Origin of the sequence: Paenibacillus sp. lzh-N1, assembly GCF_002872435.1 — a bacterium.
GTDB classification, from domain to species: domain Bacteria; phylum Bacillota; class Bacilli; order Paenibacillales; family Paenibacillaceae; genus Paenibacillus; species Paenibacillus polymyxa_C.
Window position 1 is genome coordinate 2,750,001 of sequence record NZ_CP025696.1, and the last position, 57,671, is coordinate 2,807,671.

The following is a 57,671-nucleotide window of genomic DNA, read 5'->3' on the forward strand; positions in this document are numbered from 1 at the left end:
TTACTCACTCGTTGCTCAGTTTTGAGAGTTCAAACTCTCAAATTGCACCTTGAAAACTGGATACCGAAACGAAATTGCGTTTTAGAATATTCCTTTAAGCTGATCTTGTGTAAACAAGTGAAATAAAGGTAGCAGATAAGGGAAGATATTTTGCTTATAGCAAAAATCATTTTCTTATTGAACATCGACATTTTCTTTCTGCGAAAGAAAAGTCTAGGTTAAGCTACAAAGAGCACACGGAGGATGCCTAGGCGCCAGGAGCCGACGAAGGACGTGGCGAACAACGATAAAGCCTCGGGGAGCTGTAAGCAAGCTTTGATCCGGGGATGTCCGAATGGGGAAACCCGGCTGTCTTCATCGACAGTCACTACTCACTGAATTCATAGGTGAGTGAGAGGCAGACCAGGGGAACTGAAACATCTAAGTACCCTGAGGAAGAGAAAACAATAGTGATTCCGTCAGTAGCGGCGAGCGAACGCGGATTAGCCCAAACCAAGGAGCTTGCTCCTTGGGGTTGTGGGACGTCTCACATGGAGTTACAAAGGAACCGGTTAGATGAAGAGGTCTGGAAAGGCCCGCCAGAGAAGGTAAAAGCCCTGTAATTCAAAACTTGTTCCCTCCGAGACGGATCCCGAGTAGTGCGGGGCACGTGAAACCCCGTATGAATCCGGCAGGACCATCTGCCAAGGCTAAATACTCCCTGGCGACCGATAGTGAAGCAGTACCGTGAGGGAAAGGTGAAAAGCACCCCGGAAGGGGAGTGAAATAGATCCTGAAACCGTGTGCTTACAAGAAGTCAGAGCCCGATCTATGGGTGATGGCGTGCCTTTTGTAGAATGAACCGGCGAGTTACGTTCCCGTGCAAGGTTAAGGTGAAGAGCTGAAGCCGCAGCGAAAGCGAGTCTGAATAGGGCGACTGAGTACGTGGACGTAGACCCGAAACCGGGTGATCTACCCCTGTCCAGGGTGAAGGTGCGGTAACACGCACTGGAGGCCCGAACCCACGCATGTTGAAAAATGCGGGGATGAGGTGGGGGTAGCGGAGAAATTCCAATCGAACCCGGAGATAGCTGGTTCTCCCCGAAATAGCTTTAGGGCTAGCCTCGGAAAAAAGAATCGTGGAGGTAGAGCACTGATTGGGTGCGGGGCCCGCAAGGGTTACCAAGCTCAGTCAAACTCCGAATGCCATAGATTTAGTTCCGGGAGTCAGACAGTGAGTGCTAAGATCCATTGTCGAAAGGGAAACAGCCCAGACCATCAGCTAAGGTCCCCAAGTGTGTGTTAAGTGGGAAAGGATGTGGAGTTGCACAGACAACCAGGATGTTGGCTTAGAAGCAGCCACCATTGAAAGAGTGCGTAATAGCTCACTGGTCGAGTGACTCTGCGCCGAAAATGTAACGGGGCTAAACACACCACCGAAGCTATGGCTTGATGCTTGCATCAGGGGTAGGGGAGCGTTGAATGCGGGTTGAAGGTGTACCGGAAGGAGCGCTGGACTGCATTCAAGTGAGAATGCCGGTATGAGTAACGAAAAGATCTGTGAGAATCAGATCCGCCGAAAGCCTAAGGGTTCCTGAGGAAGGTTCGTCCGCTCAGGGTAAGTCGGGACCTAAGGCGAGGCCGATAGGCGTAGTCGAAGGACAACAGGTAGAAATTCCTGTACCACCGTAATCCGCTATGAGCGATGGGGTGACGCAGTAGGGTAGTGACGCGGACTGATGGATGTCCGTCTAAGCAGTGAGGCTGATGTGTAGGCAAATCCGCACATCGTTAAGGCTGGGCTGTGATGGGGAGCGAAAATTATAGTAGCGAAGGTCATGATCTCAGACTGCCAAGAAAAGCCTCTAGCCAGGAGAAGGTGCCCGTACCGCAAACCGACACAGGTAGGCGAGAAGAGAATTCTAAGGCGCGCGGAAGAACTCTCGTTAAGGAACTCGGCAAAATGACCCCGTAACTTCGGGAGAAGGGGTGCCTCGGTAGGGTGAATAGCCCGAGGGGGCCGCAGTGAAAAGGCCCAAGCGACTGTTTAGCAAAAACACAGGTCTGTGCGAAGCCGCAAGGCGAAGTATACGGGCTGACGCCTGCCCGGTGCTGGAAGGTTAAGGGGAGTGGTAAGCCTTCGGGCGAAGCTATGAACCGAAGCCCCAGTAAACGGCGGCCGTAACTATAACGGTCCTAAGGTAGCGAAATTCCTTGTCAGGTAAATTCTGACCCGCACGAATGGCGTAACGACTTGGGCGCTGTCTCAACGAGAGATCCGGTGAAATTTTAATACCTGTGAAGATGCAGGTTACCCGCGACAAGACGGAAAGACCCCATGGAGCTTTACTGCAGCTTGATATTGAATTTGGGTACGATCTGTACAGGATAGGTGGGAGCCGTAGAACTTTGAGCGCCAGCTTGAAGGGAGGCATCCTTGGGATACCACCCTGATCGTATCTAGGTTCTAACTTGGTACCGTGATCCGGTACGAGGACAGTGTCAGGTGGGCAGTTTGACTGGGGCGGTCGCCTCCTAAAGAGTAACGGAGGCGCCCCAAGGTTCCCTCAGAATGGTTGGAAATCATTCGAAGAGTGCAAAGGCAGAAGGGAGCTTGACTGCGAGACCTACAAGTCGAGCAGGGACGAAAGTCGGGCTTAGTGATCCGGTGGTACCGCATGGAAGGGCCATCGCTCAACGGATAAAAGCTACCCTGGGGATAACAGGCTTATCTCCCCCAAGAGTCCACATCGACGGGGAGGTTTGGCACCTCGATGTCGGCTCATCGCATCCTGGGGCTGAAGTAGGTCCCAAGGGTTGGGCTGTTCGCCCATTAAAGCGGTACGCGAGCTGGGTTCAGAACGTCGTGAGACAGTTCGGTCCCTATCTGTCGTGGGCGTAGGAAATTTGAGAGGAGCTGTCCTTAGTACGAGAGGACCGGGATGGACGTACCGCTGGTGTACCAGTTGTTCCGCCAGGAGCACCGCTGGGTAGCTATGTACGGAAGGGATAAGCGCTGAAAGCATCTAAGCGTGAAGCCCCCCTCAAGATGAGATTTCCCAATACGTAAGACCCCTTGAAGACGACGAGGTAGATAGGTTGGGGGTGGAAGTGCAGTAATGCATGGAGCTGACCAATACTAATCGGTCGAGGGCTTATCCTAAGATAAGACGCAATAAGTTTCGGATCCAGTTTTCAAGGTGTAACCTTGAAACAAGTGTTAATATTCCCTGATAGCTCAGTTGGTAGAGCACTCGACTGTTAATCGAGTTGTCACAGGTTCGAGTCCTGTTCGGGGAGCCATATGGAGAGGTGTCCGAGTTGGCCGAAGGAGCACGATTGGAAATCGTGTAGGCGCCAAAAGCGTCTCGAGGGTTCGAATCCCTCTCTCTCCGCCAGAATTATTCTATAGCATGGCCCGTTGGTCAAGGGGTTAAGACACCTCCCTTTCACGGAGGTAACAGGGGTTCGAATCCCCTACGGGTCATAAAAAAATAATAAAAAAGTTGCATTAAAAAGTTTGTTATGGTATAATATGAGAAGTGTTCCGTTGAGGAGGCTTAGCTCAGCTGGGAGAGCATCTGCCTTACAAGCAGAGGGTCGGGGGTTCGATCCCCTCAGCCTCCACCATTTTAAAATAAATACTTATTACTGTCGCGGGGTGGAGCAGTTCGGTAGCTCGTCGGGCTCATAACCCGAAGGTCGCAGGTTCAAATCCTGCCCCCGCAACCAATTTAAATCTATTATGGAACTGTGGTGTAGAGGCCTAACATGCCTGCCTGTCACGCAGGAGATCGCGGGTTCGAATCCCGTCAGTTCCGCCATTATTAATGTATTAATTGATAAAGGGTCTTATTGTAAGGCTCGGTAGCTCAGTCGGTAGAGCAGAGGACTGAAAATCCTCGTGTCGGCGGTTCGATTCCGTCCCGAGCCACTTTTAATTGAATAGTTTTTGTGCCGGTGTAGCTCAATTGGTAGAGCAACTGACTTGTAATCAGTAGGTTGGGGGTTCAAGTCCTCTCGCCGGCACCATTTTGGAGGATTAGCGAAGTGGCCAAACGCATCAGACTGTAAATCTGCTCCCTTACGGGTTCGGTGGTTCGAATCCATCATCCTCCACCAGTTTTATAGGGGCATAGTTTAAAGGTAGAACAACGGTCTCCAAAACCGTTGGTGTGGGTTCAATTCCTGCTGCCCCTGCCAATTACTTCTTTTCCTGTGGCGGTCGTGGCGAAGTGGTTAACGCACCGGACTGTGACTCCGGCATTCGTGGGTTCAAGCCCCATCGGCCGCCCTTTCTTATTGGGGATTAGCCAAGCGGTAAGGCAACGGACTTTGACTCCGTCATGCATAGGTTCAAATCCTATATCCCCAGCCATCTTATGCGGACGTGGCTCAGCGGTAGAGCATCGCCTTGCCAAGGCGAGGGTCGCGGGTTCGATTCCCGTCGTCCGCTTTTTATACTCTGGCGCCATAGCCAAGTGGTAAGGCAAAGCTCTGCAAAAGCTTTATTCCCCAGTTCAAATCTGGGTGGCGCCTCCATAACTTAATATGCCGGCGTGGCGGAATGGCAGACGCGCTCGACTCAAAATCGAGTGGGAAACCGTGGAGGTTCGAGTCCTCTCGCCGGTATAACTAAAAGAGTTCATTAGAGACATTTTCTAGTGTGCTTTTTTTATTTGAGTTTTAGTACCCCACTCATTGCTTGAGCTGAAGACACCTTTGAGTTGTATTCCAAATGCGAATAAATATTTGCCGTTGTTGCATAATCGCTGTGGCCTAACCATTCCTGAACTTCTTTCATGCTTACCCCCATGCTTACCCCCATGCTTACCCCCATGCTTACCCCTAATACATCTACATAAAGCGACTGGCTTTATTCTTGGTTCGGTCCTTTTCAAGTTCAATATATCTACCATTCAAACTGCCCGATGTGGCGGTATGTTTAATATTAATAGTCCAATTCAATAAATCAATAGCCGACCATTTTAATCCTACGACCTCGCTTCGGCTTAGCCCATAAAAGGCAGCCAGGATAACGGAAAGCTCAATTCTTTCGCCTCAGATTACTGCGAGGAGTTGATTCAGCTCCTCGGCATTGTAGAAGCTCACGACGTAATTGTTCTTTTTTGGGCTTTCAACTAAGTTAGGGAGATTCGCCACAATCAGCTTTATTTTCATGGCATACTGAAGGGCTCTGCAAATGTTCGCGTGATAATGAATAACGGTATTGGCGCTGACACCTTGCACATTCATTTCATGGGTATACAAGTTCTGAAAATCCTCTGTAGTTAAATCATCAAGCAATACATCCCTTTCTCTCGGAAAAAAGATCTACGCGGCCTTTTACAGTGTCGGAATAGGAGATATAGGAGATAAACCCGATGCTGTTTTTCATCATCTCTAGCCATCGAAGCATAAAGTCTGCGAACAGCCTTTTGCTATTAACGGATGGAGTAGCCGCTTTTACTCTTACGCATATCTTCGTTTTCAAACGCGAGTGCTTGTCCTTCCATATGATAATTCTTCCTGGCTTCCTGAAGCAAGATTTCGGTTCTTTTCTTGGTTCCTTTTATCTTAAGCCCCGTAGGGATCCATTTTGGTTATCGTTTACCATTCTCATCTTTACAGTTAGGCGGATGTCCCGTTGTGCTTTCTCCTCTTCCAACAACTCCAGAGGGTGAACCCGATTTCCTTTTTCAAATACCGGTTGAGCTTCGGAATGGATTTGCTACAAAAGTGGTAGCTGAATCCGCCGATGGATTGCTTTAGCGCTCAGAAGGTGTTTGATTTTGAAGCGGGCGGTATAAAGTTCGATGATCTAGGTCGCCTCCAGTGTCAGATCGGTGCTGGCTAGAATGGAGCATCGCCTGATCGGATTCACCAGCAAAAACCACAGTTTTTGGTATACTCTTTGGCCCCATAACATATCCAGACACAGGTAACTGACGGATTATTCATGCCATACATGCTCACGATAGCGTACTCAAACGCGGCGATACGGCATTAAAACAGCTCGGCCAAGCACCACCTTTGTCCTTTTTTTACGATAGCGACCCCGGTCTGTGGCAGGTGTACCATGACGTTCATAGGCAACGGTATTGGACTTGGCTTCGGTTACCAGATCCATCCGGGTGCTGCCGAATGGGTTCCATTGTTCACCCCCCGCAAAGCAGGATTGATCAGAGGTATTCAAGACCATTTCCGTGACGTGCCCTAGTCAAAACACAGCATAAGGCCGATGACCATGACAACAAACCCATGAAAAACGCCTCCAAAATTGTCACATTTAACACAATTGATATTGATTATCAATATCAATTGTGTTAATATGATTTTGTTTACTAGTGAACAAAATATAATCTAATGGTGACACTGAACTTGATCTGCAACTACTACAAGAGAGGGGAGATTGGGAAATTGGAGTTTCAAAATCATTTTAAAGGTCATCTTTACGAGCAATATATTAAAATGCTACATCTGAATGAGCTGTATACTGAACAAGAAATTAACTCGTTTCGGCAACAGGCTAGAAAGTACCAGATTGACATGCTCTCCAATAATATTACTAGTGTACACGTTATTGATTGTATTGGTGATTATGAACCGATAAATCATACTGGGATTGTGGAGAAGATGGGGTTGTCCAAAGCTAGCATTACTAAAATTAGTGCAAAGCTGCTGGAAATGGGCTTCATTATGAGAAGCCAACTGAACAGCAATCGTAAGGAGATTTACTTTAGTTTAACGGATAAGGGAAGACACGTTTATCATTTGCATAAAGAACTGCACAAAGAAAAAGAACAAAGGTTTTACCAATTCATTGAATCCTATTCAGAGGTTGAGCTGCAGACTATTGGAAAATTTATGAGTGATTTGGTGGCGCGTGCCGAAGAATACTCCGAAGGGAAGTTTACGATAAATGACGACATTAAAGATTGAGAAATTAAGATCCAAGATTGAAGGGAAAGAAATTTTAAAAGGGCTCACACTGGAGATTCATGGCGGAGAGATTCATGCGATTATGGGGCCTAATGGGACGGGAAAAAGTACATTGGCTTCAGCTTTAATGGGCCATCCCAAATATGAGGTTACTGGCGGTAAGGTGACATTGGACAATGAAAACCTTCTGGAGATGGAGGTGGATGAGCGTGCCCAGGCAGGCTTGTTCCTCGCTATGCAATACCCAAGTGAAATTGCTGGCGTGACCAACTCGGATTTTCTCAGAACTGCCATCAATGCACGGCGTGAAGAAGGCGATGAGATATCCTTAATACGTTTTATCCGTGAAATGGAGAGCAAAATGAAGGAGCTGGAGATGAACCCGGAATTTATGCATCGTTATTTGAATGAGGGATTCTCTGGCGGTGAAAAAAAGCGGAATGAGATCTTGCAAATGATGCTGCTTGAACCCAAGTTTGTGATCCTGGATGAAGTGGACTCAGGGCTTGATATTGATGCACTGCGTATTGTGGCCAATGGCGTAAATGAGATGCGCAGCCCGGATAGAGGCTTTTTAATCATCACCCATTATCAACGACTGTTGAATTATATTACCCCGGATTTTGTGCATGTCATGATGCAAGGCCGGATAGTTAAATCTGGCGGTCCGGAGCTTGCCCACCGTTTGGAGGCTGAAGGGTACGATTGGGTGAAGGAGGAACTTGGGATTACGGATGAGACGGTAAGTGAAGCTTAAAAGCCGGAGAGGAGGAACAGCACGTGGATATACAAGCTAGAGTTTCAATGAATGTGGACGATTTATGCGCATGGTCAAGCGCTAAGGATGAACCTCGTTGGCTGATTGAACACCGCGTTCACGCACTCGAACTGGCAGGGACGCTGGAGTTGCCTAAAGTGGAGAAAATCAATCTTGAAAAATGGGATATCTACGAAAGTGGAGATTACAAAGCTGAGAATGCGTGGTCTAGTTTGGAGGAAGCGCCGGAGGTTGTTCGAGGTTTGGTTGCTTCTCCGGTGAAAGGTGGACTAATCATTCAGTTCAACTCGGATGTAGTGTATACGAAATTGTCCGAGAGCTTAGTCGCCCAGGGAGTCATTTTAACGGATCTGCATACTGCGGCAAATGAGCACGAGGAGCTGGTTCAACGTTATCTCTTTCAGGCAGTAAAGCCAGAAGAACATCGTTTATCTGCTGCACACAGTGCCTTATGGAGTGGTGGCGTTTTTCTATATGTCCCAGACGGTGTAGAGGTTGAAGCACCTATTCAAGCGATCTTTATTAACGATACAAGCGGTGTGTGTTTTGCTCCTCACGTCTTAATTGTGGCAGGGAGCAACAGCAAGATTACTTATGTGGATAATTGTGTATCGAGTCGTGATGATGTCAAGGTATTGCATAACGGTGTGACGGAGGTCTTCGCGGGGGCGGGCTCAAAGGTGCAAGTAGCTTCGGTTCATCAGCTTGCTGCAACTACAACAGATTTCACCCAGCGACGGGCGGTCGTCCTTGCTGATGGGGGTGTGGAATGGATTATCGGTGAGATGAACAATGGTTATACCGCCAGCGATACCAAGACTTTGCTACAAGGCAACGGGGCGGTCTCCGACAATAAGGTGATTGCTATTGGCACGGGCAATCAAAAATCGAGCTATACAACTCAAGCTCAGCATTTTGGCAGAAGCTCGGTAAGCCAGATGATTACGCGTGCAGTCATGCTTGAAGAAGCTACGGCCATTATCAACGGCATTACAAAGATTGAAAAAGGTGCAACCCATTGTGATGGTCAGCAAACAGAACGCGTGCTTATGCTAAGTCCTAAAGCTCGCGGCGATGCCAATCCGATCCTGCTGATAGATGAGGATGATGTAACCGCGGGTCATGCTGCATCCGTGGGGCAAGTAAATGCAGAGCAAATCTATTATCTGATGTCGCGCGGGGTATCACGGAGTGAAGCCGAACATCTTGTTATTTTTGGATTTCTCGCTCCTGTCATTTCGGAGATCCCGCTGGAAGGTGTTCGCAGTCGCCTAAAAGATTTAGTGGAAAGCAAACTCGGTAGATCATAGCAAATCAAAATGAATCTTGAAAGGTTAAAAAGGAGTGATACTAATGGCAAAAAAAGCACCAGATATGGGCGAATATAAATATGGGTTTCGCGACATGCACCAGTCTATTTTTCAATCTGGAAAAGGTCTGACGGAAGAGATTGTCCGGGAAATTTCCCGGATCAAGGAAGAGCCGGAGTGGATGCTCAATTTTCGGTTGAAAGCTTTGAATCAATTCTACAAAATGCCGATGCCTGAATGGGGAGCGGATTTGACCGAGCTTAGTCTTGATGACATCCAGTATTACGTTCGCCCTTCTGAAAAACAAGGAAAGACCTGGGAGGAGGTTCCTTCCGAGATCAAAGCAACCTTTGACAAGCTGGGAATCCCTGAAGCGGAGCAAAAGTTCCTGGCGGGCGTATCCGCTCAATATGAGTCGGAAGTAGTTTATCACAGCATGCAGAAGGAACTGGAGGATCAGGGCGTTATTTTCCTTGATACGGATAGTGCATTAAAGCAATACCCTGAAGTGTTTAAGCAACATTTTGGGACGATCATCCCTCCTGCCGACAATAAATTTGCGGCGCTTAATAGTGCGGTTTGGTCAGGCGGTAGCTTTGTATACATTCCGAAGGGTGTTCAGTGCGAGGTTCCTATACAAGGTTATTTCCGTATTAATTCTGAAAATATGGGGCAATTCGAGCGGACATTAATTATTGCCGAAGAGGGCAGCTTTGTCCATTATGTTGAAGGATGTACAGCACCTATTTATAGTACCAGTTCTCTGCATAGTGGAGTTATTGAAATTATTTGCCGGAAAGATTCCCGTGTCCGTTACACGACCATTCAGAATTGGGCTCCTAATATCTACAACTTGGTAACCCAAAGGGCTGTGGCAGAAGAAAATGCCACAATGGAATGGGTGGACGGCAACATCGGCTCCAAGGTAACAATGAAGTATCCGGCAGTATTATTGAAAGGACGGGGAGCCAAGGGGTCCATCCTGTCTATTGCCGTAGCCGGTAAAGATCAGCATCAAGATGCTGGCGCGAAGGTAATTCACCTTGCTCCCGAGACAACATCTACGATTATATCCAAATCCATCAGCAAGCAGGGCGGAAAAGTAAACTACCGAGGGTTGTCCAGCTTCAGCCGCGATTCCGCAGGGTCCAAGTCCAATATTAAGTGCGATACGTTGATATTGGATAACATGTCAACATCAGATACGATTCCGTACAATGAAATTAAAAACGATCAGATTACTTTGGAGCACGAGGCAACAGTATCCAAAGTGTCCGAGGAACAATTGTTTTACTTAATGAGCCGCGGGCTTACAGAACAAGATGCTACACAAATGATTGTAATGGGCTTTATTGAACCGTTTACCAAAGAATTGCCAATGGAATATGCCGTTGAAATGAATCGCTTGATTCAATTTGAGATGGAAGGAAGCATCGGTTGATTCATTAATTTAATAGATCAAACCTTTATCATTCTTAAAGAGGTGCTAGTAATGAAGAAAAATAATTCGGACGATTCAGAACTAGCTCAAATTACCCGAGAGATACGAAAACTTCAGTTCTGCCTCCATATGCTGTCAGGATTGAGCGCAAGTTGTGGTGTGATGATACCTTTAGACTCTATTCATACGCTTATAAGGGAACTTTCGGATCAAGAGGTCACTCTTAGGCAAAAAGCAAAGGATCACTCAGACGATCTAGGATGAAAAAGGTCTGAATTGACGGTTGGTAAAACAATGGGGGGAGTTGACATAATGGATGAAGATGGAGTTTTATTCAATGAAGTATCGGAAGTTCTTCTCAAACTACGTCCTTTCTTACTGCGTGACGGTGGAGATGCTGAATTGGTCGAAGTTGAGAACGGTATAGCAAAATTAAGATTTTTGGGAGCTTGCAATGGTTGCCCAAGTGCTACGATTACGTTAAAGGTTGCTATTGAGCGCGCAATTCTTGAGGAAATTGATGATATTAAAGAAGTTGTACAGGTATTCTAAATTCCTTGATACTGAGCAACTGAGTTAGTCCTGTCGCAGACCATAGCGACGGAAGTTGATCCCGCTGCTCAATACCAAAGTACATCGACAGATTACCTTGCGGGTCGAAATCGACGAGCAGTGCTTTTTTACCTTCATTAAACAAGGTATTATCAAGATTGTATTCGGTGTTGAGTGAGGAACCGTGGAGGTTCGAGTCCTCTCGCCGGTATATATAGAAGGATGATAAAATGCTTTAATGCATTTTATCATCCTTTTTATTATTCGTATTCTTAACTTTGGCAACAAGATTAACTTGGATCCAGATGAGTGGAAGATAAGAACTTTGCAGAGATCCTTTTTAATTAGGTTTATATTTGACTGGGACTTTGAAGTTGTAGTAGGATGATGGTACTGAAAAAACATTTATAGTTTATTAAGTGTAAGAGAAATGAGGAATGCATATGCAGGAAAGAATTTTGGAAGCTTTTGTAGAGGAAGTTCATGAGAATGGTTTGAAATTTACTATGGACGATCTTGCGAAAAGACTTGCCATCAGTAAGCGTACATTGTACGAGAATTTCTCATCTAAGACGCTTATTTTAGAGACACTGATTGAGCGTACAAATGATGATATGATTCAAAAGACAGAAGAAATTATCCAAAACAATGAATTAACTTTGTTAGAAAAGATTAAACAGTCGATTAGGGTTATGCCGCTGTATTATAAGTTTTATGATTTAAGAATATTAGACCAGATGAAAAAGTATTATCCTGAGCAATGGAAAAGAGTACATGCTGATTTAAATGATTGGTCGCCGATTAGAACATTAATTCAGGAAGGTATCCGAGAAGGAGTTATTGTGAACAAAAATGAAGCTCTGATCATGAAGCTTATTATTGATTCAGTAAATTTAACGCTTGATCAGCGTTTCTTTCTGGATAACAGTGTGACGGTAGAGGAAGCAACTTATTCCATTGTAGATATATTGTTATTTGGGTTAGTCGAAAAACAAAAATAGCCTAATAATATGTGCATATTAAAAGAGGCTATTTTTTTATGTGAAAACTAATAAAACAATTAGAGTTTTTTTGTTTTTTGAAGTTGGGATACTGAATTTAACTATTGATAAATAAAAGGGGTTCTGAAAAGGAAGGGTGGAAATATGTCTATACTGACAAGAAATCGGGGAGCAATGCTGTTATTGATGCTCAACATTTTTTTAGCATTCATGGGGATTGGGTTAGTTGTACCTGTTTTACCTAAATTTATAAGCGAGCTAGGGATGAACGGTTCTTCAATGGGGCTGATGGTTGCAGCTTTTGCGTTGACACAGCTTTTATTATCACCGCTGTCAGGAAAGTTGTCTGACCGTTATGGACGTAAAAAGTTGATTGTTTCTGGAATGTTCATTTTTATGCTGTCAGAGCTTGTTTTTGGACTGGCGAGTTCCGTCCCTACCTTGTTTGTTGCACGAATCATGGGCGGGGTAGGGGCAGCGTTGCTTACTCCTTCTATTATGGCCTACGTCGCTGATGTGACCTCGTTTGAAGAAAGAGGCAAGGGTATGGGGATGATTAATGCAGCGATTAACACAGGCTTCATAATTGGACCAGGGATTGGCGGTTTGCTTGCTGCCTATGGAATACGTATTCCCTTCTTTGCGGCGGCAGGTGCTGCAGGAATAGCGGCTATTTTGTCTCTGCTCGTGTTGCCTGAGTCTTTGAGCAAGGAAAAGCAACAGTACAATAGAGAGCTTCCGCGGGAAAAAGAAAATCTTTTACAGCAATTTGCGAAGTCCTATCAATCTCCGTATTTCATGGGCTTGCTCATTGTATTTGTCGTTGCTTTTGGATTGGCAAATTTTGAAACGGTATTTGGACTGTTTGTTGACCATAAATATGGTTTTACACCAATGGATATTGCCATCATTATAACGACAGGCTCTATTTTAGGAGCAGTTGTGCAAGCAACTATATTTGGTTGGATCATTAATCGTTTTGGTGAGAAAAAAGTAATTCACCTTTGCTTGGCTATCGGAGGACTATTTATTTTCCTAACTTTATTTGCCGAGCAGTACGTGATGATTATGCTGACGACCTTTATCATTTTTCTGGCTATGGATATCCTTCGCCCGGCAGTAAGCACTTCTCTATCGCGGCAGGCTGGGGATGAGCAAGGGTTTGTAGCGGGTATGAACTCGTCCTATACCAGCTTGGGGAATGTCATTGGACCGTTAGTTGCGGGATTGTTGTTTGATGTTCATATTAATATGCCTTATATGGTTGCAGCGGTAGCCTTATTTGCTTGTCTCGTCCTTTCACTACGCTCTAAGCATGCAGGAAAGCGGCACTCAACATCCCTTGCAGCAGAGCAGCATAGAGGAGGATAGCCGCAGGTCTATATTCATCCCCGACTTAGGTCTAGGTTCAAAAACCGTCTGGGGTCCGTTTTGTCAAACGCTAGGTCAGCGTACAATAAGGACATAAGCAAGACACAGTGAAAGGCGGTGAGAGATGATGAGAGTTAACAAAGGGAATGGGTTAGCCATTGTACTGATCGTGTTGGGTTCGATTATGCTGCTCGGTAAGTTTACTCCGTTTTTCGGTCACTTTGTAGGACATCTGATTGGTTACTTAATTCCGATAGCCATGGTTATGCTGGGGTACTACGGTGTGAAAAGAGGAAATGCACTCTTCGGCTGGATCGTGCTTGTGCTCGGGGTACTGATTTTACTGGGCAAGCTATCCTGGCTAATTGGGCCACTGCTGGCAATCGGGTTAATCATATTTGGTGTATCCATGCTGAGTGACCGTAGAAGTCGCTACTGAATGTGACAGTTTGAGGATGAAGAATAATGTACGAAAGCAAAGAGCAAGAAATGATGAAAATACGAAATTGTGAAAGGAGTAGACGCCAATGAGTGTTTTTCGAAGAATGCGTGATATTACGGTAGCAACTTTCAATGAGCATTTGGAACAAAGCCAAGATCCGGTACAACTCATTGACCAGTTCCTATATAATACCCGTCAGGAAATCGCTGAAGCGGAAAAGCTTCAGCAGCAGTATGCAGTGCATACAAGACAAATGAAGCAGCAGTTGGATCATGCATTGTCCATGCAGGCCAAACGGGAGGAACAGGCGCTTCTGGCTTTGAAAGCAGATGAAGAACACGTTGCAAAGCTAGCCCTTCAGGAAAAAATGCTGTATGCAGAAAAAGAAGAGCAGTATAGAGAACTGTGGGAGCAGAGCCGTGAATCATTACGTGAATTGGAGCAACAGCTGGATACATTAAAAACAGAATACCAGACGGTACACAGTAAGCGTCAGTATTATGCTGCACGTGTACAAACGTTGAGACTCCAGCAGCAAATGAACGAACGGGCAGGTACATACGGCGGACGAAATGTTCCCCGAATGTTCAACCGCTTGGAAGACCGGGTAGCTGATATGGAAGCAGAAACGATGAGTTTGCGTGAATTGCGCCGGGGTGAGGAGTATACAAGGGATGCTCACAGCGGTGGATCGCTGCTCGAACAAGAGTGGGCGAGACTGAAAAGCAAGCTGAACAACAGCGGGAAGGAGTAAGTAAATTATGACCCGAATTTACCGATCAAACCGGGATAGAGTATTAACTGGAGTATGTGGCGGTCTTTCTGACGCAACAGGAATGGACTCAACTTGGATACGTATTTTGGTTGTGATCAGTTTCTTTATTACAGCAGGCACCACATTTATGATTTATGTGATTGCAGCGTTGGTTATTTCCAAGGAACCAAGATCTCCTTACGACGGAGGATTTGGTCCAGATAGTGGTCCCTATACCCATCAAGATCCACGCTATTATGGCGGTAGTAGTACTAGAACGCAGTATGGACAAGGAACTGGTTACAATCAAGGCGGAGCATACGGCAACTCGAACCCGTTTGGTCAGGATGCCCGCTATTCATCCAAATTTAATACAGGGAACAAAAGTGATCTGGATTCCATGATGGAAGATATCGAGAAAAAAGCAATGAAAAAGGAACTGGAAGAGTTACGTAAAAAAGTAGAGCAATTCGAGAAGGGAGAACGTAAATAATGGGAATTTTTAAAAGAATGAAGGATATGACAAGAGCATCGGTGAATGAAATGTTGGATAAAGTTGAAGATCCGATTATCATGTTAAATCAGTACTTGCGCGATATGGAGGCAGAAATTCACGAGGCTGAGGTAACAGTCGCCAAGCAAATGGCAAATGAGCGTCGTATGAAACAGCGTTTGGAGGAGGCTGTGCGTGTATCCAATGAGCGCGAAAAGCAGGCTGAATCTGCATTGCGAAATGGCCAGGAAGAAGTAGCACGCAAGCTACTGGGCGAGAAGGTTTATTTTGTGCAAAAGCAGGATGAATACCGTGACTTGCACACTCAAGCCGAGCTCCAAGCCAAAGAACTGGTACAGCAGCTTCATGGAATGAAGGATGAATTCTACAAAATGCGCAATAAGCGTAATGAGCTGGTATCTCGTGCTCAAATGGCAAAAGCCAAAAAGCAAATGTCGCAAATCAATAGTTTGCACACGATTGAAAGCGGGTCTGCTTCGCTGGGCTTCCACCGCATGGAGGAAAAAATCATGCAAATGGAGGCAGAAGCTGACGTACTGCGTGCCCCTTATCGTCAAGCACCGGGAGAGGCATATGTTAATCCCGCAGAAGCTGAAAAACAATTTAAAGTGGATGAGCAGCTTCAACAATTGAAGTCCAAAATTCAGGCAGGTGCTAAACCTGTAGATATGAAGAAGGACTAACTACTCGGAACCCAAACATTATGATATGCTGTATAGATGGACACTGACCAATAACAGTGCTCAATCTGTACGGTTCGGAAGCCATATGGCGATATATTTCGCCACTATGGCTTTTCCTTCCGGTATAAACAAAAAAGGGGGTGCAGCATGGAGAAAAGAAAATCAGCCTTGGCACTGGCAGGGATTGGCATCGGGATTATCATTTTATTCGGTCAGTGGATTGGGTTCCTCTCCGTGTTTGCACTGATCCTAATGTTGGCCGGAATATATAAGATCCGCAATTCCAAAATCAAAAAGGGCTATACGATGCTTGCCATCGGTGCCGGTCTGCTGGTGCTGGATCATTTGTTCTTGTTTGTAGTGATCACATTGGCTTCGCTGGCTGTGTTCTATTCACGTTCCAGGAAGCTGCATAAAGGTCAAAGCTCCATATTCAAACACAATTTCATATCCAATCATAAATGGGATGAAGTGCCATGGAGCTTGCGCAGCACAAGCATATGGCATGTGGTTGGTGATGTGGATGCCGATTTGACGCTCGCTCTTCCAGAGGAACGTGAGCCCGTCATATTTTTACAGGGGATCTTCGGTGACATTGACATCACGCTGCCGGATAATTACGGTGTAGAGGTGGAGATGTTCGTATTGTTCGGTCAGATTCAGTTCGACCGGGATCATGAGGCGGGGATGCTCAATCGACTGGTGTGGAAGTCTCCTCATTTTGAGCAGAGTGAATATAAAGTGAAGTTTGTCGTTTCGTACTTGGCGGGCGATGTCCGTATTCGATTTTATTGAACCAGGAGGAACCGGGATGAATCACAAAAAAACGTCCAACATGGTAACCCGCAGTATGGGTGAAGGTATCCTCCTGTGTGTTGTTGTGGGCGTAGTTGTCTTTTATATGCTGTATACATATGGATATGTGAAGTCGTTCCCAACCTGGGGAATGATACTGAAAGTAGCAGGAGCCGTTATACTGGTGTTGATTGGTACAGGGGCAATGTACGGATTTTATGAAAGTTATCGCTTTAAAAGCAGACTGGAAATGTTGAGAGAGACATTGCTGATGTGGGAAAAGGGAACCCCTGCACGTGAGTTGCCACCTCTAGGGCATGATGAGCTTGGCAGACTAGGAGAGCAGTTGGAACGAATCGGGCGTAAATGGCAGGAACAAGTAACGTCTTTACAACGCTTATCTACGGATAATGCTCAGTTAGCAGAACAGGCACGGATGACTGCGATTGTGGAGGAACGGCAGCGGCTGGCCAGAGAGTTACATGACGCAGTATCGCAGCAATTGTTTGCTATTTCAATGACAGCGACGGCTGTGGGTAGGACGCTGGACAAGGATTTTGATAAAGCGCAGCGTCAAGTTGCATTAATTGAAGAAATGTCCTCCGTGGCACAATCCGAAATGCGGGCGTTACTACTTCATCTACGGCCTGTCTATCTGGAAGGAAAACGGCTTGAGCAGGGTTTGCGTGATTTGGTACAGGAATTACAAGCAAAGGTACCGATGGAGATTGATTTTGAGATGGAAAGCGGAGTACAGTTGGTTAAGGGCATTGAAAATCACTTGTTTCGCATTGTTCAGGAAGCGATGTCTAATACATTGCGTCACGCCAAAGCAACTCGTATGGAAATTCGTATTGTGCAACGCCCGGATTCCATTAGGTTGACGATTCGGGATAATGGTATTGGTTTTGAAATGGATGAGAAAAAGCAGACATCATATGGATTATCCACCATGCAGGAGCGGGTCAGTGAAATTGGGGGAGCTATTCAGTATATAACGGCTCCGGGAAAAGGGACACGGATCGAGGTGTCTGTGCCAGTTATTTATGATGAAAGCGGAAGGAACGATGATCATGGAAACGGAATTACCGATTAGCGTACTGCTGGTAGACGACCATGAAATGGTGCGGATCGGGCTTGCGGCGGTGCTGGGGACAGAAGAAGGGATTGAAGTGGTCGGCGAGGCCGGAAGCGGAGAAGAAGGCATACGCTTAGCATCAGAGTACAAGCCAAATGTGATTTTAATGGATTTGGTCATGGATGGCATGGATGGTATCGAAACGACACGCCAAGTGACACGCCTGCTTCCAGAGACAAAGGTGATTGTACTGACGAGTTATTTGGATGATGAGAAAATGTATCCAGTCATTGAGGCAGGGGCATTCAGCTATTTGCTTAAAACGTCTCGTGCTTCCGAGATCGCGGATGCGATCCGTGCAGCTGCACGTGGACAGTCCGTACTAGAGTCGCAGGTGGCCTCTAAGATGATGAATCGGTTTCGCCAGCCACAGGCTGAAGCGCCCGCACATACGGAGCTAACAGATCGTGAGATGGAGGTTCTTCGCTTGTTGGCACAAGGGAAGTCTAACCAGGATATCGCAGATGAACTGATTATCGGGATTAAGACGGTAAAATTCCATGTCACGAACCTTCTCGCCAAATTAGGAGTGGAAGACCGCACACAGGCGGCAATCTATGCTTATAAGAACGGCTTAGCAGAGTAAATTGTAAAACGACGAATACAAAGAACCGGAGACGATGAATGGTCCTCCGGTTTTTTTGTGTTCTGTAACACGGTGTTTAGATAAGGAGGAATAGAAAGGCGATTAAAGCCAGATCTAGTACAAGTCCTGCCCCGTATCCATATCTACCACGATAGCCTGCTCTGCCGTTTCCATAACCCCTATTTCCATTTGAATCAAATGCGCCTACGTTATAAGGAAAGTATGGATTTAGAAGTTCGTCCGGCGGTCTATTAAAGGAATTTAGCTTGGCAGAAGAACGAGCTTTGTTTTTAGAGTTCTTTTTTTGCTTTTTAGAGGAGTTTTTTTTAGCTTTTTGTTTTCCTTTGTTACTGTAGCTTCCAGCATAGAGACTACCAGGAAAGGAGGATGGATATCCGTTCAACATCAGCTTACCTTTGCTACACCCACTTAAGATGCCAATGTGTCGTGTACCATCACGCATAACGGCACAGACCATCCGTCCGCCATGAGGTGCCACATTGGCTTCATTTACTGGATAAATGGGAAACATGATTTCACCTCTTTTGGTGTAAGATGCGTTGTGATTATAGTCTATTCTTATCGTGCCTACGGTGTATGGTCGAACACCCAGTAGGCGAATGAATATTTCTGAAAGGTTGTGCTGACTTCCTCTGCGTATAAAACCTCTGGCAACGGGCATGCTATTGATAGATTCATAGATTTCAATCGAGCCGAAAAAAGAAGCATTCCATTGTGTGTATGCGGAGAATGAATGGTTATGGAGGGGGAAGAACGGCCATGTTAAAAGTAGAAATGATTAAAAAGGGAGTTATTGCATTTTTGGTATTAGGAACGGTGTTGGTACTGGCTGGCTGGCGTTACGGAACTCTTCAGACCAACGGAACTGATTCCCGTGAGGCAGAAGCGGCTTTACGCTCGTTGTTAATTCTCTCGGATCAAACCCCGGGTACACTGGATAAGCTGGTTGTAAAATGGCAAGGCGATTGGATTCCTAATCATGGAGATCCGGCAGATATAGTGGCACAGATAGCTGAGCAACTGAATATACCCACAGCAAGCAAACTCGTAGAAAATGGGCACACACTATATCGTTCTGTTCGTGATCGTGAGGATTTAAAAATTCGTTTAAATGTGATGGAACGTCAAGCTGGACAATGGTATGTAGTCGTTCAACTGGAAAGCAGCGACACAGGACGTGAGCAGTTGATTCAGCTTCATAAGCTTTGTGCCGAGCAATTACATTCGATAGGGGTTCAAGCGCAGTGGAACACCTCCGTTCAGCGTTCGCTGCAAGCAAAGGAAAGCGTGGATCAACTGATGAAACGGACAGAAGCAAGCTTAGCAGGGGATATCTCCATGCAGGCTAAAGAAAGATACACAGATGCAACCACTGTAGCTGTATCTTATGAAGCTCCAGAACTGCCATTAATCGTGCAAAGCGGTGAGCATCAAGTTCAGATGCAGATGGCGGTACATGAAAATAGAGCGCAGCAAAATAAACGTATAACACTCGGTTTTCCGATTATCACAATTGAATACTGACTTATAAGGTAAATTTATGATTCATCGGATAGCTTATCCATGTAGAATATGTTAAAATGTCATCAAATCTTTAGTTCCATGTTTTTCGAAAATCAAGTATGATCTTGTATAAATATACACAATACTACATGCGGATTTCGAGGATTGTGGATTGCGGAATCTTGACATGGGAAGAATGAGGTACTTCATGGCTGACATACCTGTTAAAGAATCTCTTGTGACACAAGGTGCAGTTCTGTTTATTTTTGGTGCTACGGGCGATTTGGCTCGCCGCAAGTTATTTCCTGCTATCTACAGCTTGTACCGCGAAGGCAAGCTTGCTGAAGATTTTGCTGTTATTGGTGTAGCAAGACGTCCCCGCACAGAAGCAGAATTCCGTAATGACCTGTACGCTTCCATACAGGAGTTTAGTCGCTACAAAGCAGAAAATGATCAAGAATGGCAGGCATTTGCCGAGCATTTTGAATATAAATCGCTGGATATCAACAATGTTGATGGGTTTCATGAGCTGAGACAGCAGACGGAGGCTATAGAAGGTAAGTTTAACATACCGGGAAATCGGTTGTTTTATTTGGCCTTGGCGCCTGAATTATTCGGAAGTGTGTCGAAGAGCTTGAAAGAGGGCGGCATGTTGGACGGCAAGGGCTGGAATCGTCTAGTTATAGAGAAGCCTTTCGGTTACAACCTCGAGTCTGCACAAGAGTTGAACATCGAAATACGTGAAGTATTTGCCGAAGAAGAAATTTATCGGATTGATCACTATCTCGGTAAGGAAATGGTTCAAAATATCGAGGTGATTCGCTTCGCTAACGCCTTTTTTGAACCACTATGGAATAACAAGCATATTGCCAATGTGCAAATTACGCTGAGTGAAACGGTAGGGGTGGAGGAACGCGGAGGTTACTATGATCATTCTGGCGCTTTGCGCGATATGGGACAGAACCATATGCTGCAAATGCTTACGATGATCGCGATGGAACCGCCTAGTCGTCTGTTACCAGAGGATATCCGTGATGAAAAGGTGAAAGTGTTGCGTTCACTACGACCTTTTGAATCGTCTGAGGATGTGAAGACCAACGTGGTACGTGGTCAATATACTGAAGGCAGTTACCGCGGTCAGCAGTTGCCAGGGTATCGTCAAGAAGACAAGGTTGATCCACAATCGAATACAGAGACTTATTTTGCTTCACGTGTGTTTGTAGATAATTTCCGTTGGGCTGGTGTACCGTTCTACATTCGTACAGGCAAACGTCTCCCTGTAAAAACTACGGAGATCGTTGTGGAATTTAAGAGCATGCCAACCAATGTATATCTCGGTCAAAAGCATAAGCTGGAACCAAACTTGCTCGTCATTCGGGTCAATCCAATGGAGGGCATTTACATTAAAATTAATGCCAAGAAACCCGGTTCGGAATCAGATATTGAGCCGCTGGCTATGGATTTTTGCCAAAGCTGTATGGTGGGGATCAACTCACCGGAGGCGTATGAACGGTTGCTGATGGATGCGATCGAGGGTGATTCGACGTACTTCACGCGGTGGGATGAGGTTGCTACAGCGTGGGGATTCGTTGATAGAATCGCCAAAGCATGGCAGCAGACCCCGGATACACTGGAAACCTATGCTGCAGGCTCATGGGGACCTGATGGTGCTCACAAGCTGTTAGAGCAGGATGGCTATAAGTGGTGGCCGGTTAGCGGTCAGGATGAAGATAATGTCATCTGGCGAGTAGGCGGCACTCAGTAATCCCGATTTGTCATGCATCCCCCTATGTCCTGTTTAGGATGTAAGGGGATGCTTTGCGTTCGGAGTATGCTATAATAGCTTAGTCTCAGGTTTTCAGTTTGCAACTGATTATATGTTAAAGGCAGGCTAAAACATGTAAATAGATCGTATTTATCATGAATATGGTGACGGAGTATGCCGAATACTGGAGCTAACGGCAATGAGCCGATGAACTTATGAACATAGGCGTGCATCATGGCCTTTTTATGAATAGCTTGAGCAGAAATGCAATGGATTTGATCATGAAGGGATATGTGAAATGAGTAAAACAACAGATATACTTCAACAGGAAGTCGACAAACGGCGTACGTTTGCGATTATTTCTCACCCGGATGCGGGTAAAACGACACTGACGGAAAAGTTGCTGCTGTTCGGGGGCGCTATTCGTCTTGCAGGTACAGTCAAAGCTCGTAAAGCCAGCAAGCATGCGACGAGTGACTGGATGGAGATTGAAAAACAGCGGGGGATTTCGGTAACATCCTCAGTGATGCAATTTGATTATAATGGGCATCGCGTTAATATCCTGGATACCCCGGGTCACCAGGACTTCAGTGAAGACACGTATCGCACATTAACAGCCGCAGATAGTGCGGTCATGCTGATTGACGTAGCAAAAGGTGTGGAAGCGCAAACGATCAAGCTGTTTCAGGTTTGTGCGAAGCGCGGAATACCGATTTTCACCTTCATTAACAAGCTGGACCGTGAAGGACGCAGTCCTTTTGATTTGATGGAGGAGCTTGAGCAGGTGCTTGGTATCCGTTCAGTGCCTATGAACTGGCCGATTGGTACAGGACGTGATCTGTGCGGTGTTTATGACCGTGTCAAAAATCAGGTTGAGTTGTTTCAGGGAGATGACCATTCCACGATCAAAGTACAAAAAGTGGAGGGTTACAATGATCCGATTATTCGCGAGATGGCGGGCGAATATTTGCACGACCAATTATGCCAAGATTTAGAGTTGCTTGATGTCGCAGGTGACCCTTTTGATATGGAAAAAGTACAGCGTGGAGAATTAACGCCTATATTCTTTGGAAGTGCTATTAATAATTTTGGTGTGCAAACATTTTTGGAAAACTTCCTTCAGCTTGCTCCTAAGCCGGAACCGCGCCACAGTACAGTTGGGGAAATTCAGCCAACGAACGAGAAGTTTACTGGCTATGTATTTAAAATTCAGGCCAATATGAACCCGGCTCACCGTGACCGTATCGCATTTTTGCGTATCGTGTCCGGTAAGTTTCAACGTGGGATGAGTGTTAAGCATGTTCGGATGGGCAAGGAAATTAAGCTGTCCCAACCACAGCAGTTCTTGGCACAGGACCGTGATATTGTCGAAGAGGCATTTCCTGGAGATATTATTGGTTTGTTTGATCCGGGTATTTTCCGTATTGGCGATTCACTCAGTCAAGGCAGTGAGGTTGTATTTGATGAACTGCCGACCTTCTCACCTGAGATTTTTGCCAAGGTTACTGTAAAAAATGCTTTGAAGCACAAGCAGTATCTGAAAGGTATCGACCAGTTGACCGAAGAAGGTATGATTCAGGTGTTCCGTACGGTAAGCTTTGATGATACGCTACTAGGTGTAGTCGGCCAACTGCAATTTGAAGTATTTGAATACCGCATGAAGGGTGAATATGGGGTAGATGTACAGCTTCAACGTATGCCGTTCCAATTTGCACGTTGGATTGTGGATGAGCAGATTGATCCGAGCAAGTTCCGTATCAACTCTACGCTGGTAAAAGATAAGAAAGGCAATTATGTAGCCTTGTTCGAAAATGAGTATGCCATGCGTACGGCTATAGAAAAAAATCCGACCGCTAAGTTTTTGGAAATGGCTCCATAAAATTTTATATATGCAGAGCAGTCTGATTTCAGTCATTTGATATATACCACGAATAGTCCACTCGACATGAATGCGAGTGGACTATTCTTATTTTCGAATACGGGTAAAAATAATGAGCACAATTAAAGCATAACAAGAAGTTGAATAGCTAGGGTTAGGTTAAGGGCACGGGTTTGATTTTATCGATTTGTTCATGTGCCAAATGGACGAAATCCTGCTGCTGGTTTGGACTCATATGCTTCCATGCGATTTCAAGAATGACACCTAATCCAGGCAAAGCGGCTTCCGGTCCATCCACTGACCCAATAATCATATCCGTAAGATCAGCCTCTGATTTGCCGTGAACTTTGTGAACAATCGCTTGTCGTAAATCCATTGTAATGGGCATGTGTACCTCCCGTATGTTGTAATAGTGATCGAATGTATTATGGCTTGGGCTGTGGTCTAGTATACATGGAGAAGCATTTGGAATAGGGATGCCAAAATTTATGTTTGTAGCATGATATGCTATACTATGACGGATAGTATGGTGAGCGGGAGGTAAAGAAGGAATGGCAAAAAAACAGTATGCGGTCATTGGCATGGGGCGCTTTGGTTCCAGTGTTGCCAGCGCGCTGAGTGAGATGGGGTTTGATGTACTGGCTATCGATTCGGACGAGCAGCGTACACAGGAAATGTCGAATATTGTGACGCATGCGGTGTCTGCCGATTCGACCGATGAGGAAGCACTGCGAGCACTGGGTATCCGCAATTTTGACGTAATTGTAGTCGCAATTGGTGAAGATATACAAGCCAGCATTCTAACGACATTGATTCTCAAGGACATGGGTGTGCCTGCTCTTGTGGTCAAAGCACAAAATGAATTGCACGGAAAAGTGCTGCAAAAAATAGGTGCGGATAAAGTGGTTTATCCTGAACGGGATATGGGACTGCGGGTAGCGCACCATTTAACGTCTCCTAATATTTTGGATTATATTGAGCTGTCCAAGGACTACAGTATTTTGGAGATGCGAGCCGCTGATTCCATGATCGGCAAAAATTTGAAGGAGCTAGACATACGGGCACGCTTCGGCTGCAATGTAATGGCGATCCGCAGAAACCAGGAGATGAACATTTCACCGTATGCCGAGGATCGTCTGGAAGCGGGTGATGTGTTGGTCATTGTGGGTCACAAGGACGATCTAACCAAGCTGGAGCTGGCTTTTGCAGCTTAGAGAGGTTTGATGTTCAAGTACAAGTGATGCATCATTTATTTTTAAAGAAACAGACCTAGAAACGGAAGGTTAAACCAATGGAAATCATTTCACCGAATAATGCACGTGTAAAAGAATGGTCGCAACTCCTCGAAAAAAAGCATCGCACACGGCAGCATAAATATATTGTCGAGGGTATTCATCTAGTGCAGGAAGCGCTGCGTTCGAACGCGGCTGTTGAAAGCGTCGCCTATGATTTGGACAAGGGGATTCCTGCCGAGCTGAATGGTCTGGATTCAGCCGATCAGCCGGTGGAATGGATTCCCGTGTCGGCGGCGGTCATTGCCAAATGCACCGATACCAAGACGCCGCAGTCTGTCTTTGCCATCGTGCGTAAGGAGGAGCGTAGCGCATTCGCAGCATTGCTGGAGCAACCAGATGCGCTGGTGATGGTGCTGGACGGTGTACAGGACCCCGGCAATGTAGGCACTATCATTCGCAGTGCGGACGCTGCTGGAGCCGCAGGCGTTATATTGGGTCATGGTTGCGCCGACCTATATAATCCCAAAACGATCCGCTCCACGATGGGATCATTGTTTCATCTGCCAGTGATCGAAGGCAGTCTGGAAGAGCTTTTGTCGCAGGCCAAAAGCAAAGGTGCCCGCTTGCTCAGCACCTCGCTCGATGCAAGCTTATCATGCTATACCATAGATTTGCGTGTATCCACTTGGCTCGTGATTGGCAACGAGGGCCAGGGTATTTCTGCTGCTACCGCAAGTATGGTGGATGAATCAGTATTCATTCCAATGCAGGGACAAGCGGAATCACTGAATGCAGCCATGGCCTCTACGGTGTTATTATTCGAGGCGATGAGACAGCGAAGCTAATACCTGAGTGTTTATTATTCACTGATTCGAGTTTTCATGTTTTTATAGTGAAAATGGCCAGGGTATTTTATATATGATGTTTTAAGATAAACATCTTCCTAAGAATAACTTAATAGCTTAGCTAACTTGACAGTCCCGATAAATAAAATTATTTTTGGGGCTGTTTTTTAATTTTTAGACAGAAGGAGGACTAATGAGGAACAACATAATCAAACTGAATTCTCACAGATCATTGGGGTATCACAAGGAGCATTAATAGAAGCATAGGTTTTTTCAGCGTACAAGTTGATGAGCTTGAGTCCAGATTAATCTCAGACGTAAAAACACCTACAAGGTTATCTCCATATCTTACGACATGGCTTGATTCTCTTGAAGATGTTTTGATGTGTCTCACGTTTTGGGTTCAGCTACGTCGTTAAGCAACAGGGGCCTTCACAATTGTAATCATAGTTGGAAACTTAAGCTGCATAGCAGCCAGTGTTGCGTTTTGTTGGCTTCGTCTCTTGCAAATTGGGGGTATTGGTAGCCATATTCAATTTGACCTAACAAATTATTGTCTCTTATTTTTGTAGAAATATAACCTGCTGCATGAAGGCCATTTTTACATCTCCAGACCTTGTTATAATCGTCCGACAGCAGGCCCAATTCTTTGAACTCACCGTTCAATCTGACGGAAAGAACAAGATGTCTTCCACGCTTTCATGCCACTGCTCGCCTTCCCGCAATCCATAGACTCCCAACCGAGAACATAAAAACCGAACCTTTTTTCCACTGAGCGACAATATAGGGTGTAAGTTGCTTACTTAGGAGGGCCCTCTGAATGCAAAGTGAATCTATGTACCATGTGCTCACAAAAATGATTGAAGGAGATCAGCAGGCGTTTCACACGTTGTATGATGCCACCTATAAGGATGTCTACCGGACTGTCTCTTTTCTGGTGGATCATCCGCAGGATCGCGAAGATATTATGAATGAGATCTACATGCAAATGTGGACCTCGCTTCCCAACTACGATCCGAATCGTCCTTTCCACTTCTGGCTGCACGGCTTGGTCATCCGACAAGTGCAAAGATTCCGGGTGAAAAGCTGGAGGAGATTCCGAATTTTCGAACGCATCCGTGTCTTTTCTCGGGAAGAGCGTCATTGGGATCAGACCACGGTGAGGACGGATGGGACAGACCCTGAAATATCGAAGGCCATGCACAAGCTGACCGATAAACAGCGAACGGTGATCATACTCCGCTTTTACCACGACTATAGGCTGGAGGAGATTGCGACATTACTCGATATTCCCCTGGGTACAGTTAAGTCCAGATATCATGCCGGCCTGCAGTCGCTTCGAAAACACTTGGGAAATCTCTCCTTGGAAAGGATGGAAAAGAACAATGCCTATTGAAAGCCAAATCAGCGAGTACCTGCACCAAGAAGCAGAGACCATGGAATGCCCCCCGGCTGTTACCAAACGAGTCGAACAATCCTATTCTCAATACGTACAACGGCAAAGGAGCAAAAAAACGATGAAAAAACGATTGATCGGCAGCATCGTCGCTGCAGTAATTATGATTCCAACCGCGGCATTCGCGGCCCCTCCCCTGATTGAAATGATTACGAGAACACCGATGACAGCCAAACAAGTCAAGATAGATGCGGTTGGCCAAGCAGCGCTTGAAAAGTTGTATCGCTCTTATCCGGAAACCAAGTCGTTTGAAATTATCGACGCCAGCCAGATTGGAGGAGACCCCGCGAATACAAGTCAGGGGAAAGCCATTCAAACAAGCATCGTGCTACAGGAAAAGGGAGCTCACGGCAAAAAGGTCAGACTTGATTTGAACGGTATCACGGGTGAAATCGAACAAGTGAACCAAGAGAATTGGGAGCCTCAGGAGAAGCCGGTCAACTCCTTAACCGATCAAGAAATCAAATCGAAAGTAGATGACCTCATTAACAAACTGTACGGCAGCTCCAGTAAGTACGAATGTAACATGGAGCCGATGCAGACACCGGACCAAAAAACATTTATATTGAACTACACCGAAAAGGGATCAACAACGCCGTTTTATCAGGCATTCGTTCAAGGGAATACGATCAGCGTTTCTCTGATCGGAGGCGGCCCTGCTCCATCCGTGGAAGGCTTTTTCATGACTAACGGCAAGCCTGACTATACTGCAGATGCCTTTTTAAACGATGAAGAGCTCCTTTCTTTACTTCACATGAGTCCAGCAGACTTGAAAGAAGAATTGGCAAAGGGGGCATCTGTCGTCGAGATCGCAGCATCTAAAAAGATTTCCAAACAACAAGTCATGGACGTTATCGCAAGTACGCAGGCTAAAAAACAAATCCAAGCCGATCCGCATGGTGGAGCTACTGTTGACGATCGTACGCTGGAACTATTGAAACGGATTCTTGAACCCAAAGTATTGAAAGTGATTGAACACAAAACGGAAACGCCTTGGTAGGGAGAGCAATACAGAGTGTATGGTGTTTGATATAGTTAAGTAAAACGCGATAAACGAAACAAAGAAAGCTTCAGACTGATTCATCCGGTCTGAAGCTTTCTTTTCATTTGTCAGCTCACTATGATTTGTCTCACGTTATGGGGTCAGTCCCAACAGTATGCATATCTGAACTTCGATTGAAAGAGGCGAAACATGTATTCAAGTCAACAGAGTGGTCCATGTCTGATATTAGTGAAGAATTGCGATTAGAGAATTCATCGTCGTTTACAGGGTGGTTTGTGAACTGGGAGGGAATATCTCCGCAAAAATATAGAATTATTAATAAGAGATAATAAGGACACTAAACTTGGTAAAGAAATTTTTTAAAAAGAGTTTATACTATAAGTCTTGCTATTCTTTGACTACAACTATAGATTCCTTAAGCATGGCATTGTATCAAATGAACACCTTAAGCTTAACTTTTTGGTTTGAGATTGATTTTGTGAAAGTTAAGAAATGAGTGACATTAATAGGAAGGAAGTTGTATCTTTTATGACAAAAATTGAGGGCTTTTAACATTCCTCAGCTCCGATTACAAGAAGATATTCTCCGGAACAACTTTGCGGACGTCAGGTGGTATGGGGAGAATCTTGCTCCATTACGTATCGCAGAGTTTAAATCTGAACTAATTGAAGGAAGAACTTTTGTTGACACTAAACAAACAACTCGCGAACTGGACTGCATAAATATGTGAAGTTTCACAATTTCCATTGAAAGTACGATCCGTGATTTTGAGAGCATTTCTTTCTGAGTTGAAGCTAGGTATATCACTAGCGGAACAACAAGGGGATACGACAAACAGAGGTGCAGTTTCTTTATCTAAATAAGTTTGAAGTGTAGATCACTTCAAGAGAGAAGTGCATCAAGTCAAAATTAAGAGGCATAAGCGCGGGACATTCCTATGGGGATTAGTAGAAATACGGAAAATGAGTCGGGTCATAGAACCCGACTCATTTTTTTATAAAGACACACGCTTCTGATGATCTGAATTCTTTATACCTTACAACAAAGTAATGTTTTTGTAAGCTTTGGCTGTTGTTCCTTAGATAGAAGCTAATTAGTATGGAAAATAGCGAGCCGAGGAGAGAAGTGAGCAAAGTATGAAATATTCAAAGCATAAAATTAAAGAGGTATTTAAGTCGAAATTATGTTGTAATGAAACGTTAAAAAACTATAAAGAGATCATGATTACAGTAATAGTTATCGCCATTATAATTATCATGTTAATCACTCTGGTGTTTGGCACCATGCATATCATTCGGGATTCAATTTACACCATGAGACTCTCCTAAGCTACAAATAAAAGGAATTCGGTTGTTGTTATTGCTTGGACGATCAAATAAAGGCATTATATAGAGAAAATCATGTGATTTAAAATTCAAGCACTAAGAAGGTAGAAAACAGATGCATAAAATATTAATCGTAGAGGATGACCCTCAAATTAGCTCCTTACTCCAATCCTATCTTGAGAAATATGGTTATCAAGGAGTTGTCGTTTCAAATTTTGATCAAGTCTTAGGTGTTTTCCAGAAGGTAAAGCCTGATTTGGTCATACTGGATGTGAATTTACCTCGTTTTGATGGATTTTATTGGTGCAGGCAAATTCGTACTCAATCTACTTGTCCCATCCTGTTTGTGTCCGCGCGTGATGATAAAATGGATCAGGTCATTGCTTTGCAAAACGGAGCAGATGATTACATTACCAAACCGTTTCATCCCGAAGTACTGTTAGCCAAGGTAGAAAGCAATCTGCGACGTGCCTATGGTATATATGCAGTTGCCCAAAAATCACGCACCATAACAGTGTCAGGCTTAACTTTATATCCTGATACTATGGAGCTGGTGTTTCATGACAAGCAGGTAGAAATGAGCCATAAAGAAGCTGCACTGCTGGAGCTACTGATGACATATCCCAAGCAGGTTGTAGGGAGAGTTCATCTCTTAGAAGCGTTATGGGATGATTACCAATATGTAGGAGAAAATACGCTGAACGTTTATGTTACCCGTGTCCGTAAAAAGCTGAGCGAACTGGGGTTGGAGGATATTATAGAAACGGTTAGAGGAGCTGGATACCGGCTGCACTTGACTGAGGAGGAAGAACAGTGAAGCTGTTTTGGCGTGATCATTTTTCCATGATCATTTTTAATATTATCCAACTTTTTCTTGTGTTGAGTATTTACTGGATGGATGGTTATCGTAACTTGTCGACCGCCTTGTATTCGGTCTTTTTTGGGTTTATCCTTTTGCTGGTCTATTTGCTATTTCGGTACGTCATGTATTCTGGTTTATATCGAATATTATCCACTGCTAACATTAGAGATTTAGATGAGCTTATTCAGATGAAGGTACTTAATCCGTTAGCCTCTTCTTTACAGCATTTGCTTTTGCAGTTCTACCAGTTGTACCAGTCTCGGATTCATCAATTGGAGCACCAGCAGCGTGATCACATCACGTTCATTAACCAGTGGGTTCACCAGATGAAAACGCCCCTATCTGTGATTCATTTAATTCTCAAAGGAAAAATAGATCCCGAGTCGGATCAGATTCACGATGAGATTGATCGAATGGGAAAAGGACTGGACATGATTTTGTATATGTCACGATTGGAATCCTTTGAACCAGACTTTCATGTAGAGCCTGTCGTATTACGAAAGCTGGTTAGTGAAGTGATTTACGATAACAAAAGGTTATTGATCCGCAACGAAATTTATCCTTCCAATGAAGTGGACGAGCAGTTGAGTGTGATTACCGATGCCAAATGGTTAAGATTTATCATTAATCAATTGGTGACTAATGCGATAAAGTATTCTTCAGGTTATGCCCACAGCCTGAAATTGATATATGACGTAAGAGATCATGTGATTGTGTTGAAAGTACAGGATGAAGGGATTGGCATCCCTAAAAAAGATATAGAGCGGGTATTTGAGGCTTATTACACAGGTGAAAATGGACGGAAGTATAGTGAATCTACCGGGATGGGGCTCTATTTGGTGGCAGAAATCTGCAAAAGGCTGAATCATGACATTCAACTCACATCGACGGTAGGTAAAGGAACGACTGTTGAGATTCTGTTTCCAATACACCCATAAGAAACCTTACAACACATTTAAGGTTTTTGTAATGTTAATCGATCGACGCTCTGTTCCGGATGGATTATGATCATGACATAGGAAAAAGAAAGGAATGAACGATGGAGATTGTACGAATGGATCAAGTCACCAAAATATACTATGGTAAGGTTCCACACCGAGCTCTCAACGATATCCATTTAACGATTCAACCAGGTGAGTTTGTTGGCATTATGGGTCCGTCTGGTAGTGGGAAGACAACATTATTAAATATGATTTCGACCATTGATATGCCGACTTCTGGCGAGGTTAGCATTAAAGGGGAAAATCCACATCTGCTCAAGAAGGATAAGCTGGCTTTATTTCGCCGCAAAGAACTGGGGCTTGTATTTCAAGATTATAATTTGTTGGAAACCCTCACTTTGGGAGAGAACATACTGTTTCCTCTGATGCTGAATAAAAAAGGGTTAAAGGAGATGGAGCACAAACTGGAAGAAGTAGCGAAAAAACTGGATATTACAGATGTTTTGGACAAACGGCCTTATGAGGTGTCAGGGGGACAAAAACAACGTGCAGCCATAGGCAGAGCTATGATTCACTCTCCTTCGCTCCTGCTTGCAGATGAACCAACCGGAAATCTCGATTCCAAGTCTTCGCGTGTTGTAATGGAAATGCTGAGCCTTGTCCACCGTGTAGACTATTCTACAATTGTGCTGGTAACACACGGCGCCTTGGAAGCCAGCTATTGCGACCGGGTAATTTTTATTAAAGATGGTGAGTTATATAATGAAATCCGTCGTAGTCATAGTCAGCAAATATTTTTTCAGGAAATCATAGATATGCTCTCCTTTTTGGGGGGAAGTAGACATGCACATGAGCTTTCGTCTGTTAGCATGGAATAATCTCAAACGCAATGCGCGTGCTTACGTTCCTTATTATTTAAGCAGCTCCTTGATGATTACGATTTTTTTCGTATATGCGGTATTTATTTTTCACCCGGATGTCTCGAATGTAATCACAGCAGCTAATGTAAAAAAGGGATTACAGGTTGCGGATCTGTTGATTTTTGTATTTTCCTTTTTTTTCGTATTATACACAAATAATATCTTTGTTGCTGCACGTAAGAAAGAATTTGGTATACTCACCATTTTAGGAGCAAGTCATAGGCAAATTTGTTTTTTGGTAGCTTTTGAAAATCTAATTATAGGCTTTTTATCATTGGTTACCGGGATGATCGGAGGATTTGTTTCAGCGAAGTTTTTCCTGCTTATGGGTTCCAATGTCACAGGAATGTATTTAAGATTTTATTTTCCCTGGAAAGCACTGGCTTTTACAGGAATCGGCTTTATGTTTTTGTTTATATTGATCTCACTTGTGTCTGTTTTCTTTATCCGACGTTTTAAACTACAGCAGCTTTTTAGCAAGGCTCCTCAGCTTAACAAAGAACCTAAAGCTTTTTGGAGTCTGTCCATTCTTGCCATAGTATTAATCGGAGCGGCTGTATATTTAATGAAGCTTGATTTTTCACCCTACATTTATCTGGCACCGTATCGTTTAGGGACCCTTTCCTTTTATATATTGCACTATTCGGTTGGAGACACCTTTAAATATACAATTATAATGGGATCTCTGGGTATTTACTTATTTTATACTCAATCATGTGTACTATTCATTCAATTGCTTAGAGCTAACAGGAAATGGTCTTGGAGCGGATCGCGTTTGTTATGGTTATCTGAGATCACATATAAAATGAGGAATAATGCCGGGCTTTTTTCATTGATTACCCTCATTTCTATCATTTCCTGTGTAGGAGCCGCATCAACTTTTGACTCCATGCAACAGCAAAAAAGATTTCTTAGGGAGCAATCTTATTCATTTGCATTTACTTCTGATGTTGTAAGTTCTAACGAGCTTGAAAAAGAGATTGACCAAAATCTGTATACGGCTGGAGTGGATTATGGAAAAGGTGAAGTATTAGTCTTCCCTTTTCGGGAACAGATTGCGCCAGTAATGAAACAATCCAACTATGAAGCACTTGCTTCCAAGTTTAAGAAGCTAAAACAGGTACCTACGCTTCGGGAGAATCAAGGTTTTTTCATTATCGATCCAAACGAGATGCCTCTCGAAGAAAAGAAAACCTTTTTTGAAAAAAAGCTAACTTACAAGCAAGGGAAATCTCATATGATGAATCTTGAGATTATGGATACTAAGACGATAGATCATAACCTGAAGTTTGATGGAAATATCGTCTCTGAACTAGGAAGGCTACTTGTTGTTTCTGATCGAACTTACGACTATTTAATTGAACATCGGTATTTCAATGATCCGTTGGCATTTAAATCTACTTATTATTTTGTGCCAAAATGGAAGAATGGTCAGCTTTCCTTAGAAACTTCTGAAACTCAACAAGAGGTATGGTTGTATTCTGTGTTGGCCAATAAGGTGAATAAAGGGGTGCTTAACTCTAGGGCCGTAGACTATTTGACATCGGAGATGGATCTGGTTATTAGTGAATTTATTGGCGGATTTATCGCCATTATTATGTTGGCAAGTACAGTAAGCCTGCTGTATTTCAGACTATATGTAGATCTTCAGCGAGATGAAGAAATATACCGAGCTTTATCGAAAATTGGACTAAACTCAAGGGAAATGAGACAATCGGCTTCCAGACAAATTGCATTCCTGTTTCTTCTGCCACTAGTCGTATCGTCTATGGGAATGGTGCTTTGTTTAGTGATGTCAGAACCGTCTGTAATATATGGAGTACCCGTTCATCTTACGCTGATTCAGATTATGCTGTGCTTCTGGGCCATCCAATTTCTTTCCTTTCTTATTGTACGTTCTCTGTATCTTCGTCAATTAGATTTAAAGATACTATAAGGAACGGTACGTTGTGTGTAAAAAGTTGCAGAAGGGCAGGACGGTGTTCCTCCTTTCTGGAATGTGCACCGAATAGAAGGTAAGGTCTCAAGTGGGATACAGAAGAAAACACATAATTCATATAACAACTTATTGAAGAACCGACGTTAGTCGTTACCATATTTTTAAAGTGGGGATATCTATGAAAAAACGTATGTTCATTTTATTGCTGCTCGCCTTGTCGGCCAGTTCTTTATCAGAGTCCTTTGTTCAAGCAGAGGAGGCGCAGCAGCAGGTTACCAAAGCAAGTGTGAAATTAACATTGAGTCAAGCCCAGCAGTGGGCACGATCCAATAGTTTTAGCTTGAAGGAAGCCCAGCAAACGATAGATCGCAACCGGATTATGCTGAAAAATGCAGGCAAGAATCTGGATTTCATTCCGGCAGGTCAAGGCAACGGTGAAGAAGATGCGGCTAGTAGTTCAGCATGGAAGGGGTATGCTTCATCGACAGTTTCTTATTTGGAATCCAAAAAGCAAATCGAACTTGCCCAAGATCAGACAGATTACACTACAATGAAGAATTACTATGACGTACTTCTGGCTGATAACAAAGTAAAGAGTAGTGAGGATGCACTTTCGCTCGCGCTATTGGAGGAAAAAGCTGCTGAAGCGAAGGCTAACCGTGGAAAAATTTCTCCAGGTGATCGAAGTACGATTATTCAGACTCGTATAGAGGCTCAAAAAAATGTAGACATCGCAAAAGCAGCGCTGCAAAAAGCGCTAGATTCGCTTAATACACAAATGGGGCAGTCCCAAGGAAATTTATATGAACTGGTGGACAGACCCGTTTACCGGAAAATGGATAACACGAATCTGGATACACTGGTGTCGCGTGCCATCTCAGCGAGTCCTTCGGTATGGAGACAGGAGGAGGCAGTCAAGCTAGCAAAAATGGAAATTAAATATTACACGTGGAACTCGGGGACGGATGACTATGAAATTAAACAGATAGATGTAGATTCAGCACAAGGCGGACTGGAAAATACCAAGGATCAACTGGCAGAAACACTGAAGAGTATGTACTTTAACTTACAGCAAAATGAAGAACAATACGAGCAAATGCGAAGTAATCTACAGAACCTTAATAAAGTGTTGGACATTTCTCGCAAAAGAAAAGCACGTGGATTTGCAACAGGTACGGAGGTCGCCACGAATCAGTTGAAAGTAAAGCAAATCGAACGGAATATGGATGAACTCATTGTTCAAATGACGCTGCTGCAACATGCTTTAAACAAGCCGTGGAGTGTATAGGATTTAGCAAAAATACAATTTAAGGGGATATAACATTGTCGGAAACAGAAAAGAAAGATAAAGATTCATTACAAGTATTAAGAAAAAAAAGAAGAGTGAAAAGGAGCATAGGTATTCTGATCTTGCTCATTATAGCGGGAATTGGCGGTACGCTCTACATGAAAAGGGGTCAGGAAAAGCCTGTGGAGGCTCCGGCGAATCAGGTCGTACAGGTACAGAAAGCTAACATAACCGAGTCGCTTGCCGTGACCGGAACCGTTCAGGCTTCCAAGGAAGTAAATATTAATTTTACAAATGTCGAGGGTGCCAAGCTCATCGCTGTCAATGTCAAAGCAGGGGATAGCGTTAAAGCAGGTCAGGTGCTAGCACGATTAGATGATTCGGACGCCAGGCTGCAAATTAAGGATGCCGAATCCAATGTCGCGATTGCAAGAGCCAAGCTGGAAGAAGCCAAGCGCGGACCCAAGCCCAATGATATCGAGCTCCAGAAAGCCAATGTCTTAAAGGCGCAGATGGCGATTAAAACAGCCAAGAACGATATGGAATTAGAGGAAGCCACGGCACAAAAGGAGGCAGCCAAGGTGACTTTGGATAAAGCCCAAAAGGATTATGATGACCAGGCTTATCTGGTTCAGAATGATGCGGCTGCAGAAAGTGACCTGGCGACAGCCAAGCAAAATCTGGACAAGGCAAAACTGGATATGAGCAATGCGGAGCTGCAATACAAGAAGGCACAGATCAAGCAAACTGAGGCGATCGAAGAGGCGGAAATGGGCTATAAAACAGCATTAATACAATTAAAGGCTGCACAGTCCCCGCCTGAAGCTTCCAACATCCAATCTGCACAAGCTTCTTTATTACAGGCTGAAACGGCACTAGAGCAGAAGAAAAGTGTTTTGAGTAAATTGCAGGTTACGGCGCCGTGGGACGGAATCATTTTGAAGGTTAACGGCGATGTAGGCACTAGTCCTACTGCACCTTTTATTGTCATGAATAACTCCAACACAGGGGTTATGAAGGTTCTTGCCAAGGTGAACGAAAGTGATATTGCTAAATTAAAGACCGGACTTCAGGCGACAATGCACTCGAATTCATTCCCGGACAAACAATTTAAAGGCGAAGTACGCTTTGTTTCTCCAGAGCCGGTGACGGAAGCCAATGTGACTACATACAAAATTGAATTGTCTTTGGATAGCCAAAACATAAGGCTGCAACCGGGGATGAATATGGATGTATCTCTACTGTTAGCTGAACACAAAAATGCGCTGTCTGTGCCATTGTTTGCCTTGAGGTCTGAAGGCGGTGTGGATGGAGTATATGTGGCGAAGAACACAGCGAATCCGGCCGATTATGAGTTTAGACCCGTGAAACTGGGTGTCTATACAGCGGATCAGGCCGAAATCAAGTCCGGTGTCAAGGAAGGTGAAACCATTGTTATTCCTCCTCAGAACAGCAGTGCTGACCCGAATGGTAGTGGAGGGGGGCAGACACAATGAGTGAAACTCAATCCAATAACACCGTTATTGAAATTAAAGAGCTGAAAAAAAGGTATGAAGTAGGCGGTCAGGAGATTCAGGCTCTACGCAGTGTGAACTTATCTATTAACGAAGGGGAGTTTGTTGCTATCATGGGGCCCTCTGGTTCAGGCAAGTCTACCATGATGAATGTCATTGGTTGCCTGGATCATCCGGATACGGGTAAATACTATTTGGATGGATATTCCATATTGGATGCTCGTGAAAACGAACTTTCAGAGATTAGAAATCAGAAGCTAGGTTTTGTGTTTCAGAAATTCTATCTGCTTCCTCGTACTACAGCTTTAGCAAATGTGGAGCTGCCTATGATGTATGCAGGTGTTCCTGGCAAGGAGCGTCGGGAAAGAGCTATAGAGGCGCTTCGGATGGTGGGTCTTGCAGAACGGATGTACAATAAGCCGAACGAGCTGTCTGGCGGTCAGCAGCAGCGGGTTTCCATCGCCCGGGCATTGGTCAATAATCCAGTCATTCTGCTGGCGGATGAGCCTACGGGCGCACTGGACACGAAGACAAGCATCGAGATTATGGAGCTGTTCCAAGGCTTGAATGAGCAAGGAAAAACCATTGTTCTGGTTACTCATGAACTGGAAATAGCGGAATATGCCAAACGATTGATTAGCTTTCGGGATGGTAACATTGAGCGAGATGAGCCTATTGCGAATAGACGAATTTCATCAAGGATGGTAAGCCTATGAATGTGATGGAAACGATCCGTGTATCGATGAATAGCTTAACTACCAATAAGATGCGCTCATTTTTAACGATACTCGGTATTATTATCGGGGTGGCAGCGGTGATTGCCATTATGGCTATCGGAAACGGCTCAAAGGCCAGTATTAAGGAGGAAATCAATAAGTTAGGGAATAACGTGCTTCTGGTTGCTCCCGTCATGCCAATGACCGAGGAAGAAATAAATCAGGACACCTTGCCCTCTTTTACTTGGACAGATGTCGAGGCATTGGAACAAAAGAGTTCGATTGCAGCAATGATGCCCCGCATTTCAAACAGTTCAAAAGCTGCGTGGGGTCGATATAACTATAATGCAACCATTGTAGGGACATCTGCTTCATTTTATAAGGCCAAAAAGTTTTCCTTTGCCGAGGGCAGAACATTTACCAACGATGAGATGGATAAACGTAGGAATGTTGCCATTTTGGAAAGCCAAGCGGCTGTGCGTCTTTTTGGTGGGGATACCCAAAATGTGTTGGGACGAACGATTCAAATCAAACAAATCCCTTTCAAAGTAATCGGAGTATTAAATACCCAGCCTGTTACGAATTTAAGCTACAGTACCAATGATCAAATCTACATCCCTGCTACAACCATGATGAACCGTTTGGGTGAGAAAAACATAACTGGTCTGGAGGTATCCGCCAAGTCACCAGGCTTGATGGGTCAGGCTCAATCAGACATATTGGAAAGCTTGCGTGTGACACATCAGCTAAAACCTTCGGAACCGGATCAATTTCAAGTAATGAGTCTGTCCGAAGCAGCAGGTGCAGCATCCGGTGTAGATAATATCATGACCAGCTTGCTGGGAGGTGTAGCTGCGATCTCGCTCGTGGTAGGGGGAATCGGAATTATGAATATTATGATGGTATCGGTTATAGAGCGCACGAAAGAAATTGGGATTCGAAAAGCCATCGGTGCCAAGCCGAGAGATATTATGGTTCAATTCCTGTCCGAAGCCGTCATTTTTGGTCTGCTGGGGGGAATGCTCGGGGTGGTTACAGGCATAGGCGCCTCCAAAATTATCGAAGCAACGACACACATGACCATTGAATTTACAATCTCGCCGATCCTATACTCGTTTCTTAGCTCTGCAGGCACAGGCATTCTATTTGGGGTATACCCAGCTTATAAAGCAGCAAGATTAAAGCCAATAGATGCATTGAGATACGAATAATTGAATGGGCATATGGTCGCAACATAAAACGTGAACTGCTTCTAGATTTTGGAGGAACAAATACTATGGAAAAAAGCTATGTGCAAAATAGAACCAGAGCTCATCGAATGAAGAGGAAGAGAAGAAGAATTCGAGCATTTTTATGAGCGACATTGAAAAAACAAATCAAATTTTAAAACAAGTACTGGGGCAGAATTTTTCGACAAGAGTGATTCGATTTCCAGGCGGTCATATGACATGGCAGAAAAACGACCCCGATGGTATGGGAGTACTGGACAAAGCTCTACATGATAAGGATTATCATCAGATTGACTGGAATGTTTTACCTAAAGATGCAGAAGGTGCACCTAAGAATGCTGAGCAATTAATTAGCGAATTCATGAGGAATATGGGGAATAGAGAAAAAGCAGTGGTACTCATGCATGACACTTACGGGAAGGAAGAAACAGCCAAAGCCTTGCCTGAAATCATAAGATATTTAAAAAAGCAGGGATATGAATTTAAAACTATCAAGTAACGTACCGATTCAATCAAAACAGAAGGGATAAGCAATAATATGGATATTAAAGATCTGGAGGATCTATATGTATCTTGCAAATCAGATCTCTTTGGTTATCTATTGAGGATGTTGCATAACAAACAGGATGCCGAAGATTTGTTGCAGGAATGCTTTATTCGGTTCATAAGAGCTTCTCCTGATTTGCCCGAAGATCGTATTCGATTCTATCTTTTGAGAATTGCCAAAAATTTAGCTATAGATTTAATGAGAAAACGAAAAAAAATGGATGAATATACTTTGCGTAAGGAAATGCTCTACTACCACTCGGATACCTTCGATTTTGAAATTCAGGAAGAGGTCAATCGAATTCTTTTGCTGGCTAGTAATACAGAGCAAAGAACGGTACTTGAATTGCGATTAGTTCAAGGATACTCCATAAAGGAAACGGCTAGAATCTTAAACAAGAGTGAAAATGCAGTGAAGTCTTCGCTTCACAGAGCTTCCCAACGTATTAAATTGAGATATATTTCTTGAACACTATGGAGTGCTTTGCTTTTTAAAACAAGAAGTAAGACAAACAGTCCCGATGAGAAAGTTCTTGATTGCGGGGCTGTTTGTATGTTGTACATAGTAGGTGAAATGGTGAAAAAGGCGGTAAGTAATCACGGTTATTTTCTTATGCCGATCAGCAAGACATCAGCTTCAAAATCATGCATACCAATGATCGTGATTTGCTCTTGCATAGAGATTGAAGCTGTGCCAAAACGACGATTCTCCAGGTCAATGACCGTGAAGTCATATTCACTTAAATCCACGTTTAGCTTCAGCACAGTGTTGATTGGAACGTAGATGGCGACCTTGGTGTAATCGGCGCTTACAGCCGCACGGATTTCTTCCGTATTTTTAAGCACTATGTTCCAAGGCTGCATATCCGTAATTCCATATATCCCGAAGAGCCATTTGGCCAATCCATAATCCCATGCCCCTTCAAACTTAAGTGCAGACTGCCAATCATATGGACTGTCGAATCCCTCCCCAGTTACACCGAACTTTTTGCCTTTCCGATGCCAGCTCCAAATACCGTGGGCTCCATAGGTTATGCCAGCAGACGCCCCGGACAGAAGACTTTGCCAAGCTGCCTTACGAACATCGGCGCGGCTGAAGCGGCCATAGACTTTTCGACTGTAGCCCATCTGTTCATAACAGGGCTCTGAGTTGAGCACCGGTCGGGTGACAGGCTTATTACAGAAGTCCAGTGCGAGTGTATACGCTGTTGGTTGAAATTGTGAATTATGTCCTGACTGGTACATGTAAAAATCCAAATGGGGGTCATTAATAAATTCCTCTGGCAGTGAAGCTAATCTTCCTTGAATATGCAGAGTGGTCAGGCACTGCGGGCTGTGCTGTTTGATGGTATGGAGAGCAAGTCGGTAATATTGGTTGGCACGCTCGGAGGGGAAATCGGTGTCACCACTTATAATATATATGGGGTAGAATTTGGAGAACCGATCGGCAACATAACGCACATAAGGTTCCACTGCCCCAAGCGGCATTTTTTTCTCCTCACGAAGCTTGGCAGCCCAGGTATCCGGGATATAATTACACCATAATAGGACCAGTGCAGGAACAAAACCTCTGTTTACAGCCATTTCGATCATCGTCTTGGCTCTGGTAAAATATTCTTCGTTCAACGTATAGAAATTGTAGCTGCCATCCTCGGCATATGCGAAAGGCTCATAGTTCAAATCGCTGCCACTTGCATCCCATTGGCGCAGCATATTGATTTGCAGGACATTGAAGCCCTGACTTTTCCGGTAATCCAGATAATAGGCCCATTCCTCCAGCGTGATGTTGGTAAATGCGCTCCAAACCGTATCGGCCAAATAAAAAAAGGGGTTACCCTCATTCATGAAATATCGTTTGTTCTCAGCTATACTCAGTTGAATCAAAAGCTTCCTCTCCTAACGATTGTCATGACAGAAACGGTGACCGTGTATCCGTCCGCCGCTTCTGCCTTTTTTCTATTATAGGATAGCGGGACTTGCTGTGGTTTCACTTGCTTGCTTTTCCAATTGCTCTTGCGCTTCGTGTTCCTTCTTCAGAGCCTGCTTGTCCAGCGCTCTAAAGAACGGATAGTAGATCAGCATACTGATCGGGATGAGTACCAGTTGTGCGGCGGATAGTTTCCAACTGCCCTCGATGAAGCCCAGAGCAAAGATAGGGGTGCCGAAAGGCGGGTAAATCCCGATTGGTGCGGGCAACAAGCCGATGTTGGTGGCAATATAGCCGAGCACCGCACAAATGATGGGGGCAACGATAAACGGAATGGCTAGCAATGGGTTCAATACCATTGGAATTCCGAAGATCAACGGCTCGTGAATTGAGAAAAAGGTACCCGGAAGACCGAGTTTGCCGATCGTGCGAAGCTGTTTGCTCTTGGCCAGGAAAACCAATAGCAGGGCAAATCCGAGCATTGGCGCATAGTTGCAGAAGATGGACCAGAAGGCCAGCCCGATAATGTTTGGAAGTGGAGCGCCTGCCTGGAAAGCGTCAAGGTTGGCTAGATCCAGGCTCATCCAGATGGGCTTCACGATAGCGAGTATAACAATTGCACCGTGAATTCCGAACATCCACAGAGCCTGCATAATGATCAGCGCGATAATCAAAGCGCCGAGTGATCCGCCCAACCCTTCCAGTGGTATTTGGAGATAAGTATAGATAAAATCGTGGACTGTACCAAATGAAGTCTGCATGAACAAACCAGCAACGATAACAAACACAAGGGCTACCAAGACGGCCGGGATCAAGCCTGAGAAGGTTTTGACAACGGTAGGCGGGACCCCGTCAGGCATTTTAATCGTCCAATTGCGGTCGACAATCCAAATATACAACCGTGCGGCAATCAAACCGACGATCATGGCAACGAACAATCCCTGCGCGCCGAGCCATTGAAGTGGCAAAGCACGGACTTTATCAAAGGTCTGGATCGGTGTAAAAATAAGAAAAGAGAGAAGGGCGGTTGCCGCCGAAACAAGGGGGTCCTTGTCAAAAGCTTGCGCCAGTCTGTAGGCTATAAAAAATACCGCATACAGAGCGATGATGCCGGTGGTCATCGTCGATGCCAACCCGATTATGGCCCTCACGGGCGCAATAAGATTCTGGTAAGGCTCCCAAGCAAGTGCAGAGAAGAGAGTTGCAAATGCTCCGATAATCAGAAAAGGAAGGGTGGACATCAGTCCGTTGGAAATTGCGCTCATGTAACGGTTTTGCTGAATTGTACCCGCCACTTTTTGAAGCTTATAAGAGAATTTTTGTTGGCTAGCCATATTTATTCAACTCCTACTATAGACTTTCATCCGCCTATATAATAACTTAGATAACGCTTTCATTTGATGAAACACCATGCAGAATCATCATATATCGTTGCCCGATTTGACCAACCTCCTTGTTCGGGCTGGTGATGAGCACCTGACTCTGAGCTTTACAGTTTAAGCGCGTCTCCTAGCACTTTTTCGCCGTTCATCATACCGTAGTCTACTATATTGATAACACTTACCTTAATGCCTTTAGGTTCATATTTTGCCTTGAATTCATCCTCCAGGTAGCCGACCTGTGGTCCAATCAGCAGTACATCCGTCTTGTCAGCATATTCTTTAAACGAACTTTCGGAAGTAGCCCTGATTTCAACCTCAAGGTTTTGCGCTTGTGCGGCCTTTTTCATTTTCTGTACCAACATACTTGTAGACATTCCTGCAGCACATACCAGTGTAATTTGTTTCATCCGTTGTTCCCTCCGTTGGAAGTGTGATTTGTGGTTTCTTCATAGCGATTCAATCTGTTGTAAAGCTCAATCATATGTCCAGCCAGATCTTTAGTTGTGATGGCGGACATAAGATGATCTTGAGCATGTACCATAAGCAGTGTTACTTCATGGACGGTTCCGCCAGCTTCCTGTTGAATCAGCCTCGTTTGTGATTTATGCGCTTTAACCAACTCGGCTTTGCTTTCTTCAAGCCGCTCTGCCGCCAACTGTGTGTTACCTTTTTGAGCAAGAGCGATCGCGTCCATCGCTTTACTCTTGGCAACACCTGAGTTGGTGATAATTCCCATAATGATTTCTTGATACTCCTCCATCTCGTTCACCTCATGCTTTTTTCTCTTTAACTTACAGATTCAGTGTATAGGTTTGCTGCCGAGATCTAAACCCAAGTCTTTTCCGCCAGTAACGGAAATTCATTCATTGCTACTACGCTTTCATTTTAAAAAGCTCCAAGCAGCACCCGCTCTGTGAATATCAGCCAGATGCACTGCGAAGCTTGGTTCAATACAGCTTATATTTAACGATAATCCTGGAGAATTCCTCGAACGTTTCGCATTTTAACATCTGCTGGACGATATCCGAATTGTCGACCAGTTCCATGAGATGGTTATACATTTTAGACGGTGGCTCTTTACCGTTTCTTTCAATGCTGAGGAGACAGATGAACTGCACTGGTTTGTCGCCCCACTCGATAGGTTGTTGAAGGGTACAGACCGCCCATACGGTTTGATTGCTTTGCGGAATGATAGGGTGAGGAAGGGCTACCAAATTTCCGTAAGCCGTGGGTGCAGCCTGTTCTCGTTCCAGAACTAGTCCTATAAAACCTTCTGCAGAGCGGATCAGCCCTTCAGCATATATTTTTTGGCCCAGAAAAGAGATGACCTCTTCCTTGGTGGTAAAATTTTGTCTCAGAAATACGAGTTCCTCCCGAATGTAGTGAAAATCAAACTCGGCTTCACCAGCCAGCAAACTCCCGATTTTATCCATATCGCTGCCGCCAAGAAGTGTCTGCACGACCACGACCGGAACCGATAATGGCAGCTGAATGGGAATGGTGCTCACCACAAAGTCAATGTCATGGAGGGGGACCTGCTGAAGCTTGTAATATTCCGTTGTACCCGCCACTTCAAGCGAGCTGCCAAAAGTGCTTTGCAGTTTGTACTTGAGCAGCCGGGCGCTTCCAACTCCTGAAGTGCAGACGACCAGACAGCGTTTTGGCCGGGTGTTCATACGCTGTCGTTCGATGGCTGCTCCGATGTGAATGGCGAGATAGCCCATCTCCGCTTCCGGGATCGCAATATTCAGCTTGCTCTCGACCAGCTTGGCACCAATGACTCCCGCTTGAAAAGCCAGAGAGTAGTTGCTCTTGACATGCTCCAGCATGGGGTTTCGGATGTTCATCCCGTACTTTACCCGGTTCAGCGCCGGCTTCAGATGAAGGCAGATGCCTATGAGCAGTTGCGTATCACGGCTGATGTTCAGATTCAAATCCCTGTCGATCTCGGCGAGCATTTCCTTGCCCAATTCATAGATGTTCCAGTCCAGCAGCTTCTCGGGTCCCATGTCCTCTATTTGTTGTCCTTCAATTCCGACAAACCACTTGTTTCCGGCAAGATGCATGGCAATGTAGGCGATTTCATCTTCGGGAAAAGACAACTGCAATTCCTTTTCGATCAGCCCGACAATATGCTCGGCAGCCCGAAATTCGTCGGTGCCCCGCAGATCTCCTATTTCCGTCGAGAGCATAGCTACCTGGTTTCCGTCACGAATACGCTTGCAGGCGATTGCAATATGAATAGATAAATTGCTGAACGCGATATCGGAGAGCGTTACTTCATATTTCTGAGTTTGTTCCAGAACGATTCCGCAAATCAGCGTCATTTCGTGCGGGGTGACGATGCGTAGCGCTGCATGAAGTGTTCCGCCTTGTTCTTCGGAACGACTTACAATAAACTCGGACAAGCAAAACCGAAGCTGAACTTCATCACCCTTCAGTTTGACTCCGTAATTTGGCCGTTTGTCAATGGTGATTCCGTAGCCTTGTAGGGTTTGTTTGACCTCTTTGAAATCATTCTGCACCGTAGACTTGCTTATATATAGCTCATCTGCGAGGTCTTCCAGCTTCACATAATGATCAGCGAGCAGGAGACGCTTGATTAAATACAATTGCCGGTAGCCGGGAGAACCTGGATCATCGGGCTCGCCGGACAGGAACAACTGCTGCAGCAGCGCACGAAAGCTACGATTATCCGTAATTTTTAGTTCATATCCCCTTGAACGAACAGGTTCAATTGCTGCCCCGTGCTTGGATAGAAATTCATCCAGTTCCCGGATATCGCTGCGGATGGTACGTGAAGTAACCTGAATCAATTTGGCGAGATAATCACTTTTGACAGGAGCATCGGCAGCCAGCAAGTGCTGAAGAATTGAAACCATGCGTGCATTCATTCAAGGTTTCCCCCTTTCTGTAAAACGGAATACAAGCAGTGTACATAAAAAACCTCCGATTATCCAAGTGTAACACCTGTAAAATAACCGGAAGCTTGTAGTAAGCTCAAAAGTAAATGAGGAAGATTCAATCAACAGTTAACGGAAGAAGATGGTGTAAGTGGTTGGTCTGAACGTATTACCATCTGCACAGCATTTTGCCAACCTGTATAAAGCCGCTGGCGCCTGACTTCATCCATACTAGGAGTGTAGTGCTCATACAGATTCTGATCAGAGTTGTTTCCCGTGACGATGCCTTTAGAATCTGACCAGTATCCGACTCCAAGACCGCCTAGATACACAGAGCCCATTGCAGACAGCTCGGCACAGGTAGAGCGGGTAACATGGGTACCCAAAATATCTGCCTGAAACTGCATGAGCCAGCTGTTAGATGAGGCCCCGCCATCTGTACGTAAACTAGTAAGGGGTACACCGGATTGTTCACGTATAAATTCTACCGCATCTCTCACTTGATACCCGATACTCTCCAGCGCTGCGCGCACAATATGTGCTTTGCCGTTTCCACGGGTCATACCCACAATTGCAGCACGTGCAGAGGGATTCCAGTAGGGAGCACCTAAACCAACAAAAGCAGGGATCAGATATACGCCCTCATTGTCCTGCAATTCGGTGATCATGGATTGCATTTCCTCAAATGACGAGAATAATCCTAAATTATCCCTTGTCCATTTTATACTGTCTCCGGTCGTACGTATAACGGCTTCCAATGCATAAGTAATCTTTCCTGAAGCCCCCCAGGCAATCGTTGTGACCAGGCCGTCACCGCCCTGCACGGGTTGCGAACCAATATTCATAAGTACAGATGTTCCAGTCCCATATGTCGCTTTGGCGTCGCCAGTCTCGAAGCAACGGTGTCCGTACAGTGCACCCTGTGAATCTCCGATTATGCCTGATATAGCTACTTGTTCGGCCCATAATTCCGCTTCCTGTGTATAGCCATACAAGGCATCGGATGCTTTTACCTCAGGGAGTATGGAGGAAGGAACACCAAATATACTGCACAAATCCCTATCCCAAGCCAGCGTGTGAATGTTAAAAAGGGAAGTACGGCTGGCGTTGCTGTAATCGGTTGCATGTATTTGACCGCCTGTAAGTTTCCATAGCAGCCAGCTGTCAATGGTCCCCGCAAGTAGTTTACCTTCAGCAAGCAATTGGGGGGCATGAGGTACATGTTCCAAAATCCAATTGAACTTGGCGGCAGAGAAATAAGGATCGAGCATTAGACCTGTCTTGGAGCGTATAACATCTTCATAGCCAGTATTCTTCAAGCGTGTGCAGACCTCTGCCGTTCGCTGGCACTGCCATACAATGGCATTATAGATAGGCAAGCCAGTAGAACGATCCCAGATCAGAGCCGTTTCTCGCTGATTCGTAATCGTTACTGCGGCCAGCGAGGAGGGAGAAAGTCCGGCTTTCTCCAGTACGCCTTTCGCAGCAATAAGCACATTGTGATATATCTCAAGCGGGTCATGTTCAACCCAGCCCGGCTGTGGGTAATATTGTTCGTGCTCCAAAGAATAACGGGTAATCACATCGCCCTGCTGATTGACCAGCAGAGTTTTGGTTCCAGAAGTGCTTTGATCGATCGCCAGAATATAGGTCTCGATATTCATTACAGCTACAGCTCCTTACTTGTTCATCAATTCGAGCACAATCTTGCTGATATTGTCAGAGGTAAGTCCATAATGTTCAAAGACTTCAGCTGTTTTGCCGGCAATCGCCGGTTCATCCGGTATGCCCAGCACTTTCATAGGAACCGGTTGATGTTGAACCACCATTTCTGCTACGGCAGCACCCAAGCCTCCGAATACACTATGCTCCTCCACGGTGACAATACCTCTCGTTTCCCGGGCTGCGGCGATGATCGCTTCCTCATCAAGTGGCTTGATGGTGTGCATATTGAGAACACGAGCTTTCACACCCATCTGCTGGAGCAACTCAGCCGCATCCAGAATGATACGGACGGTCTCACCAGCGCCAATCAGAGTAATGTCTGATCCTTCTCGCAAGGTGACAGCTTTTCCAATCTCAAATGGATAATCATCGGACGGATAGATATCCTCAACAGCATTACGTCCGATCCGTACATATGCGCCTCCTTCATGCTGAACCAGCGCTTCGGTCATTTTCTTGGTTTCATGACGATCGGCGGGGAGTAAGACCATCAAACCAGGAATCGCTCTGGCCACAGCAATATCTTGGACAGAGTGATGAGACATCCCCAGTGCGCCGTAGCTAACACCACCGCTTATCCCAATCAGTTTTACATTGGTTCCGGAATAAGCTACATCTACCTTGATTTGCTCAATACTACGCATACTCAGGAAGCAGGCAGGAGAGGTGACGAACGGCTTTTTACCGCTGTGTGCGAGTCCGGCAGACATACCGACGATATTTTGCTCGGCAATGCCTACTTCCACAAATTGTTCCGGATAGGCATCGGCAAAGGGGGCCATAGCAGCAGAGCCGCGAGAATCACTAGCCAACACCATAATATCCCGATCCTCTTTGGCAAGACTAAGCAACGTTTCACAGATGACCTGACGATTAGGGATTTTGTTCATTGTTTATCTCACCTGTCCTTCCCCGGATAATTCGTCTATTTCTTGCGTTAGTTCCGCCAGTGCGCGTTCAAGTTCATCATCACTTGGAATACGATGGTGCCAGCCTGGAACACCCTCGGCAAAGGATACTCCTTTTCCCTTGATCGTGTTTGCCAGCACCAACGTTGGTTTGCCTTCAATTTCGGGGACATTGCGGAATGTATTGATTAGTTCCTCCATGCTGTTGCCATCAATGGAGATAACATTCCAGCCGAAGGCGGCCCACTTCTCCTCCAGCGGCTCAAGTCCCATAACCTCCTCGGTTGTACCGCTGATTTGCAGGCCGTTGCGGTCAATGATGCCGACAAGATTATCCAGTTTGTAATGGGCACCTGCCATAGCGGCTTCCCAATTGGAGCCTTCAGCTTGCTCTCCGTCACCCATTAGACAGAATACACGGTAGGATCGCCCGTCACGCTTGGCAGCCAGTGCCATGCCGACGGAGATGGGGAGGCCATGGCCCAATGCGCCTGTATTCATCTCAACACCGGGAACCTTATTGTTCGGATGCCCAATCAGACGGGTACCGAATTGGCTATAGGTTTCCAGTTCTTCTTTAGGGAAGAAACCAAGGTCTGCCAGAATACACCATAAAGATTCGACGGAATGTCCTTTGCTGGCAATAAAGCGGTCGCGTTCTTCCCATTTAGGATTAGCGATATCAATATTCATGATTTCGTAGTATAGGGCGGTGAGTATATCCGTATTGCTCAGTGAGCCTCCTGTATGTCCTGTTTTGGCACGATGAATAATGGTGAGCAGGTCCTTACGGATTTGTGCGGCTTTGATTTTCAAGTCTAGGATTTCCATAGTGTCCTCCTGAAAAAATATAGTTAAACCAGAATACCCGACTTGGTGACAGCGAGATCGGAACCACGCAACCAGCGTTGGATTTCCTGTTCGGTAGGATCGACCGGATCTGCCTTAACGCCTGGAAGGTAATTGCAGGCCTCGTACAGAGCTGGGATGACGTTAGCGTGAATGCCAACAGAGTGATGGACGTAAGGACCTTTGACGAGCTTTTCTTCCCATAACGGCCAGTCGTTGACTTCTACCCAGACATACGAGCCGCGGGTATAAGGTCCCTCAATTCCTTTAGCTTTGCCGAGGAAAATGGAATAATCTCCATGATCACCATCAAAACGAGCGATGGTCATGCCGCCGCCTTTGATTTGTCCTTCATGTGTGCCTGGTGCGTGATCATCGAACAGGAAGTGCTTGCGCAGTTTGGGTTTGTTCTCAATAGACATGGAGACTGGAAAGTTTCCGCAGTGGAATAAAAGTTCTCCATTGTCATTCTCAGGGTGACGTACTGTAATATCAGCAAAAAAGGTTGGCAGTTCGTTCATCGCAGCCGCTTGCACCATAACCGAAGTAATAGCTCCGTGAATATCGGTTTCGCAGGTGACCGGAATTTGTTCATCTGTCAAAATAGCATTTGCCAGACAAGGCATAATTCCCATGGCTTCCTGGAGGGAGGACCAGCATTGGATGGCGATAGCTGTACTTCCCGTTTCGATAGCGTAGGATTTCATGGCTACTTTAAGTGCAGCGATACGTCTGATATCTTCTTCGGTGACTTCACTGTAGTCCAGCTTCTCTTTGATATAATCAATCGCTTCTGAAAGCTCAGCACTGCTTCCGGAGGCAATTTTCTTTGAACGGAGCTGAATATCTACTAGTGTGATTGGATGAATTTCAATACCGAATCGCTCCAACAGTTCCCCTTCATTGCACATCATGGTCCAAAAGGAAGCAGGACGAGGACCTATTTGGAGAATCCGTAAACTCTTGAACTGTCGTACTACATTGGCAGCCGAGATAAAGTTGTTAAAGCCTCGTTCAAATACCGGATCAGCTACACGACTGTTTGTGATATAGGTAAAAGGGACATTAAAGCGGCGAAGCACTTTTCCGCTGGCGAACAATCCACACTGGGTATCCCGCAATCTCATCCCGTCGGCTAGAGGAGCCTCATCACGTGGACCCCACAATAGAACCGGCTTGCCAATCGCCTTGCCCACACGGGCAACCGTATCCTCGGTACCAAAATTGCAGTGGGGGAAGAAAACGGCGTCTACTTCCTCTTCCTTGAAACGTTTGATAATCAAGTCTGCGTTAATATGATCGTCATACAGTAAACCTTCTTCATTAAGTCCTTCCAAATCCACGATGTCCATGTTCATTCCGAAGCTCTCGATTTGTTTGCGAATGGCAACTTTGTAGCGGAATGCATCCTCAGCACTGAAGGTGAATCGTCGAGTAGGCGCATACCCCAGTTTCAGCTTTTTCATGAATAACTCTCCTTGTACTAGAAGTAAACAAATTGAAATCACACTAAACAAAACTAAACTATGGTGTACAAATTATATAAAGTTTTATTTTCGAAGTCATCGTATCATCTCTATAAACCGCTGTCAATTACTCTTTTTATAAAAATTAAGGCGTTTAGTTTAGTTATTTTTCGAAAATAAACTAAACAAATGTATTTAATTTAGAGTGAATAACGTATGTATCATATCTATTAAATTTGACAGGCTCCTAAATCTTTGTTAGAGTTTCAATCAAATATGAATAACCTTTTCATGGGATGTTACCGATAGGGCATAACCTGAACTGGCTTGTTTACACTGCAAGTGTAATCAGGCTGGTTTGGGTTTTTTTATTACTCATCACCCTTTCTGTATCCCTTTTATTACACATTTGGAAGGAGAACGTTTATGTCCAGTTATGTTTTTCCTAAAGACTTTTTATGGGGTGGTGCTCTTGCTGCCAACCAGGCTGAGGGGGCTTATTTGGAAGACGGTAAAGGGTTGAGTCTGGTGGATCTGCTGCCTACCGGAGAGAAGAGAAGAAGCATAATGAAAGGGAATGTTCCTTCGTTGACTCCACTTGAAAGCGAATTCTATCCTTCCCACGAAGCCATTGACTTCTATCATCACTATCGCGAGGATATTGCACTATTTGCGGAAATGGGATTCAAGGCACTGCGTGTTTCCATTGCCTGGGCTCGTATTTTTCCAACTGGAGAAGACGCTACTCCAAATGAAGCGGGGCTGCAATTTTACGATGATTTATTTGACGAATTGCATAAACACGGTATTCAGCCGGTTGTGACCCTTGCTCATTTTGACGTGCCGGTAGCTCTGATCGAAAAATATGGAAGCTGGCGCAGCCGGAAACTGGTAGGTTTGTTTGAAACCTATGCCAAAACTGTATTCACTCGTTACAAGGATAAAGTAAAATACTGGATGACGTTTAATGAGATTAACATGCTGCTTCATTTGCCGTTTCTTGGTGCAGGGCTTGTATTTCAAGAAGGTGAAAACGTTAAACAAATTCAGTACCAGGCTGCGCATCATCAGCTTGTGGCAAGTGCGCTGGCGGTGAAAGCATGTCACGAGATCATTCCAGATGCAAAGATTGGCTGTATGCTTGCTGCTGGTAGCTTCTATCCGTATACATGTAATCCCGAAGATGTGTATCAGGGGATGGAAAAAGACCGCGAGTCCTACTTCTTCATTGATGTACAGTCACGCGGCGAATATCCTGGTTATGCGAAACGCTTCTTCAAGGATCATGGACTAAACATCGAGATGGAATCCGGCGACGCAGCCATTTTGAAAGATCATACCGTCGACTACATCGGATTTAGCTATTACTCGAGCCGGACAACCAGCACAGACCCGGAAGTTGTCAAAAACATGACCAGCGGGAATGTATTCGGCTCCGTGGCCAACCCATATTTGGACAAGTCAGAATGGGGCTGGACGATTGATCCAAAAGGATTCCGCATCACAGCCAACCAACTGCATGACCGCTACCAAAAGCCTTTATTCGTAGTGGAAAACGGTTTTGGGGCCAATGATGTGGTTTCGCCTGAAGGAGAAGTGAATGACGATTACCGAATCGACTATCTCAAGCGGCATATTGCCGAAATGGGCGAGGCTCTTCAAGACGGGGTCGAAATTATCGGTTACACCAGTTGGGGACCGATTGACATTGTCAGCGCATCCTCCGGAGAGATGAAAAAACGCTATGGTTATATTTATGTAGACCGTGACAACGAAGGCAACGGTTCGTTGAAGCGTATTAAAAAGAAAAGCTTCCACTGGTACAAAAACGTAATTCATTCCGACGGTGAAAATCTCGGCGAATAATCGTACCACAAGGAAATAGGATCGGACGTCCTGAATCAACGGGGATTTCCGATCCTCGTTACTTGATTGAAAGCGTTGACAATCGTTCCTTTTCGGGCTATACTTGACGCAATTCCATCATTTTTAGGATTGTTACTGCATAGCAGGCAAAACCTAAGCCACGAATAAGCGGATTTTACAGTCTTGTTTATTTGGCGTGCTTCGGTTTTTTTTGTTTGCAATAAAGTGGATGGAGCATGAGTGGCTCTTGCTGGCATAGGGAACGGGGGATCGAGATGAATATAGCAAAGGTCATCAACAACAATGTAATTAGTGTCTACCAGACAGACGGTACAGAACTCGTGGTCATGGGTCGAGGGATTGCTTTTAAGAAAAAGCCAGGAGACAAAGTAGACGAAACTAGGATTCAGAAGGTATTTGCGCTGAAAAACAAGCAGACATCCGATAACTTCAAAATGCTGCTGCGCGAGGTACCGATGGATTTGATCGTGATTGTGGAGGAAGTCATTAATGACGCCAAGCATAATCTGAACAGAAAGCTGAACGAAAATATTTATGTTTCTCTGACCGACCATATCAATTTTGCTATTGAAAGGTACCGGGAAGGACTGGAAATCAAAAACGCGTTATTGTGGGAAATCAAGCAGCTGTACAAAGAAGAATTCGCTATTGGTCTGAGAACGCTGGAACAAATCAAACAAAAGCTCGGTATTGAACTGCCTGTGGATGAAGCGGCTTATATTGCCCTTCACATCGTGAATGCTGAAATGAACGAGGAAGTCATTACGACCATGAGTATTACGAAGTTCATCCAGCAAATTATCAATATCGCCAAGTACCATTTTAAGGTGGATTTTGACGAGGATTCTTTGAGTTATTTCCGCTTTATTACGCATCTGAAATTTTTCGCCCAGCGTGTATTTAAGGGAAATCACTATGAAAATAACTATGATCATTTATATGACATGATTAAGGAAAAGCACAAGGAAGCAGCCGCTTGTACGGAGAAAATCGGAACCTTTGTAAAAAAAGAATACGGTCACGAATTGACGAACGAAGAAAAGCTGTATTTGACTGTGCATATTGAACGAGTGGTGAATAGATAAGTTAAACCTTTTATTCGAAAAAGGATCAAAATAAAAGGTTAAATGTTTTTGTTGACAAATATGGTAGTTTAATTATATTATGTGAGTAACAGGAATTTAATAAGTTTTAACTGGGATTGTTACTGGTTATGCAGGCAAAACCTAAGTCATGAAAAATTGCGGGACTCAAGTGCCCACCATTTTTCAAGGCTTAGGTTTTTTGTGTGCCTAAATATGGTAAAAAGCCCCTTAGAACATGGAGGTGTCCATCATGAGTTATGAAAAACTGGCTAAAGAAATTGTGCACCTGGTAGGCGGCGAAAAAAATGTAGTATCGCTCGTACACTGCGCCACGCGCCTGCGTTTTGTGCTAAAAGATGAGGCAAAAGCAGACAAGGCAAAGCTGGAAAAAACCGATGGAATTATTACGGTCAAGCAGAGCGGTGGCCAGTTCCAGGTTGTGGTCGGTAACAAAGTACCAGAAGTATATAATGCCATCGGCCAAGTATCCAACATTTTGAATGAAACTGGAAAAGAAGAGAATTCAGTTAAAGGTAAGAAAGGGTTTGGCGCTGTAATCGACGTAATTTCCAGCATTTTCGCACCGTTGCTCGGAGTTATGGCTGGTTCCGGTATTTTGAAAGGTCTGCTGCTGATTGCGAGCAACCTTGGCTGGCTGGTTCCGAAAGACACTACCTATATGATTTTGTATGCTGCGGCCGACAGCTTGTTTTATTTCCTGCCGCTCTTGTTAGCGGTTACAACGGCACGGAAATTCGGAGGTAATATCTTCGTTGCTCTGACCATCGCCGGAGGGCTGCTTTATCCGACGATTGTCACGCTGAAAACAGAAGGTACACCTACAGACTTTTTCGGTATTCCTATTGTGATGATGAGTTATTCATCTACCGTTATTCCGATTATTTTAGCCGTTATCGTCATGAGTAAGCTGGAAAAATGGTGCAATCGACTGATCCATGAGAGCGTCAAAAACTTTATTACACCTTTAATTCTACTTGTAATTATGCTTCCTCTGACCCTGATGGTTTTTGGTCCAGTCGGGGTGTATGTGGGCAACGCAATCGCTACCGCGCTCGTTGCTGCGTTCAGCTTTAGTCCGCTGCTGGCTGGAGCAATTCTTGGTGCTTGCTGGCAGTTGCTCGTTATTTTCGGGGTTCACTGGGGTCTTGTACCTGTATTTATTAATAACATTGCTGTTAACGGCAGAGACGGTATTAAGCCTTCTGCTGCGGCTTCCATCTTTGCTCAAACCGGTGCAGCGTTTGGGGTCATGCTGAAAACGAAAAATAAAAAGCTGAAAACACTAGCGGGTTCCGCTACACTTACTGCGTTGTTCGGAATCACAGAGCCAGCGGTCTATGGGGTTACGCTACCGCTGAAACGTCCGTTTATTGCAGGTATTATCGGCGGTGCTGTCGGTGGTGCCATTATCGGCCAAGCTGGGACGCAGGCATTTGCCTCTGGCGCACCTGGATTGCTGACCTTGCCGATCTTTTACGGTCCTGGCGGACAAGGTTTCCCGGGATTGATTTTAGGGATTACTGTTTCATTTTTGATTTCAGCTATCTTGACTTATATTTTAGGCTTCGAAGATCCAGTTGAAGAGGAAGAAACCACTGACAATTCGACTAAAGAGTCGACTTCTACAGTTGTCGTTTCTAATGAGGAGGTATTAAGCCCGATTGAAGGAACTGTGGTCGCTCTAACGGAAGTTCCCGATCCTGCATTTGCTTCAGAAGCTATGGGTAAAGGTATCGCCATCCAACCGACAACGGGCCGAGTCGTAGCCCCGTTCGACGGAACCATTACTGTGGCGTTCAAGAAAAAGCATGCGCTGGCAGTAGTTTCGCATCAGGGAGCAGAAGTTTTAATTCACGTCGGAGTAGATACGGTCAAACTGGACGGCAAACATTTTACTTCCTATATTAAAGAAGGCGATCAAGTAAAGGCAGGAGATCTGCTACTCGAATTTGATGTGGAGCAAATCAAGGCAGAGGGTTATCCTACGATTACGCCAGTTATTATCACAAATTCTTCTGAATATACGGAAATCCTCCCAATCTCCCAAGGGCAGATAGCGGAGCAAGCCCCCCTGTTGAAACTGTCTGGCGCTCCAAATGAGCAAGAAGGCATCGCCTAAAATATTTTAAAGACCAAGCTCTGATGATCCACTTTCCTGGATCGTCAGAGCTTTTTTGTCGTCCTTTCAGTAGCAGATAAGTCGATTTGTAATTGACAATATGTCAATTAAATTAACTTGTACGCTTGTAAAAACTAATCTATAATTTCTTGTAATTATGCAAATTTTCTGAAAACGTAAACTAAATATGAATTGATGGATCAGGGGGGAAATGCAAGGAATGTTAGAGAAGTGGGCAGAGGCAGTAAATGGCGTCATTTGGAGCAATCCTGTGGTATATGTCTGTTTGGGCGTGGGGTTATTATTTTCGATCATGACTCGATTTTTACAAATCAGGCATTTCAAAGAGATGATTCGCCTCGTCTTTAAAGGAAAAAGTTCAGAGGCAGGCGTTTCTTCTTTTCAAGCCTTTACGATGGCGCTATCGGGACGTGTAGGGACGGGAAATATTGCTGGGATTGCATTGGCAGTCGGTATGGGGGGACCTGGGGCAATATTTTGGATGTGGGTCATGGCCTTTATCGGATCGGCCACTGCGTTTGTTGAATCTACACTGGCTCAGATCTATAAGGTAAAGCGTGATGGTCAGTACCGAGGCGGCCCGGCTTTTTATATTGAAAAAGGAACAGGCTTAAAATGGTTTGCCGTTATTTTTGCGGTTGCTGCGTTGGTCGCTATGTGTTTGCTAATGCCTGGAACTCAATCGAACTCCATCGCCGTAGCTTTTCATAATTCGTTTGGTATGGATATGAAGGTTTCCGGGATAGTAGTTGTCGTGTTGCTGGCGCTTATCATATTTGGTGGTGTAAAAAGAATTGCCAATGTGGCACAGGTAGTCATACCCTTCATGGCACTTGGCTACATCCTTGTCTCTTTCTATATTATGATGACGAACATTACTGCGCTTCCCGATGTATTTGCCCTTATTTTTCGCAGTGCCTTCGGTATCGATTCAGTGTTCGGTGGTATAGCAGGGACAGCCATTGCCTGGGGGGTAAAACGAGGCATTTATTCGAATGAAGCGGGACAAGGTTCTGGTGCGCATCCGGCAGCAGCCGCAGAAGTGTCCCATCCAGCAAAACAGGGGCTGGTTCAAGCCTTTTCCGTGTATGTAGATACTTTTTTAGTCTGTACGTCTACGGCTTTCATGGTCTTGTTTACAGGGATGTACAATGTTAAGGGACCAGGTGGGGGTTATATTGTGCAGCATCTTCCGGGTGTTGAAGAAGGAACTCAATATACACAGGCTGCCATCGAATCGGTATTTCCGGGTTTTGGGTCGAGTCTTTTGTCCATTACATTGTTCTTTTTCGCCTTTACCACCATTATCGCCTATTATTATATCGCTGAAACGAATATGGCCTACCTGATTGCCGATCGTAAAGCCAAATGGCCTATGTTCCTGTTAAAACTGGTTATTCTGGGTTCGACGTTCTATGGAACGGTTGTTAAGGAATCTGCGTTGGCGTGGACCCTGGGGGATATGGGGGTCGGTATTATGATGTGGGTGAATCTGATTGCTATGATCCTTTTGGCCAAGCCTGCGCTTCTCGTGCTTAAGGATTACGAGCGGCAACGGGGCCAAGGGCTAGACCCGGTATTTGACCCGAAGCAGGCGGGAATTTCAAATGCAGATTATTGGTCACAGGCATACCAGCATCCTTCAGATGAGTTGACGATCACGGTTGAACCGGGTAAGCTTCAAGCCTAAATAAGATAGATTACTACCTTTAAAGGTGGCTCCTCGTGGGGTCATCTTTTTTCATTATCTTGCCTTTACATTCCAAAAGGGGTACATATGTTCACTGTTTAGTTTATAATTTAGATATGAGGCAGGGAACATTGCACAAGAGGGGGATTGAAATGAGAGCATCCGATTTATCCATAACAGACGAGAAGTGGAGAGCTATTGTAGAAAATGACAAGTCTTATGACGGGGTATTTTTGTATGCTGTGAAGACAACGAAAATATTTTGTCGCCCCTCCTGCAAATCCCGACCTCCTAAAAGAGAGAACATCCGTTTATTTATATCAGCAGAGCAGGCTTTGGCTGAGCATTTTCGTCCGTGTAAAAGATGTAAACCGACAGGACAACGATTGCCTGATCACGACTGGATCACAGGAGT

Annotated in this window: 50 protein-coding genes, 15 tRNA genes, 1 rRNA gene and 1 pseudogene (1 of these 67 only partly in view); 53 read left to right on the plus strand and 14 right to left on the minus strand. The window is 44.8% G+C overall.

All coding sequences use genetic code 11. The features are described from left to right. The first annotated feature begins 216 nt into the window (after nt 1–216). From C0638_RS12385 to C0638_RS12460, 16 genes are all read left to right on the plus strand, one after another. Nucleotides 217–3,142, plus strand: a 23S ribosomal RNA gene (locus C0638_RS12385). Nucleotides 3,143–3,206: 64 nt separating this feature from the next. Then, a tRNA-Asn gene (locus tag C0638_RS12390) sits at nt 3,207–3,282 on the plus strand. Nucleotides 3,283–3,285: 3 nt separating this feature from the next. Beyond that, nucleotides 3,286–3,377: transfer RNA gene (locus C0638_RS12395), tRNA-Ser, on the plus strand. A gap of 17 nt (nt 3,378–3,394) precedes the next feature. Then, a tRNA-Glu gene (locus tag C0638_RS12400) sits at nt 3,395–3,466 on the plus strand. Nucleotides 3,467–3,533: 67 nt separating this feature from the next. Continuing rightward, nucleotides 3,534–3,609: transfer RNA gene (locus tag C0638_RS12405), tRNA-Val, on the plus strand. A 25-nt stretch (nt 3,610–3,634) separates the two neighbouring features. After that, nucleotides 3,635–3,711: transfer RNA gene (locus C0638_RS12410), tRNA-Met, on the plus strand. Between the two features lie 15 nt (nt 3,712–3,726). Then, a tRNA-Asp gene (locus tag C0638_RS12415) sits at nt 3,727–3,803 on the plus strand. Between the two features lie 37 nt (nt 3,804–3,840). Continuing rightward, nucleotides 3,841–3,913, plus strand: a tRNA-Phe gene (locus tag C0638_RS12420). A 22-nt stretch (nt 3,914–3,935) separates the two neighbouring features. Beyond that, a tRNA-Thr gene (locus C0638_RS12425) sits at nt 3,936–4,011 on the plus strand. Nucleotides 4,012–4,015: 4 nt separating this feature from the next. Then, nucleotides 4,016–4,101 (plus strand) — tRNA-Tyr (locus C0638_RS12430). A 7-nt stretch (nt 4,102–4,108) separates the two neighbouring features. After that, a tRNA-Trp gene (locus C0638_RS12435) sits at nt 4,109–4,182 on the plus strand. 18 nt (nt 4,183–4,200) lie between these two features. After that, a tRNA-His gene (locus C0638_RS12440) sits at nt 4,201–4,273 on the plus strand. 9 nt (nt 4,274–4,282) lie between these two features. Continuing rightward, a tRNA-Gln gene (locus C0638_RS12445) sits at nt 4,283–4,357 on the plus strand. 6 nt (nt 4,358–4,363) lie between these two features. Beyond that, a tRNA-Gly gene (locus C0638_RS12450) sits at nt 4,364–4,435 on the plus strand. 11 nt (nt 4,436–4,446) lie between these two features. After that, nucleotides 4,447–4,521 (plus strand) — tRNA-Cys (locus C0638_RS12455). A gap of 11 nt (nt 4,522–4,532) precedes the next feature. Beyond that, nucleotides 4,533–4,611 (plus strand) — tRNA-Leu (locus C0638_RS12460). 43 nt (nt 4,612–4,654) lie between these two features. On the opposite strand, the gene C0638_RS25985 is transcribed toward C0638_RS12460, so the two are convergent. Both C0638_RS25985 and C0638_RS12470 read right to left on the minus strand, forming a co-directional pair. Continuing rightward, nucleotides 4,655–4,783, minus strand: a complete 129-nt coding sequence (locus C0638_RS25985; protein WP_258012605.1) for a hypothetical protein — start codon at nt 4,781–4,783, stop codon at nt 4,655–4,657. Nucleotides 4,784–5,965: 1,182 nt separating this feature from the next. Next, a complete protein-coding gene (locus C0638_RS12470) occupies nt 5,966–6,181 on the minus strand; it encodes a hypothetical protein (RefSeq protein ID WP_058712643.1) in 216 nt (71 codons plus the stop codon). Between the two features lie 218 nt (nt 6,182–6,399). Between C0638_RS12470 and C0638_RS12475 the strand changes: the two genes are divergently transcribed. From C0638_RS12475 to C0638_RS12500, 5 genes are all read left to right on the plus strand, one after another. After that, the gene (locus tag C0638_RS12475; protein ID WP_058712571.1) at nt 6,400–6,921 is read left to right on the plus strand and encodes a MarR family transcriptional regulator; all 522 of its coding nucleotides are present in this window, start codon (nt 6,400–6,402) and stop codon (nt 6,919–6,921) included. Further along, nucleotides 6,902–7,678, plus strand: a complete 777-nt coding sequence (gene sufC, locus C0638_RS12480) for a Fe-S cluster assembly ATPase SufC (RefSeq protein ID WP_058712570.1) — start codon at nt 6,902–6,904, stop codon at nt 7,676–7,678. The genes C0638_RS12475 and sufC overlap by 20 nt, the downstream gene beginning before the upstream one ends. Before the next feature lie 23 nt (nt 7,679–7,701). Further along, nucleotides 7,702–9,009, plus strand: a complete 1,308-nt coding sequence (gene sufD / locus C0638_RS12485; RefSeq protein ID WP_439097956.1) for a Fe-S cluster assembly protein SufD — start codon at nt 7,702–7,704, stop codon at nt 9,007–9,009. 43 nt (nt 9,010–9,052) lie between these two features. Then, complete coding sequence (gene sufB, locus C0638_RS12490) at nt 9,053–10,450, plus strand: Fe-S cluster assembly protein SufB (RefSeq protein ID WP_102163514.1); 1,398 nt, start codon at nt 9,053–9,055, stop codon at nt 10,448–10,450. A gap of 312 nt (nt 10,451–10,762) precedes the next feature. Beyond that, nucleotides 10,763–11,002, plus strand: a complete 240-nt coding sequence (locus tag C0638_RS12500) for a NifU family protein (RefSeq protein WP_058712630.1) — start codon at nt 10,763–10,765, stop codon at nt 11,000–11,002. On the opposite strand, the gene C0638_RS25680 is transcribed toward C0638_RS12500, so the two are convergent. After that, nucleotides 10,977–11,147: a ParA family protein gene (locus C0638_RS25680; RefSeq protein WP_233902315.1), complete on the minus strand. Its 171-nt coding sequence runs from the start codon at nt 11,145–11,147 to the stop codon at nt 10,977–10,979. The genes C0638_RS12500 and C0638_RS25680 overlap by 26 nt on opposite strands. Nucleotides 11,148–11,445: 298 nt before the next feature. On the opposite strand from C0638_RS25680, the gene C0638_RS12510 reads away from it, so the two are divergent. The 9 genes from C0638_RS12510 to C0638_RS12550 all read left to right on the plus strand — a co-directional run bounded on the left by C0638_RS12510 (nt 11,446) and on the right by C0638_RS12550 (nt 18,286). Beyond that, on the plus strand, nt 11,446–12,003 hold the full coding sequence (locus tag C0638_RS12510) for a TetR/AcrR family transcriptional regulator (protein WP_013373003.1): 558 nt from the start codon (nt 11,446–11,448) through the stop codon (nt 12,001–12,003). Between the two features lie 144 nt (nt 12,004–12,147). Further along, on the plus strand, nt 12,148–13,374 hold the full coding sequence (locus tag C0638_RS12515; RefSeq protein WP_058712546.1) for an MFS transporter: 1,227 nt from the start codon (nt 12,148–12,150) through the stop codon (nt 13,372–13,374). A 127-nt stretch (nt 13,375–13,501) separates the two neighbouring features. Continuing rightward, nucleotides 13,502–13,813: a LiaF transmembrane domain-containing protein gene (locus C0638_RS12520; protein ID WP_016324716.1), complete on the plus strand. Its 312-nt coding sequence runs from the start codon at nt 13,502–13,504 to the stop codon at nt 13,811–13,813. A gap of 88 nt (nt 13,814–13,901) precedes the next feature. Continuing rightward, nucleotides 13,902–14,570: a PspA/IM30 family protein gene (locus tag C0638_RS12525; RefSeq protein WP_058712545.1), complete on the plus strand. Its 669-nt coding sequence runs from the start codon at nt 13,902–13,904 to the stop codon at nt 14,568–14,570. Nucleotides 14,571–14,577: 7 nt separating this feature from the next. After that, nucleotides 14,578–15,063 carry a PspC domain-containing protein gene (locus C0638_RS12530; RefSeq protein WP_102163516.1) on the plus strand — a complete coding sequence of 162 codons (486 nt, stop codon included), beginning with the start codon at nt 14,578–14,580 and terminating at the stop codon, nt 15,061–15,063. Continuing rightward, nucleotides 15,063–15,767 (plus strand): PspA/IM30 family protein, encoded by a 705-nt coding sequence (locus C0638_RS12535; RefSeq protein ID WP_013372998.1) that lies wholly within the window; start codon nt 15,063–15,065, stop codon nt 15,765–15,767. Before C0638_RS12530 ends, C0638_RS12535 begins: the two co-directional genes overlap by 1 nt. A 147-nt stretch (nt 15,768–15,914) precedes the next feature. Continuing rightward, a complete protein-coding gene (liaF, locus tag C0638_RS12540; protein WP_013372997.1) occupies nt 15,915–16,562 on the plus strand; it encodes a cell wall-active antibiotics response protein LiaF in 648 nt (215 codons plus the stop codon). A gap of 16 nt (nt 16,563–16,578) precedes the next feature. After that, a complete protein-coding gene (locus C0638_RS12545) occupies nt 16,579–17,658 on the plus strand; it encodes a sensor histidine kinase (protein WP_013372996.1) in 1,080 nt (359 codons plus the stop codon). After that, on the plus strand, nt 17,636–18,286 hold the full coding sequence (locus C0638_RS12550; RefSeq protein WP_013372995.1) for a response regulator: 651 nt from the start codon (nt 17,636–17,638) through the stop codon (nt 18,284–18,286). Before C0638_RS12545 ends, C0638_RS12550 begins: the two co-directional genes overlap by 23 nt. A 76-nt stretch (nt 18,287–18,362) precedes the next feature. On the opposite strand, the gene C0638_RS12555 is transcribed toward C0638_RS12550, so the two are convergent. After that, nucleotides 18,363–18,818, minus strand: coding sequence for a hypothetical protein (locus C0638_RS12555; RefSeq protein ID WP_058712560.1), 456 nt, complete (start codon nt 18,816–18,818; stop codon nt 18,363–18,365). A 248-nt stretch (nt 18,819–19,066) separates the two neighbouring features. On the opposite strand from C0638_RS12555, the gene C0638_RS12560 reads away from it, so the two are divergent. From C0638_RS12560 to C0638_RS12570, 3 genes are all read left to right on the plus strand, one after another. Beyond that, complete coding sequence (locus C0638_RS12560) at nt 19,067–19,831, plus strand: YwmB family TATA-box binding protein (protein ID WP_058712561.1); 765 nt, start codon at nt 19,067–19,069, stop codon at nt 19,829–19,831. Nucleotides 19,832–20,018: 187 nt separating this feature from the next. Next, complete coding sequence (gene zwf, locus C0638_RS12565; RefSeq protein ID WP_013372992.1) at nt 20,019–21,575, plus strand: glucose-6-phosphate dehydrogenase; 1,557 nt, start codon at nt 20,019–20,021, stop codon at nt 21,573–21,575. A gap of 298 nt (nt 21,576–21,873) precedes the next feature. Continuing rightward, a complete protein-coding gene (locus C0638_RS12570; protein WP_013372991.1) occupies nt 21,874–23,454 on the plus strand; it encodes a peptide chain release factor 3 in 1,581 nt (526 codons plus the stop codon). A 154-nt stretch (nt 23,455–23,608) separates the two neighbouring features. On the opposite strand, the gene C0638_RS12575 is transcribed toward C0638_RS12570, so the two are convergent. Next, nucleotides 23,609–23,842: a small acid-soluble spore protein SspI gene (locus C0638_RS12575; protein WP_013372990.1), complete on the minus strand. Its 234-nt coding sequence runs from the start codon at nt 23,840–23,842 to the stop codon at nt 23,609–23,611. 163 nt (nt 23,843–24,005) lie between these two features. Here C0638_RS12575 and C0638_RS12580 point away from each other — a divergent pair, with 163 nt between their 5' ends. From C0638_RS12580 to C0638_RS12660, 15 genes and pseudogenes are all read left to right on the plus strand, one after another. Beyond that, nucleotides 24,006–24,668 (plus strand): potassium channel family protein, encoded by a 663-nt coding sequence (locus C0638_RS12580; RefSeq protein ID WP_016819940.1) that lies wholly within the window; start codon nt 24,006–24,008, stop codon nt 24,666–24,668. 77 nt (nt 24,669–24,745) lie between these two features. Then, a complete protein-coding gene (locus tag C0638_RS12585) occupies nt 24,746–25,534 on the plus strand; it encodes a TrmH family RNA methyltransferase (RefSeq protein WP_058712111.1) in 789 nt (262 codons plus the stop codon). Nucleotides 25,535–26,354: 820 nt separating this feature from the next. Continuing rightward, nucleotides 26,355–26,930 carry a sigma-70 family RNA polymerase sigma factor gene (locus C0638_RS12590; protein ID WP_013372986.1) on the plus strand — a complete coding sequence of 192 codons (576 nt, stop codon included), beginning with the start codon at nt 26,355–26,357 and terminating at the stop codon, nt 26,928–26,930. Continuing rightward, complete coding sequence (locus C0638_RS12595) at nt 26,920–27,990, plus strand: hypothetical protein (RefSeq protein WP_082689694.1); 1,071 nt, start codon at nt 26,920–26,922, stop codon at nt 27,988–27,990. Before C0638_RS12590 ends, C0638_RS12595 begins: the two co-directional genes overlap by 11 nt. 137 nt (nt 27,991–28,127) lie before the next feature. After that, on the plus strand, nt 28,128–28,322 hold the full coding sequence (locus C0638_RS12600) for a helix-turn-helix domain-containing protein (protein ID WP_153008849.1): 195 nt from the start codon (nt 28,128–28,130) through the stop codon (nt 28,320–28,322). Between the two features lie 1,111 nt (nt 28,323–29,433). Continuing rightward, nucleotides 29,434–30,135, plus strand: coding sequence for a response regulator transcription factor (locus C0638_RS12615; RefSeq protein ID WP_016324713.1), 702 nt, complete (start codon nt 29,434–29,436; stop codon nt 30,133–30,135). After that, nucleotides 30,132–31,118, plus strand: coding sequence for a sensor histidine kinase (locus C0638_RS12620; RefSeq protein WP_058712487.1), 987 nt, complete (start codon nt 30,132–30,134; stop codon nt 31,116–31,118). The genes C0638_RS12615 and C0638_RS12620 overlap by 4 nt, the downstream gene beginning before the upstream one ends. A gap of 101 nt (nt 31,119–31,219) precedes the next feature. Beyond that, entirely contained in the window at nt 31,220–31,999 is a 780-nt protein-coding gene (locus C0638_RS12625) for an ABC transporter ATP-binding protein (RefSeq protein ID WP_058712488.1), read from the plus strand. Then, the gene (locus C0638_RS12630) at nt 31,965–33,977 is read left to right on the plus strand and encodes an ABC transporter permease (RefSeq protein WP_058712489.1); all 2,013 of its coding nucleotides are present in this window, start codon (nt 31,965–31,967) and stop codon (nt 33,975–33,977) included. Before C0638_RS12625 ends, C0638_RS12630 begins: the two co-directional genes overlap by 35 nt. A 181-nt stretch (nt 33,978–34,158) precedes the next feature. Continuing rightward, nucleotides 34,159–35,268: a TolC family protein gene (locus C0638_RS12635; RefSeq protein WP_013372979.1), complete on the plus strand. Its 1,110-nt coding sequence runs from the start codon at nt 34,159–34,161 to the stop codon at nt 35,266–35,268. Nucleotides 35,269–35,303: 35 nt separating this feature from the next. Further along, on the plus strand, nt 35,304–36,764 hold the full coding sequence (locus C0638_RS12640; protein ID WP_058712490.1) for an efflux RND transporter periplasmic adaptor subunit: 1,461 nt from the start codon (nt 35,304–35,306) through the stop codon (nt 36,762–36,764). Then, on the plus strand, nt 36,761–37,498 hold the full coding sequence (locus C0638_RS12645; RefSeq protein ID WP_058712491.1) for an ABC transporter ATP-binding protein: 738 nt from the start codon (nt 36,761–36,763) through the stop codon (nt 37,496–37,498). Before C0638_RS12640 ends, C0638_RS12645 begins: the two co-directional genes overlap by 4 nt. Continuing rightward, a complete protein-coding gene (locus tag C0638_RS12650; RefSeq protein WP_058712492.1) occupies nt 37,495–38,709 on the plus strand; it encodes an ABC transporter permease in 1,215 nt (404 codons plus the stop codon). The genes C0638_RS12645 and C0638_RS12650 overlap by 4 nt, the downstream gene beginning before the upstream one ends. 142 nt (nt 38,710–38,851) lie before the next feature. Beyond that, a pseudogene (locus C0638_RS12655) lies at nt 38,852–39,226 on the plus strand (polysaccharide deacetylase family protein); the annotation flags it as partial. 39 nt (nt 39,227–39,265) lie between these two features. Then, nucleotides 39,266–39,742: an RNA polymerase sigma factor gene (locus C0638_RS12660; protein WP_058712493.1), complete on the plus strand. Its 477-nt coding sequence runs from the start codon at nt 39,266–39,268 to the stop codon at nt 39,740–39,742. Nucleotides 39,743–39,876: 134 nt separating this feature from the next. Here the strand turns inward: C0638_RS12660 and C0638_RS12665 are convergent, their stop codons facing one another. From C0638_RS12665 to C0638_RS12705, 9 genes are all read right to left on the minus strand, one after another. Next, nucleotides 39,877–41,157, minus strand: a complete 1,281-nt coding sequence (locus C0638_RS12665) for a glycoside hydrolase family 140 protein (RefSeq protein ID WP_058712494.1) — start codon at nt 41,155–41,157, stop codon at nt 39,877–39,879. Between the two features lie 75 nt (nt 41,158–41,232). Then, complete coding sequence (locus C0638_RS12670; protein WP_102163518.1) at nt 41,233–42,534, minus strand: PTS sugar transporter subunit IIC; 1,302 nt, start codon at nt 42,532–42,534, stop codon at nt 41,233–41,235. A gap of 155 nt (nt 42,535–42,689) precedes the next feature. After that, nucleotides 42,690–42,989: a PTS sugar transporter subunit IIB gene (locus tag C0638_RS12675; protein WP_040102913.1), complete on the minus strand. Its 300-nt coding sequence runs from the start codon at nt 42,987–42,989 to the stop codon at nt 42,690–42,692. Beyond that, a complete protein-coding gene (locus tag C0638_RS12680) occupies nt 42,986–43,342 on the minus strand; it encodes a PTS sugar transporter subunit IIA (RefSeq protein ID WP_040102914.1) in 357 nt (118 codons plus the stop codon). Before C0638_RS12680 ends, C0638_RS12675 begins: the two co-directional genes overlap by 4 nt. Nucleotides 43,343–43,529: 187 nt before the next feature. Next, a complete protein-coding gene (locus tag C0638_RS12685) occupies nt 43,530–45,476 on the minus strand; it encodes a BglG family transcription antiterminator (RefSeq protein WP_058712496.1) in 1,947 nt (648 codons plus the stop codon). A 131-nt stretch (nt 45,477–45,607) separates the two neighbouring features. Then, nucleotides 45,608–47,149 carry a glycerol kinase GlpK gene (glpK, locus tag C0638_RS12690; RefSeq protein WP_058712497.1) on the minus strand — a complete coding sequence of 514 codons (1,542 nt, stop codon included), beginning with the start codon at nt 47,147–47,149 and terminating at the stop codon, nt 45,608–45,610. A gap of 15 nt (nt 47,150–47,164) precedes the next feature. Further along, nucleotides 47,165–48,100: a transketolase family protein gene (locus C0638_RS12695; protein ID WP_058712498.1), complete on the minus strand. Its 936-nt coding sequence runs from the start codon at nt 48,098–48,100 to the stop codon at nt 47,165–47,167. A gap of 3 nt (nt 48,101–48,103) precedes the next feature. Next, the gene (locus C0638_RS12700; protein WP_058712499.1) at nt 48,104–48,949 is read right to left on the minus strand and encodes a transketolase; all 846 of its coding nucleotides are present in this window, start codon (nt 48,947–48,949) and stop codon (nt 48,104–48,106) included. Nucleotides 48,950–48,972: 23 nt separating this feature from the next. Then, a complete protein-coding gene (locus C0638_RS12705; protein WP_058712500.1) occupies nt 48,973–50,433 on the minus strand; it encodes an L-fucose/L-arabinose isomerase family protein in 1,461 nt (486 codons plus the stop codon). A gap of 426 nt (nt 50,434–50,859) precedes the next feature. On the opposite strand from C0638_RS12705, the gene C0638_RS12710 reads away from it, so the two are divergent. The 5 genes from C0638_RS12710 to C0638_RS12730 form a co-directional block, all read left to right on the plus strand. Next, nucleotides 50,860–52,299 (plus strand): 6-phospho-beta-glucosidase, encoded by a 1,440-nt coding sequence (locus C0638_RS12710; RefSeq protein WP_102163520.1) that lies wholly within the window; start codon nt 50,860–50,862, stop codon nt 52,297–52,299. Between the two features lie 275 nt (nt 52,300–52,574). Next, complete coding sequence (gene licT, locus C0638_RS12715) at nt 52,575–53,405, plus strand: BglG family transcription antiterminator LicT (RefSeq protein ID WP_013372961.1); 831 nt, start codon at nt 52,575–52,577, stop codon at nt 53,403–53,405. A gap of 250 nt (nt 53,406–53,655) precedes the next feature. After that, nucleotides 53,656–55,545: a beta-glucoside-specific PTS transporter subunit IIABC gene (locus tag C0638_RS12720; protein ID WP_058710768.1), complete on the plus strand. Its 1,890-nt coding sequence runs from the start codon at nt 53,656–53,658 to the stop codon at nt 55,543–55,545. A 220-nt stretch (nt 55,546–55,765) separates the two neighbouring features. Continuing rightward, complete coding sequence (locus tag C0638_RS12725) at nt 55,766–57,256, plus strand: alanine/glycine:cation symporter family protein (RefSeq protein ID WP_058710769.1); 1,491 nt, start codon at nt 55,766–55,768, stop codon at nt 57,254–57,256. A 152-nt stretch (nt 57,257–57,408) separates the two neighbouring features. Then, nucleotides 57,409–57,671, plus strand: the 5' end (the start) of a protein-coding gene (locus tag C0638_RS12730; protein WP_058710770.1) for a bifunctional transcriptional activator/DNA repair enzyme AdaA. Its footprint extends 343 nt past the window's final position; 263 of the gene's 606 nt are visible here — the first part of the coding sequence; it begins with the start codon at nt 57,409–57,411; the stop codon falls past the right edge of the window.

What these genes read in the sequence shown, in the direction of transcription:
- C0638_RS12615 (WP_016324713.1), top strand. Translation starts at nt 29,434, where the DNA reads ATGCATAAAATATTAATCGTAGAGGATGACCCTCAAATTAGCTCCTTA.
- C0638_RS12570 (WP_013372991.1), top strand. Translation starts at nt 21,874, where the DNA reads ATGAGTAAAACAACAGATATACTTCAACAGGAAGTCGACAAACGGCGT.
- C0638_RS12500 (WP_058712630.1), top strand. Translation starts at nt 10,763, where the DNA reads ATGGATGAAGATGGAGTTTTATTCAATGAAGTATCGGAAGTTCTTCTC.
- C0638_RS12710 (WP_102163520.1), top strand. Translation starts at nt 50,860, where the DNA reads ATGTCCAGTTATGTTTTTCCTAAAGACTTTTTATGGGGTGGTGCTCTT.
- C0638_RS12575 (WP_013372990.1), bottom strand. Translation starts at nt 23,842, where the DNA reads ATGCCCATTACAATGGATTTACGACAAGCGATTGTTCACAAAGTTCAC.
- C0638_RS12660 (WP_058712493.1), top strand. Translation starts at nt 39,266, where the DNA reads ATGGATATTAAAGATCTGGAGGATCTATATGTATCTTGCAAATCAGAT.
- C0638_RS12680 (WP_040102914.1), bottom strand. Translation starts at nt 43,342, where the DNA reads ATGGAGGAGTATCAAGAAATCATTATGGGAATTATCACCAACTCAGGT.
- C0638_RS12635 (WP_013372979.1), top strand. Translation starts at nt 34,159, where the DNA reads ATGAAAAAACGTATGTTCATTTTATTGCTGCTCGCCTTGTCGGCCAGT.
- C0638_RS12675 (WP_040102913.1), bottom strand. Translation starts at nt 42,989, where the DNA reads ATGAAACAAATTACACTGGTATGTGCTGCAGGAATGTCTACAAGTATG.
- glpK (WP_058712497.1), bottom strand. Translation starts at nt 47,149, where the DNA reads ATGAATATCGAGACCTATATTCTGGCGATCGATCAAAGCACTTCTGGA.
- C0638_RS12555 (WP_058712560.1), bottom strand. Translation starts at nt 18,818, where the DNA reads ATGTTTCCCATTTATCCAGTAAATGAAGCCAATGTGGCACCTCATGGC.
- C0638_RS12630 (WP_058712489.1), top strand. Translation starts at nt 31,965, where the DNA reads ATGCACATGAGCTTTCGTCTGTTAGCATGGAATAATCTCAAACGCAAT.
- C0638_RS12580 (WP_016819940.1), top strand. Translation starts at nt 24,006, where the DNA reads ATGGCAAAAAAACAGTATGCGGTCATTGGCATGGGGCGCTTTGGTTCC.
- C0638_RS12535 (WP_013372998.1), top strand. Translation starts at nt 15,063, where the DNA reads ATGGGAATTTTTAAAAGAATGAAGGATATGACAAGAGCATCGGTGAAT.
- C0638_RS12670 (WP_102163518.1), bottom strand. Translation starts at nt 42,534, where the DNA reads ATGGCTAGCCAACAAAAATTCTCTTATAAGCTTCAAAAAGTGGCGGGT.
- C0638_RS12585 (WP_058712111.1), top strand. Translation starts at nt 24,746, where the DNA reads ATGGAAATCATTTCACCGAATAATGCACGTGTAAAAGAATGGTCGCAA.
- licT (WP_013372961.1), top strand. Translation starts at nt 52,575, where the DNA reads ATGAATATAGCAAAGGTCATCAACAACAATGTAATTAGTGTCTACCAG.
- sufB (WP_102163514.1), top strand. Translation starts at nt 9,053, where the DNA reads ATGGCAAAAAAAGCACCAGATATGGGCGAATATAAATATGGGTTTCGC.
- C0638_RS12650 (WP_058712492.1), top strand. Translation starts at nt 37,495, where the DNA reads ATGAATGTGATGGAAACGATCCGTGTATCGATGAATAGCTTAACTACC.
- C0638_RS12590 (WP_013372986.1), top strand. Translation starts at nt 26,355, where the DNA reads ATGCAAAGTGAATCTATGTACCATGTGCTCACAAAAATGATTGAAGGA.
- C0638_RS12720 (WP_058710768.1), top strand. Translation starts at nt 53,656, where the DNA reads ATGAGTTATGAAAAACTGGCTAAAGAAATTGTGCACCTGGTAGGCGGC.
- zwf (WP_013372992.1), top strand. Translation starts at nt 20,019, where the DNA reads ATGGCTGACATACCTGTTAAAGAATCTCTTGTGACACAAGGTGCAGTT.
- C0638_RS12725 (WP_058710769.1), top strand. Translation starts at nt 55,766, where the DNA reads ATGTTAGAGAAGTGGGCAGAGGCAGTAAATGGCGTCATTTGGAGCAAT.
- C0638_RS12600 (WP_153008849.1), top strand. Translation starts at nt 28,128, where the DNA reads ATGGGGTCAGTCCCAACAGTATGCATATCTGAACTTCGATTGAAAGAG.
- C0638_RS12530 (WP_102163516.1), top strand. Translation starts at nt 14,578, where the DNA reads ATGACCCGAATTTACCGATCAAACCGGGATAGAGTATTAACTGGAGTA.
- C0638_RS25985 (WP_258012605.1), bottom strand. Translation starts at nt 4,783, where the DNA reads ATGAAAGAAGTTCAGGAATGGTTAGGCCACAGCGATTATGCAACAACG.
- C0638_RS12705 (WP_058712500.1), bottom strand. Translation starts at nt 50,433, where the DNA reads ATGAAAAAGCTGAAACTGGGGTATGCGCCTACTCGACGATTCACCTTC.
- C0638_RS12685 (WP_058712496.1), bottom strand. Translation starts at nt 45,476, where the DNA reads ATGAATGCACGCATGGTTTCAATTCTTCAGCACTTGCTGGCTGCCGAT.
- C0638_RS12545 (WP_013372996.1), top strand. Translation starts at nt 16,579, where the DNA reads ATGAATCACAAAAAAACGTCCAACATGGTAACCCGCAGTATGGGTGAA.
- C0638_RS12695 (WP_058712498.1), bottom strand. Translation starts at nt 48,100, where the DNA reads ATGAACAAAATCCCTAATCGTCAGGTCATCTGTGAAACGTTGCTTAGT.
- C0638_RS12510 (WP_013373003.1), top strand. Translation starts at nt 11,446, where the DNA reads ATGCAGGAAAGAATTTTGGAAGCTTTTGTAGAGGAAGTTCATGAGAAT.
- C0638_RS12550 (WP_013372995.1), top strand. Translation starts at nt 17,636, where the DNA reads ATGGAAACGGAATTACCGATTAGCGTACTGCTGGTAGACGACCATGAA.
- C0638_RS12515 (WP_058712546.1), top strand. Translation starts at nt 12,148, where the DNA reads ATGTCTATACTGACAAGAAATCGGGGAGCAATGCTGTTATTGATGCTC.
- C0638_RS12625 (WP_058712488.1), top strand. Translation starts at nt 31,220, where the DNA reads ATGGAGATTGTACGAATGGATCAAGTCACCAAAATATACTATGGTAAG.
- liaF (WP_013372997.1), top strand. Translation starts at nt 15,915, where the DNA reads ATGGAGAAAAGAAAATCAGCCTTGGCACTGGCAGGGATTGGCATCGGG.
- C0638_RS12645 (WP_058712491.1), top strand. Translation starts at nt 36,761, where the DNA reads ATGAGTGAAACTCAATCCAATAACACCGTTATTGAAATTAAAGAGCTG.
- sufC (WP_058712570.1), top strand. Translation starts at nt 6,902, where the DNA reads ATGACGACATTAAAGATTGAGAAATTAAGATCCAAGATTGAAGGGAAA.
- C0638_RS12700 (WP_058712499.1), bottom strand. Translation starts at nt 48,949, where the DNA reads ATGGAAATCCTAGACTTGAAAATCAAAGCCGCACAAATCCGTAAGGAC.
- C0638_RS12470 (WP_058712643.1), bottom strand. Translation starts at nt 6,181, where the DNA reads ATGGTCTTGAATACCTCTGATCAATCCTGCTTTGCGGGGGGTGAACAA.
- C0638_RS12560 (WP_058712561.1), top strand. Translation starts at nt 19,067, where the DNA reads ATGTTAAAAGTAGAAATGATTAAAAAGGGAGTTATTGCATTTTTGGTA.
- C0638_RS12595 (WP_082689694.1), top strand. Translation starts at nt 26,920, where the DNA reads ATGCCTATTGAAAGCCAAATCAGCGAGTACCTGCACCAAGAAGCAGAG.
- C0638_RS12520 (WP_016324716.1), top strand. Translation starts at nt 13,502, where the DNA reads ATGAGAGTTAACAAAGGGAATGGGTTAGCCATTGTACTGATCGTGTTG.
- C0638_RS12525 (WP_058712545.1), top strand. Translation starts at nt 13,902, where the DNA reads ATGAGTGTTTTTCGAAGAATGCGTGATATTACGGTAGCAACTTTCAAT.